The sequence below is a fragment of the Rhodococcus sp. NPDC058505 genome, assembly GCF_042720095.1.
GTDB lineage: Bacteria > Actinomycetota > Actinomycetes > Mycobacteriales > Mycobacteriaceae > Rhodococcus_G.
Genome location: NZ_JBHXNB010000026.1, coordinates 1 through 41,517, shown reverse-complemented (window position 1 = coordinate 41,517; position 41,517 = coordinate 1). Strand labels below are relative to the sequence as shown.

The 41,517-nt window shown below is 71.1% G+C and carries 36 protein-coding genes, 2 tRNA genes and 1 other RNA gene; 14 read left to right on the top strand and 25 right to left on the bottom strand.

Annotated elements, in window-relative coordinates:
• Nucleotides 1-34 precede the first annotated feature (34 nt).
• Together ACFWPA_RS17180 and ACFWPA_RS17175 are read right to left on the bottom strand one after the other, a co-directional pair.
• Complete coding sequence (locus ACFWPA_RS17180; protein WP_378571149.1) at nt 35-784, bottom strand: DsbA family protein; 750 nt, start codon at nt 782-784, stop codon at nt 35-37.
• A gap of 70 nt (nt 785-854) precedes the next feature.
• Complete coding sequence (locus ACFWPA_RS17175; RefSeq protein WP_378571147.1) at nt 855-1,361, bottom strand: MauE/DoxX family redox-associated membrane protein; 507 nt, start codon at nt 1,359-1,361, stop codon at nt 855-857.
• 65 nt (nt 1,362-1,426) lie between these two features.
• Between ACFWPA_RS17175 and ACFWPA_RS17170 the strand changes: the two genes are divergently transcribed.
• Nucleotides 1,427-2,188: a VIT1/CCC1 transporter family protein gene (locus ACFWPA_RS17170; RefSeq protein ID WP_378571145.1), complete on the top strand. Its 762-nt coding sequence runs from the start codon at nt 1,427-1,429 to the stop codon at nt 2,186-2,188.
• Here ACFWPA_RS17170 and ACFWPA_RS17165 read toward each other — a convergent pair.
• The 6 genes from ACFWPA_RS17165 to ACFWPA_RS17140 are packed head-to-tail and all read right to left on the bottom strand — an operon-like array spanning nt 2,105 to nt 6,915.
• On the bottom strand, nt 2,105-3,376 hold the full coding sequence (locus tag ACFWPA_RS17165) for an MFS transporter (RefSeq protein ID WP_378571142.1): 1,272 nt from the start codon (nt 3,374-3,376) through the stop codon (nt 2,105-2,107). The two genes, ACFWPA_RS17170 and ACFWPA_RS17165, sit on opposite strands and share 84 nt — an antisense overlap.
• A gap of 33 nt (nt 3,377-3,409) precedes the next feature.
• Nucleotides 3,410-5,050 carry a phosphoglucomutase (alpha-D-glucose-1,6-bisphosphate-dependent) gene (pgm, locus tag ACFWPA_RS17160; protein WP_378507023.1) on the bottom strand — a complete coding sequence of 547 codons (1,641 nt, stop codon included), beginning with the start codon at nt 5,048-5,050 and terminating at the stop codon, nt 3,410-3,412.
• 43 nt (nt 5,051-5,093) lie between these two features.
• A complete protein-coding gene (gene crcB, locus ACFWPA_RS17155) occupies nt 5,094-5,483 on the bottom strand; it encodes a fluoride efflux transporter CrcB (RefSeq protein ID WP_378571140.1) in 390 nt (129 codons plus the stop codon).
• Nucleotides 5,480-5,836, bottom strand: coding sequence for a DUF190 domain-containing protein (locus ACFWPA_RS17150; protein WP_378571138.1), 357 nt, complete (start codon nt 5,834-5,836; stop codon nt 5,480-5,482). Before ACFWPA_RS17150 ends, crcB (ACFWPA_RS17155) begins: the two co-directional genes overlap by 4 nt.
• Nucleotide 5,837: 1 nt before the next feature.
• Nucleotides 5,838-6,251, bottom strand: coding sequence for a fluoride efflux transporter CrcB (gene crcB / locus ACFWPA_RS17145; protein ID WP_378571136.1), 414 nt, complete (start codon nt 6,249-6,251; stop codon nt 5,838-5,840).
• Nucleotides 6,252-6,273: 22 nt separating this feature from the next.
• On the bottom strand, nt 6,274-6,915 hold the full coding sequence (locus ACFWPA_RS17140) for an LON peptidase substrate-binding domain-containing protein (protein WP_378571134.1): 642 nt from the start codon (nt 6,913-6,915) through the stop codon (nt 6,274-6,276).
• Between the two features lie 73 nt (nt 6,916-6,988).
• On the opposite strand from ACFWPA_RS17140, the gene ACFWPA_RS17135 reads away from it, so the two are divergent.
• On the top strand, nt 6,989-10,213 hold the full coding sequence (locus ACFWPA_RS17135) for an arabinosyltransferase domain-containing protein (protein WP_378571132.1): 3,225 nt from the start codon (nt 6,989-6,991) through the stop codon (nt 10,211-10,213).
• Nucleotides 10,214-10,403: 190 nt separating this feature from the next.
• Nucleotides 10,404-11,591 carry a lipase family protein gene (locus tag ACFWPA_RS17130; protein WP_378571130.1) on the top strand — a complete coding sequence of 396 codons (1,188 nt, stop codon included), beginning with the start codon at nt 10,404-10,406 and terminating at the stop codon, nt 11,589-11,591.
• On the opposite strand, the gene ACFWPA_RS17125 is transcribed toward ACFWPA_RS17130, so the two are convergent.
• A complete protein-coding gene (locus ACFWPA_RS17125) occupies nt 11,592-11,942 on the bottom strand; it encodes a hypothetical protein (RefSeq protein WP_378507016.1) in 351 nt (116 codons plus the stop codon).
• Between the two features lie 434 nt (nt 11,943-12,376).
• Between ACFWPA_RS17125 and ACFWPA_RS17120 the strand changes: the two genes are divergently transcribed.
• Nucleotides 12,377-12,883 carry a hypothetical protein gene (locus ACFWPA_RS17120; protein ID WP_378507015.1) on the top strand — a complete coding sequence of 169 codons (507 nt, stop codon included), beginning with the start codon at nt 12,377-12,379 and terminating at the stop codon, nt 12,881-12,883.
• A gap of 328 nt (nt 12,884-13,211) precedes the next feature.
• Here the strand turns inward: ACFWPA_RS17120 and ssrA are convergent.
• Nucleotides 13,212-13,582, bottom strand: a transfer-messenger RNA (tmRNA) gene (gene ssrA / locus ACFWPA_RS17115).
• 188 nt (nt 13,583-13,770) lie between these two features.
• Here ssrA and ACFWPA_RS17110 point away from each other — a divergent pair.
• Entirely contained in the window at nt 13,771-15,861 is a 2,091-nt protein-coding gene (locus ACFWPA_RS17110; protein ID WP_378507014.1) for a peptidase, read from the top strand.
• Nucleotides 15,862-15,972: 111 nt separating this feature from the next.
• Complete coding sequence (locus ACFWPA_RS17105; RefSeq protein WP_378571128.1) at nt 15,973-18,024, top strand: elongation factor G; 2,052 nt, start codon at nt 15,973-15,975, stop codon at nt 18,022-18,024.
• On the opposite strand, the gene smpB is transcribed toward ACFWPA_RS17105, so the two are convergent.
• From smpB to prfB, 6 genes are all read right to left on the bottom strand, one after another.
• Nucleotides 18,021-18,497, bottom strand: coding sequence for an SsrA-binding protein SmpB (gene smpB, locus ACFWPA_RS17100; protein WP_378507012.1), 477 nt, complete (start codon nt 18,495-18,497; stop codon nt 18,021-18,023). The genes ACFWPA_RS17105 and smpB overlap by 4 nt on opposite strands.
• A 68-nt stretch (nt 18,498-18,565) precedes the next feature.
• Complete coding sequence (gene ftsX, locus ACFWPA_RS17095) at nt 18,566-19,471, bottom strand: permease-like cell division protein FtsX (protein WP_378507011.1); 906 nt, start codon at nt 19,469-19,471, stop codon at nt 18,566-18,568.
• 43 nt (nt 19,472-19,514) lie between these two features.
• Complete coding sequence (gene ftsE, locus ACFWPA_RS17090; RefSeq protein ID WP_378507010.1) at nt 19,515-20,204, bottom strand: cell division ATP-binding protein FtsE; 690 nt, start codon at nt 20,202-20,204, stop codon at nt 19,515-19,517.
• A gap of 67 nt (nt 20,205-20,271) precedes the next feature.
• Nucleotides 20,272-20,841, bottom strand: coding sequence for a hypothetical protein (locus ACFWPA_RS17085; RefSeq protein WP_378571125.1), 570 nt, complete (start codon nt 20,839-20,841; stop codon nt 20,272-20,274).
• A complete protein-coding gene (locus ACFWPA_RS17080) occupies nt 20,838-21,728 on the bottom strand; it encodes a mechanosensitive ion channel family protein (RefSeq protein ID WP_378507008.1) in 891 nt (296 codons plus the stop codon). The genes ACFWPA_RS17085 and ACFWPA_RS17080 overlap by 4 nt, the downstream gene beginning before the upstream one ends.
• The gene (gene prfB / locus ACFWPA_RS17075) at nt 21,729-22,832 is read right to left on the bottom strand and encodes a peptide chain release factor 2 (protein ID WP_378507007.1); all 1,104 of its coding nucleotides are present in this window, start codon (nt 22,830-22,832) and stop codon (nt 21,729-21,731) included.
• A 70-nt stretch (nt 22,833-22,902) separates the two neighbouring features.
• Here prfB and hisN point away from each other — a divergent pair, with 70 nt between their 5' ends.
• Both hisN and ACFWPA_RS17065 read left to right on the top strand, forming a co-directional pair.
• On the top strand, nt 22,903-23,685 hold the full coding sequence (gene hisN / locus ACFWPA_RS17070; RefSeq protein ID WP_378507006.1) for a histidinol-phosphatase: 783 nt from the start codon (nt 22,903-22,905) through the stop codon (nt 23,683-23,685).
• A 316-nt stretch (nt 23,686-24,001) separates the two neighbouring features.
• On the top strand, nt 24,002-25,540 hold the full coding sequence (locus ACFWPA_RS17065; protein ID WP_378507054.1) for a multicopper oxidase family protein: 1,539 nt from the start codon (nt 24,002-24,004) through the stop codon (nt 25,538-25,540).
• A gap of 7 nt (nt 25,541-25,547) precedes the next feature.
• Here ACFWPA_RS17065 and ACFWPA_RS17060 read toward each other — a convergent pair whose 3' ends face one another.
• The 5 genes from ACFWPA_RS17060 to ACFWPA_RS17040 form a co-directional block, all read right to left on the bottom strand.
• Entirely contained in the window at nt 25,548-26,189 is a 642-nt protein-coding gene (locus ACFWPA_RS17060; RefSeq protein WP_378507005.1) for a response regulator, read from the bottom strand.
• Nucleotides 26,186-27,358: a sensor histidine kinase gene (locus ACFWPA_RS17055; RefSeq protein WP_378507004.1), complete on the bottom strand. Its 1,173-nt coding sequence runs from the start codon at nt 27,356-27,358 to the stop codon at nt 26,186-26,188. Before ACFWPA_RS17055 ends, ACFWPA_RS17060 begins: the two co-directional genes overlap by 4 nt.
• Nucleotides 27,359-27,434: 76 nt before the next feature.
• Nucleotides 27,435-28,922, bottom strand: a complete 1,488-nt coding sequence (locus ACFWPA_RS17050; protein ID WP_378571123.1) for a DUF4153 domain-containing protein — start codon at nt 28,920-28,922, stop codon at nt 27,435-27,437.
• A 97-nt stretch (nt 28,923-29,019) separates the two neighbouring features.
• Nucleotides 29,020-30,033 (bottom strand): ATP-binding protein, encoded by a 1,014-nt coding sequence (locus tag ACFWPA_RS17045; RefSeq protein ID WP_378507002.1) that lies wholly within the window; start codon nt 30,031-30,033, stop codon nt 29,020-29,022.
• Nucleotides 30,030-30,710 (bottom strand): response regulator transcription factor, encoded by a 681-nt coding sequence (locus ACFWPA_RS17040; protein ID WP_378507001.1) that lies wholly within the window; start codon nt 30,708-30,710, stop codon nt 30,030-30,032. Before ACFWPA_RS17040 ends, ACFWPA_RS17045 begins: the two co-directional genes overlap by 4 nt.
• A 149-nt stretch (nt 30,711-30,859) precedes the next feature.
• Between ACFWPA_RS17040 and ACFWPA_RS17035 the strand changes: the two genes are divergently transcribed.
• From ACFWPA_RS17035 to ACFWPA_RS17020, 4 genes are all read left to right on the top strand, one after another.
• Nucleotides 30,860-32,260 carry an acyl-CoA dehydrogenase family protein gene (locus ACFWPA_RS17035; RefSeq protein WP_378571152.1) on the top strand — a complete coding sequence of 467 codons (1,401 nt, stop codon included), beginning with the start codon at nt 30,860-30,862 and terminating at the stop codon, nt 32,258-32,260.
• A 28-nt stretch (nt 32,261-32,288) separates the two neighbouring features.
• The gene (locus ACFWPA_RS17030; protein WP_378507000.1) at nt 32,289-33,494 is read left to right on the top strand and encodes an acyl-CoA dehydrogenase family protein; all 1,206 of its coding nucleotides are present in this window, start codon (nt 32,289-32,291) and stop codon (nt 33,492-33,494) included.
• A 142-nt stretch (nt 33,495-33,636) separates the two neighbouring features.
• Nucleotides 33,637-33,990 (top strand): VOC family protein, encoded by a 354-nt coding sequence (locus tag ACFWPA_RS17025; protein ID WP_378506999.1) that lies wholly within the window; start codon nt 33,637-33,639, stop codon nt 33,988-33,990.
• A gap of 104 nt (nt 33,991-34,094) precedes the next feature.
• Nucleotides 34,095-35,723, top strand: a complete 1,629-nt coding sequence (locus ACFWPA_RS17020) for an acyl-CoA synthetase (RefSeq protein ID WP_378506998.1) — start codon at nt 34,095-34,097, stop codon at nt 35,721-35,723.
• Here the strand turns inward: ACFWPA_RS17020 and ACFWPA_RS17015 are convergent.
• Nucleotides 35,709-36,665: an NAD(P)/FAD-dependent oxidoreductase gene (locus ACFWPA_RS17015; protein WP_378571120.1), complete on the bottom strand. Its 957-nt coding sequence runs from the start codon at nt 36,663-36,665 to the stop codon at nt 35,709-35,711. The two genes, ACFWPA_RS17020 and ACFWPA_RS17015, sit on opposite strands and share 15 nt — an antisense overlap.
• Before the next feature lie 132 nt (nt 36,666-36,797).
• Nucleotides 36,798-37,601, bottom strand: coding sequence for a CPBP family intramembrane glutamic endopeptidase (locus ACFWPA_RS17010; protein ID WP_378571118.1), 804 nt, complete (start codon nt 37,599-37,601; stop codon nt 36,798-36,800).
• Nucleotides 37,602-37,763: 162 nt separating this feature from the next.
• Here ACFWPA_RS17010 and ACFWPA_RS17005 point away from each other — a divergent pair, with 162 nt between their 5' ends.
• Nucleotides 37,764-39,938, top strand: coding sequence for a LuxR C-terminal-related transcriptional regulator (locus ACFWPA_RS17005; RefSeq protein WP_378571116.1), 2,175 nt, complete (start codon nt 37,764-37,766; stop codon nt 39,936-39,938).
• A gap of 64 nt (nt 39,939-40,002) precedes the next feature.
• Here the strand turns inward: ACFWPA_RS17005 and ACFWPA_RS17000 are convergent.
• Nucleotides 40,003-40,076: transfer RNA gene (locus tag ACFWPA_RS17000), tRNA-Met, on the bottom strand.
• A 225-nt stretch (nt 40,077-40,301) separates the two neighbouring features.
• A tRNA-Met gene (locus ACFWPA_RS16995) sits at nt 40,302-40,375 on the bottom strand.
• 503 nt (nt 40,376-40,878) lie between these two features.
• Between ACFWPA_RS16995 and ACFWPA_RS16990 the strand changes: the two genes are divergently transcribed.
• On the top strand, nt 40,879-41,466 hold the full coding sequence (locus tag ACFWPA_RS16990; RefSeq protein ID WP_378571114.1) for a transglycosylase family protein: 588 nt from the start codon (nt 40,879-40,881) through the stop codon (nt 41,464-41,466).
• Nucleotides 41,467-41,517: the final 51 nt, after the last annotated feature.

The window sequence follows — 41,517 nt, the reverse complement described above, 5'->3', positions numbered from 1 at the left end:
CCCGCCGGGTGCCCGCGCCCCGCCCGGTCTGCGGTCAGTTCAGCTTGGAGACCCAGTTCGGGTCGCCGAGCGCGTCGACGACGGTGCCGTCGCTGAGGACCACCGCGGGGGTGCCCGCTGCGCCGGTCGCGGCGAGGGCCTCCCGGCCGGTCTGCGCGGCAGCGGCACCCTGCTCCACCTTCGCGCCGTCGGCGATGCAGGCGGCGGTCGGCTCGTCGGCGCCCGCGTCCTTCGCGAGCTGCGCGAGGTCGGCGTTGCTGTGATCCGTCTTGCCGTTCTCGGCAGGCTGATTGTCCGGCGAGAACAGCGCGGTGTGGAACGCCGAGAACGCGATCGCGTTGCCGCTGTCCGCGACGCACAGCAGTGCCCCCGCGGCGCGCGACGAGTAGTCGCCGCTCGCCGAGAGCCGGTTCAGAAAGTCCAGGGTGTGGTATCGGACCGCGAGCTGGCCCTCGTCGATCTTCTGGGCGACCTCCTGCCCGTTGGTGTGCTCGAGTTCCGCGCAGTACGGGCACATCGGGTCCTCGAACAGGTCGATGGTGGTGGGCGCGTCGGGGACGCCGAGCCGGACGACGCCCTCGGCGTCGGTGCTCACCTGCACCGCCGCGTTGGACACTCCGCCGTAGCCCTCGTTGCGCGGCTTGCTGCGGTTGCTGCTCCACAGCACGCCGCCGATCACGACCGCGGCGATCACCAGCACCGCGATCCCGCCGAGGATGTAGGTCGATCGACTCGACGTCGCCTGCGGCGCCGCCGTGACGGGCTTGGTCTTCTTCGTGCTCACTGCTGCGGTCCTCCGGGGATAGTCCGTGTGACAGGCGTCGGTGCACCCGCCGCCACGTCACAGTGTGGCCTTACTCTGCCACCTTCGGCTGAACGGGAACTGAGTGTCCGGCCCGCGAGCCGGGACCCAACGCGAGGGGGCTGCGGGGATAAACGATCAGCCACGCCGCGAGCACCAGGAACCCGACGTCGCGGAGGATCTCGCGGCCGTAGTCCCAGCCGTCGACGTCGGCGGCGCCGCCCCCACCGAAACAGCCGCAGTCGATCGACAGCCCCCGCGCCCACACCGAGACGATCACCGCGATCAGCAGCAGCAGCAGCGCCGCCGACGCGACCGCCGTCCAGCGCACCGCCAGCCCGACCAGCAGCAGCAGACCCAGCGCGATCTCGACCATCGGCAGGACGGCGGCGACCGGCCGAACGAGCCCCTCGGGCAGCAGCTGGTAGGCGCGCACCGCGACCACCGTCTGGGTGGGATCGGCCAACTTGATGCCACCCGAGATCAGCCACACCGCGGCCAGCGCGACCCGGGCGAGCAGGCTGACGATCGACGTCCAGGGAACTGCACGGTTCGACACGGCCCTCACGCTACCGCCGGCGCGCATCCGGCACCGCCATCGTCGCCGCGCGTAGATTCACGGTCATGAGCGATGCGCCGCACCCGCGCGCCGGCGAGCCCGGATCTCCCCTGCCCCACGGTGCGCTGCCGCACGAGTTCGATCACCGGCACGCCAACGTGTCCGGTGGGTGGTTGCGGGCGGCCGCGTTCGGGGCGATGGACGGCCTGGTGACGAACACCTCGCTGCTCGCGGGTGTCGGCGGCGCGGGTCTGGATGCGCACGCGATCGTGTTGAGCGGGGTCGCCGGGTTGGCGGCGGGCGCATTCTCGATGGCGTTGGGCGAGTACGCGTCGGTGTCGACGGCGAACCAGCAGATCGACGCCGAGGTGCGGGTGGAGGCGCGGGCGCAGCGCAAGCATCCGGTCTCCGAGCAGACCGAACTGGTGGGCACATTCGTGGAGATGGGGATGTCGGAGGCGACCGCGCGGGCGGCGGCCGAGGAGGTGCACCGCGATCCCGAGCAGGCGGTGACGATCCATTTGACACACGAGTTGGGTGTCGACCCGACCGAGAAGCCGTCCCCGTTGGTCGCGGGCGCGTCGTCGTTCCTGATGTTCGCGATCGGGGCGATCATCCCGCTGATTCCGTACCTGCTCGGCTTCGAGTCGCTGATCGCCGGCCTGACGGTCGGGTGCGTCGGCCTGCTGGTGGTCGGTGCGACGACCGCGCACCTGACGTCGCGGCCGCTGGTGTGGGGCGGGCTACGACAGTTGCTGTTCGGGCTCATCGCGGTCGGGGCGACGTACCTTGTCGGCCTGGTGATCGGGGTGGGTGTGCCCGGCTGATCGACCGGCCAGCAGCCAGGCCGCGATCGCGGGGATCGTCAGCGCGCCGGTGACGGCGAACGCGGTGCCGTAGGTCAGTTGCTCGGCGAGCACCCCGGCGACGAGCGGGCCGACGACGGAGCCGACGTCGGATGCCATCTGGAAGGCGGCGAGGACCGGCCCGCCGCGGGCCTTGGATCCGATGACGTCGGCGACGGCGGCCTGCTGCGCGGGGTTCATCAGTCCGGATCCGACGCCCGCGATCGCGGACAGCGCGAACAGCACCCACAGGTTGGGGCTGAACCCGAGGCCCGCGGTGCACAGTCCGCTGACGACGAGCCCGGCGAGGACGAACGGTCGCCGCCCGTACGCGTCGGAGAGGCGCCCTGCCTGGATCTGGACGAGCGCGTTGCCGACCGCGAAGACGGTCAACGCGATGCCCGCGTAGCCGTCGCTGGCGTGCAGCGCCTGCACCACGAACAGCGGCACCAGCGCGACCCGCACCCCGAAGACCGCCCAGCCGTTGGCGAAATTGGACAGCAGCGCCGCCCGGTACACGGGCAGCCGCACGGCCTGACGGAAGGTCATGGTTGCCGCGTCGCTCGACGTCTCGGGGGTGGCGAGCGCGGAGTTCTTGAGCCGGAAGTACACGACGGCCGCCGCGATCAGCAGAGCAACCGCGTAGATGAGGAACGGCACCCGCAGCCCGAACCCGACGAGGGCGGCGCCGACGAGGGGGCCGCCGATGCTGCCGAACAGGAACGAGGTCGCATACAGGCCGGAGACCCGACCCCGGATGTGCGGCGGGGTGATCCGGATCAGCAGCCCGAGCGCGGAGACGGTGAACATGGTGGAGCCGATGCCGCCGATCCCCCGGAAGATCAGCAGTTGCCAGTAGCTCGACGCGAACGCGACCGCCCCGGTGGACGCGGCGACGATCAGCAGCCCGGTCAGATAGGTGGGGCGTTCGCCGATCCGCTGCACCAGCGACCCGCTGGCCGGCGCGAACACCAGGCGCATGAACGCGAACGACGAGATCACGACCGTCGCGGCGAACGCGCCGACGCCGAAGCTGACCGCGAACTGCGGCAGCGCGGGCGCGACGATGCCGTAGCCGAGCGCGATGACGAAGCTCGCGCTCACGAGAACCCAGATCTCGCTGGGGAGTCGGGTGTCCCGGGAGTCGGGGGCGGATTCGGCTGCAGTCATGACCGATCCAAACTAGTCCGTCGACCGGGGCGGTCAGTTCTCGCCCAGCGCGCGGGACACCAACTCCCGCGCCGCGTCCTGCACCTGTCTGAGGTGGTCCGCGCCGAGGAAGGACTCGGCGTAGATCTTGTACTTGTCCTCGGTGCCGGACGGCCGGGCCGCGAACCAGGCGTTCGCGGTGCACACCTTCAGCCCGCCGATCGGTGCTCCGTTGCCCGGCGCCGCGGTGAGGGTCGCGGTGATCGCCTCGCCAGCGAGGTCGGTCGCGGTCACCGCGTCCGGCGTGAGCGCGGCGAGTGCCGCCTTCTGCGTGCGGTCGGCGGGCGCGTCGACCCGCGCATACACCGGGTCCCCGTACCGGTCGGCGAGGTCGCGGTACCGCTGCGACGGGGTGCGGCCGGTGACGGCGAGGATCTCGGCGGCCAGCAACGCGAGCGCGATCCCGTCCTTGTCGGTGGTCCAGACGCGGCCGTCGCGGCGCAGGAACGACGCGCCCGCGCTCTCCTCCCCGCCGAACCCGAGCTCACCCGACGCCAGGCCCGCCACGAACCACTTGAAGCCGACCGGCACCTCCGTCAGGTCGCGGCCCACCCCGGCGGCGACGCGGTCAATCATCGAGGAGCTGACCAGGGTCTTGCCGACCCTGGCCCCCGCGTCCCAGGCCGGGCGGTGCGGGTACAGGTAGTCGACCGCGACGGCCAGGTAGTGGTTCGGGTTCATCAGCCCGGCGTCGGGGGTGACGATGCCGTGCCGGTCGGCGTCGGCGTCGTTGCCGGTCGCGAGGTCGTAGCGGTCGCGGGCCCCGATCAGCGAGGCCATCGCGTCCGGGGACGAGCAGTCCATCCGGATCCGGCCGTCGGTGTCGAGGGTCATGAACCGCCACGTCGCATCGACGGCGGGGTTGACGACGGTCAGATCGAGGCGGTGCCGCTCCGCGATCGCACCCCAGTAGTCGACCGCGGCGCCGCCCATCGGGTCGGCGCCGATCCGGATGCCCGCGGCCCGGACGGCGTCGAGGTCGACGAGGTTCGGCAGGTCGTCGATGTAGGTGGCGAGGTAGTCGTGCGGGTGCGCTGCGGTCGCGAGCGCGGTCGCGAGCGGCACCCGGCGCACCCCGCCGAGGCCCGCGGCGAGCAGTTCGTTGGCGCGGCGCTCGATCACCGACGTCGCGTCCGAGCCGGCGGGCCCACCGGTCGGCGGGTTGTACTTGAAACCGCCGTCGCGGGGCGGGTTGTGCGACGGGGTGACGACGATTCCGTCGGCGAGGGCGGACGGCGCCTGCGCGTTGTGACGCAGGATCGCGTGGCTGACGGCGGGGGTCGGGGTGTACCGGCCCGCGGCGTCGACGAACACGTCGACGCCGTTGCCCGCGAGGACCTCAAGGGCACTGGTCCATGCCGGTTCGGACAGCGCATGCGTGTCCCGGCCGAGGTACAGCGGTCCGGTGTGGCCGCGGCTCGCCCGGTACTCGACGATCGCCTGCGTCGTCGCGAGGATGTGGGCCTCGTTAAACGCACCGTCGAGGCTCGACCCGCGATGCCCGGAGGTGCCGAACGCGACCCGCTCGTCGGGGTTGCCCGGGTCCGGGATCCGGCTGTAGTAGGCCGTCACCAGGTGGGCGAGGTCCTCAAGGTCCTCGGGGCGTGCGGGGGTGCCAGCGCGGGGGTGGGCCATGGCGTCAATTCGACCATGCGGTCCGTTCGCGGGCGGCATTCGATCAGGCGAGCAGGTGGCCGAGGGTGAACCCGACGGCCGCCGCGCCGACCCCGGCGACGACGGTGACCACGACGTTGACCACCGCGTACAGCCGCGCCCGGTCCTCGAACAGCCGGACGGTCTCGTAGCCGAAGGTGCTGAACGTGGTCAACGCGCCGCAGAAGCCGGTCCCGAGCAGCGTCCACAGCGCACTGTCGTGAGCGGTCGCGGCGCCGGCGAGGACACCGAGGATCAGCGATCCGATCACGTTGACGCACAGCGTCCCCCACGGGAAAGCGCTGTCGTGCCGGGACTGCACCGCCCGGTCGAGGAGGTAGCGGGCCGGTGCCCCGATCGCCCCGCCGAGCAGGACGAGCAGGACCGGGGCGAGCGATGCGCCGGGCGCGGTCACTCCGGTCGGTCGCTCACGTGCAACCGTTCGACCCGGTCGACGGTGACGGTCGCCCGGGTGAGCAGTTCGGCGACGGCCGCGACGAACGCGCGGATGCGGGGCTCGTCGTCGACGACGACCACCAGCACCGGCAGCCCGTCGGCGAGGTCGAGGAGGCGGGTGGTGTGAATGCGCGAGGACGCGCCGTAGCCCTCGATGCCGCGCCAGACGCTGGCGCCTGCGAGTCCCGCGTCGCGGGCGCGGCGGACGATCTCCTGGTACGTCGGGCGGTGGTGCCACAGGTCGTCGAGCCCGAGGATGATCGACAGCCGCAGTTCGGACCGGGAATGCACGGTGTGCCGGTCGGTGGTCATGTCAGGTTCCCTTCCCGACGCGCGCGCCGACGACGGCCCGCGCGATCCACAGGCCGGCGAGGACCGCGGCCAGTGCCGCGAGGACGCTGCCGGCCAGGTAGGTGACGGCGAGCGGGGTGCGCCCGCCCGCGAGCAGTTCCCGGACCTCCACCGCGTAGGTGGAGAGGGTGGTGTAGCCGCCGAGAACACCGACCCCGAGGAACGGGCGCAGCAGCCGATGCCCGGTCCACACCTCGGTCACGACCACCATCAGGATCCCGATCAGGAAACAGCCGGTGACGTTCGCGATCGCGGTCGCCACCGGCAGCTGCCCGGGTGTTGGCGGGATCGCCACCGTCAGCGCGTACCTGGCGAGCGCACCGAGCGCGCCGCCCGCCGCGACCACGGCGATCACCGGGACGTCCTCCCGCGTCACCCGCCACCTCCTCCGGTCCCCGCTACCCGCGCCCGCCGAGCCGGAACCGCAGGGCCGCGGCGACGTCGTCCACGGCCCGCGCCAGCACCGGCACCCGCTCGGCCGCGGTCGGCGCGGTCAGCACCCGCAGCTTGTCGAGCGGGCCGAGGGGCAGGACCCGGGCCAGCGTGAACGCCCGATCGCCCGCCGATCCGGTCAGCTGCGACCAGTCCGGGGCCCGCGGCGCACCAGCGACGGTCGATGCCAGGTCGGTGAGTTCGGTGATCCGGTCGGTGAGGGCGGCGACGTCGTCCGCCGACGGCTCCGACGGGTCGTCCGGCCACGACCGCACCCGCGCCAGCGGGTAGGGGGCGTCGGGCAGCCACTCGTCCACCCGGATCCGCTCCTCCCCCACGCAGCCGAGCAGCAGCCTGCCGCCCGGCGCGCGGCGGCACGAGGTGATCCGGGCGACGGTCCCGACACCGGTCCGCTCGTCGCCGCCGCCGACCTCGTTGCCGCGGGCGATCAGCACCACCCCGAACCGCATCCGCTCCGGGGACGCCGTGCAGTGCTCGATCATCGCCAGGTACCGCGGCTCGAACACCTGCAGCGGCAGCACCTCGCCGGGCAGCAGCACCGCACCGAGCGGGAACATCGGCAGTTCACACGTCTCACCCGGCGCCATCTCGTCAGGCTAACAAGGGTCCCGACCTGCGGCTCTGCAGGTGCGCCCTGCCGAGTCGTTAGCATGTCGAGCCGTGACGGACACCAAGACGATCGCCGACCCCGCGGAACGGGCCACCCCCGCCCCGCCCTCCCGGCTCCGCGGGCCACGCCTGGTCGCGGCGGTCAGCGCGCTGCTCGGCATCGTTCTCGCCGTCTCCATCCCGTTCCTCCCGGTCCGGCAGACCGCGGCGACGGTGTCCTGGCCGCAGAACGGGGCGACGACCGGCGTCACGGCACCGCTGGTGTCGTATGCGCCGATCGACCTCGACGTCGCGATCCCGTGCGCCGCCGTCGGCCAGCTGCCCGACGGCGGGGTGCTGGTGTCGACGGCGCCCATCGGGAGCCGGGACGCCGAGCGGTACGGCCTGGTCGCGAAGGTCGTCGCCGACCCCGACCCGCGGCTGGACGTGATCGTCCGGGACCGGGTGCTGGTGTCGACCCCTCTGGACGACCTGACCGCCGGATGCACGATCACCGTCCGCTCCGACCCGGCGGGGACCACCGCCACCGTCGGCGAGGTCACGGCGACGCTGGCCGAGGACCTGCGTCCGCAGCTGGTCGGGGTGTTCTCGCAGCTGCCCGACACCGCCGACGGATTGTCGGTGACCGCGCAGCTCGACACCCGTTTCAGCACCGCCCCGACCCCGCTGAAGCTGGCCGCGATGCTGCTCACCGCGCTCGCGACCGCGGTCTCGCTGGTCGCACTGCACCGCATCGACGCCGCCGACGGGCGGCGAACCCGACGATTCCTGCCCGCCCGGTGGTGGAGCTTCACCCGGATCGACGCGCTCGTCGTCGGCACCCTCGGCCTGTGGCATGTGATCGGCGCGAACACCGCCGACGACGGCTACCAGCTCGGCATGGCCCGCGCCGCGGGCGAGGCCGGCTACATGGCGAACTACTTCCGCTGGTTCGGTGTCCCCGAGGCCCCGTTCGGCACCCCGTTCTACGACGTCCTCGCCTGGATGACCCATGTCTCGACGGCGAGCATCTGGATGCGGCTGCCCGCGCTGTGCGCCGGGCTGCTCGGCTGGTGGCTGATCAGCAGGGAGGTGGCGCCGCGCCTCGGCGCCGCGGCGCGCGCGTCGCGGGGCCCGCTGTGGACCGGAGCGCTGGTGTTCCTCGCGTTCTGGCTGCCGTTCAACAACGGCCTGCGTCCCGAACCGATCGTCGCGGTCGGCGTCCTCGCCACCTGGTGCTCGGTCGAACGCGCGATCGCGACGCGGCGGCTGCTGCCCGCGGCGGCCGCGATCCTGGTCGGCGCCGTCACCGTCACAGCGGGCCCGTCGGGCATCATCTGTTTCGCCGCCCTGATCGCGGGGGCCCGCCCGATCGCCCGCATCATCGCCGACCGGGCGCGGGCGGTCGGCTACGCCGCGACCCTGCTGCCGCTGATCGCGGCCGGCGTGTGGGTGCTGGCGCTGGTGTTCGCGGACCAGACCCTCGCCGCGGTCCGGGAAATGCAGCAGGTGCACGCCATCGGCCCCGCCGACCCCTGGTTCATGGAGTACATGCGCTACCAGTGGCTGCTGCAGATCAGCGTCGACGGATCCCTCTCGCGCCGCTTCGCGGTGTTCACGATGATCCTGTGCCTGGTCACGGTGATCGTGGCAATTCTGCGGCGCGGCGGGCAGATCCCCGGCACCGCGCAGGGGCCGAGTCGCCGGATCGTGGGCATCACCCTCGGCGCGATGATGCTGATGATGTTCGCGCCGACGAAATGGACCCACCACTTCGGCATCTACGCCGGGCTCGCCGCCGCCGTCGCGGTGGTCGCCGCGATCGCGGTCTCGCCCGTCGTGCTGCGGTCGCGTCGCAACCGGGCCCTGTTCGCGGCGGCGGTCACGTTCCTGGTCACGATGTCGTTCGTCAGCCAGAACGGCTGGTGGTACGTGTCGAGCTACGGTGTCCCGTGGTGGGACAAGCCGCCGTCCGTCGCTGGCGTCGGTTTCGCGACGCTGCTCCTCGGCGCCACCCTCGCGCTGCTCGCGGTCGCCGCCTGGTACCACGTGCACCCCACCGCGGACCGGCGACGCGACCCCGGGCGGCTGTGGTCGATCCCGCCGCTGACGGTGGCCGCCGCCGCGCTGGTCCTGTTCGAGGTGCTCTCCCTCGCGAAGGGCGCGGTGGCCCAGTACCCGGCGTACTCGGTGGCGCGGTCCAGCATCGACTCGATCACCGGCAACAGCTGTGGCCTCGCGAACGACGTTCTGCTGGAAACCGATCCGAACGCGTCCACGCTGCGGCCGCTGTCGGGTGACGTCGCAGCCGGGCTCACCGCGGGTGGCGGGGACGGGTTCACCCCGAATGGCGTCGCCGCCGACCTGACCCCCGACGAGGAGGATCTCGCCGCAGGCACCGCCAACACCATCGACCGCACCGGGGACTCCGGTGACACCGCCGGCGCGGGAACCGCGGGCGGATTCGGCGGCGAGGGCGTCAACGGCTCCACCGTCGCGTTGCCGTTCGGTCTCGCGCCCGCGTCCACCCCGGTGCTCGGCAGCTACGGCGCGTCCGGCGCCGCGCAGGTGACCACCGACTGGTACCGACTGCCCGACCCGGACAGCGGGGGTTCGCGCGGCGACCTGATCTCCATCGCCGTCGCGGGCCGCATCCACTCCGTCGACGCGGACGGCATCGCCACCTACGGCCAGCGGCTCGACGTCGAGTACGGCGTCACCGACGCAGTCGGGGTGCGGATGCTCGGCTCGACCACCCCGATCGACATCGGCCCGGTCCCGTCGTGGCGGAACCTGCGGGTCCCCCTCGACCGGCTGCCCGCCGAGGCCGACGTGGTGCGCATCGTCGCCGCCGACACCGACATCGCGGGCGACCAGTGGCTCGCGTTCACGCCGCCGCGGGTCCCGGTCACGCAGACGCTGCAGGACGTCGTCGGGACGCAGACACCGGTGCTGCTGGACTGGGCCGTCGGCTTGAACTTCCCGTGCCAGGCGCAGATGCTGCACCGCAACGGCGTCGCGGAGGTGCCCGAGTACCGGATCCTCCCGGACCGGCACGGTGCCATCGCCACCGGACGCTGGCAGGACCACGCCGGCGGCGGGCCGCTCGGCTGGACCGGCATGCTGCTCGGTGCCCGCACCATCCCGTCCTACCTGGCGCACGACTGGGACCGGGACTGGGGGTCCATCGAGCAGTTCGTCCCGATCGACCGCGCCGCGGGCCCGGCCCGGGTCGACACCGCAACGGTGACCCGGTCCGGGACGTGGACCCCCGGCCCGATCATCACCGCCTGGTAGCGCTGCGCGCCCGTGCAGATGTGGCGGCTCCGCTGCGCTGCGCGCCGGTGCAGATGTGGCGGCTCCGCTGCGCTGCGCGCCGGTGCAGATGTGGCGGCTCCGCCGCCGTGCGTGATTTTTACCCCAATAGTGGTGAAAATCACGCACGGACCGCGAAGCGGTTTACGCTGTAGGGCGGAAAGGGACTTCCATGCGCATTCTGCTCGGGCGGTCCGTGGCCGCCGCACTCGCAATGCTCGCCTGCCTGCTCTTCGCCACTCCCCCCATACAGGCCCAGCCCACGACTCCGGTCGCCGACCCGGACCCGTTCTACTGGGCGCCGCCCGACCTCGCGGCCCGCGCCAACGGGGAGGTGCTGCGCACCCGCCCCGTCGACGTCTCCCGGTACGGCAACGCCGACGGCTGGCAGGTCCTGTTCCGATCCACTAACTCATCGGGCGCGCCGATCGCGGCCGCCACGACGGTGATGGTGCCGCGCGGCGGCGTCGACCGCCCGCTGGTGTCCTATCAGGCGATCATCAACTCGCTCGGCACCCAGTGCGGGCCGTCGCACACCCTCTTCAACGGGCAGTTCACCGAGGCTCCCGCGCTGGCGCCGCTGCTGCTGCGGGGCTGGGCCGTCACGATTCCCGACCACCTCGGACCGACCAGCGCGTACGGCGCCGCCCGGCTCGGCGGGCAGATCGTGTTGGACGGGATCCGCGCGGTCAAACACCTGCCCGAACTGCGCCTGGTCCGCAGCCCGGTCGGCCTCGTCGGCTACTCCGGCGGCGGCATGGCCACCGGCTGGGCCGCCGCGCTGGCCCCGACATACGCGCCCGACCTGCCGATCGTCGGGGTCGCGCAGGGGGGTGTCCCCACCAATCTGATCGAGATGGCCGCCGGTCTCGGCCCGGCCCCGCACCCGCTGTTCGGGCTGGCGTTCGCCGCGACGCTCGGCCTCGAGCGGGAGTACCCGAACCAGATCATGGTGTCGCCGTTCCTGACGCAGGAAGGCAGGTCGCTGCGCGATCGGATCGTCAACGCCTGCTCACAGCAGATCATCGACGACGGCGCAGGCCACAGCACCGGTGAAATGACGCAGGACCCGAACCGGGTGCTGCAACCCCCGATGCGCACAGTCTTCGACGAGAACAGCCTGCTGACCTATCCGGGCGCCCCGACCGCTCCGGTGTTCGCGTGGCACGGGGCGGGCGACCAGCTGGCACCGCTCGATTCGACGTCGGCGACGATGAGCCGCTGGTGCGCGTCCGGCACCCGGGTGTTGTTCAACGTGCTGCCCGGCGATCACGGACCCGCCGCGATCGAGGGCATCCCCGGCGTCTTCGGCTACCTCGGTGACCGGTTCGGGGGCGTGCCCGCTCCCAGCAACTGCTGACTACGGCGCGGGCCACGGCGGCAGCGGCGGCTTGACCCAGGTGATCTTCTCGTCGGCGTGCGCGGGGACGGCGCGCGGGTCGCCCGGATGGGCCGCGGCCCAGCGGTTCTTCTCGTCGAGCAGGTCAGCGACCACGGTCCACGTCTCGTGCGTGCTCGGCGGGTTCGCGCCAGCGGCGCGGGCGAGCTTGCGGAGCCGCTCGTCGGGCATCGCGAGCAGGTCGGCGCTGCCGATCCCGAGGTCCCACACGAACCGCGCCAGCCCGAGCGCCTTGTCGCGGCGCCGCCGCGAGGCCGCGTCGGTGTGCGCGAAGTCGACGGCATGGAGGGATTCTGGTCCGCCGGATTCCACGAGTACAGACTAGTCACCGCAAGTCGACGACACGGAGCGATGCCTCCCACCCTGCGGACCCTGGCGGTCGTCGAATGCCAATATGGTCCACACGCCGGGTGAAGGCTGACCTCTAGATCGGTGGGTGCAAGTGCAGGATCGGCCCTGGTCGAACAAGCAGATGGAGCTGCTGGCCCAATGTCTCCGCGACGGAGTGGGTCCGGTCGCTGGCTGTCCCGAGTACGACGACGTAATGATCTGGTATGACGAGCTCGCCGCCGAGGTTCACGAAAAAGTGCAGTCACTTCCCTGGGATTCCCTACTCCCCAGCGCGGACCCGGATCTTACGTTCCGGACGAAGACGATCGATACTTTGAGGGAGAAGCTCAACCGCCTCGACTCCGGCCCGCTCAACAACATCGTGGACATCGCGGGGGGTGCGCTGCGACGCCGAGATGACGCTCGACCAGCAAGACGCGGTTGCAGCAGCGATTGCGCACTCGTTCGGTATGGACCCAAGCAAGGCGATCAAGGATCTGCGCGTCCACCATCACAGCGGGTATCGAGCGGTCCACATCCACCTCAAGCTGCGTAGAGCAATGGCCGAGGTCCAGGTTCGTACCGAACTGCAAAGCAAATGGGCGAACACCTATGAACGTCTTGGCGATATCGTCGGCCGAGGCATCCGATACAGCAGCGTCGATCAGACAACGATCAGTGACGCGACAGACCCAACATGGATCGCAATCGCCACCAGACTCCAGGAGATCTCCACCGGGCACATCAGGGTGATCGAGGAACGCAAGAACACGATCGCGCAGATGCTTCCAGAGGCTGGATACGTGTGGCAGAGTCTCGATGATCTGCCCGAACACGTTCGTAGGATCGGCGAATCGGTGCTCGAAGGCGAAGCCCAGCTATCTATTATGCTCGACGACATCGAGCGGACACTTCGCGGCTGACCGAGGGAGGGACGGCATAGTGACAGCATTTGTGATCGAGTTCAATCGCAAGACTGCAGACCGAACCGTGACCCAGTTCTCCGGGGCGGACGGACGTCGATCGGCCATGCTGCACCGGCTTCAACTTGAGAAGGCACGCTCTGATTCCAACGTGGAGATTGTCTCCCTGGTGAGCGATTCGATCGAGATGCTTCGTCGCACGCACTCACGGTATTTCCTGGGCCACGAACGTCCGAGCACTCACTAGATCCGTCCGCATCCGCCGCCTCCCTCGGCAGGGCCCCGGAAACGGGGCGAGGCCCCGGACCGTGTGGTCCGGGGCCTCATGCGGTGGAGCTGCCGGGAATTGAACCCGGGTCCTACGCAAATTTGCCTGGGCTTCTCCGTGTGCAGTTCGCTATGCCTCTACTTGGATCTCCCGGTCTCGCGAACAAGCCGTGATGACGATCCCAGTCACTGTTGGATGTCCCGCCCGACTCCGTGACCGAGCCGTGCGGTAAAGCCCTCTAGCTGATGCCAGTACCCGACCCGAGGGCGAGATCGGACTGACAGACACGCTTCGCTACTTAGGCAGCGAGAGCGTAGTCGCGCTGATTGGAATCGGCGCTTAATTGGTTGCATCGACGCTTACGGTGGTCTCTTGCCTGCACCGACACGCTTCCCCAAACTAAACGTACGCAGTCGAAACCGTTCAGCCCCGTACGTACCCAGCAACCTGCTGGGACCACACACTGTAACGCGCCGCGGCGGGGAAATCATCCCCATTTTCCGGTCGGCGTGTCGACGCACCCAAACCTGGACATATGTCCAGCTACCGCCTACGCTGCGAACCCACCCGCCCGATGATTCAGGCCACACCCACCCGACCCGGGAGACCTCGGACACACATGACCCTCGCCGCCCGCCTTCGCCGTGTCCTTCCCGCGCTCGGGGTCGCCGCCGCACTCGTGGTCGGCGGCGCGACCTCCGCTGGTGCGGCCCCGGAGCCCGCGCCCACCGGTCCCGGCGACGACCCCGTGTTCGGGCTCGCGAACGGCTGCTACGCCCTCCGCTCCGAGCAGACGGGAGCGTTCGCCCGGCTCACCCCGGACGGCTACCGGATCGACGCGGGCACCGCAGCCGAGGCCGAGGCATTCCGGTTGCACGCCGCACAGCTGGGTCGGTTCATGTTCTACGGCCGCGGCGGCGACCTGCTCGCCACCGACGACACGCCTGCGGGCCCGGCGATCGTCGCGACCCGCGACGCCACCCCCGCGACCGACTGGACCCTGACGCACACCGGCGGCGTCTACAGCATCGTCTCCACCGACACCGGCGACCAGCTCACCGCCAACGAGGGCAGGTTCTTCTCCACCGACCCCGGGATCGACCCCGACGGCGGCCGTTTCACGCTGGTCCCGACGTCGGGGTGCGCCGACTTCCCCGACTCCGAGGTGAACGCGACCGGAACGCCGCTGGCCGGGACCGGGCCGAACGGGGAGGTCCGCGGGTTCATCGACGCCCACGTGCACCTCGACGCGAACCTGTTCATCGGCGGCCAGGTGCACTGCGGCACCCCGTTCGACCCGCAGGGCATCACCGCCGCCCTGCGGGATTGCGCCGACCACGGCACCGACGGCCTGCCCGCGCTGCTGGAGAACATCCTGTCCCACGGCTCCCCGGTCGCCGAGCACGACACCGTCGGCTGGCCCACCTTCCGGGACTGGCCGCACCCCGATTCGCTGACCCACGAGCAGACCTACTACCGCTGGGTCGAACGCGCCTGGCGCGGCGGCCTGCGAATCTTCACCAACCTGCTGGTCAACAACCGGGTGCTGTGCGACATCTACCCGCTGAAGAACCGGTCCTGCAACGACATGGACACCATTCGCGCGCAGGCGCAGCAGGTGCACGAGATGCAGGACTACATCGACGCCCAGTACGGCGGTCCCGGCCGCGGCTGGTTCCGGATCGTCAGCTCCCCCGCCGAGGTCCGCGAGGTCGCCGCCGCGGGCAAGCTCGCCGTCACCCTCGGCGTCGAAACGTCGGAACCGTTCGGGTGCAGCATCCGGGACGGCGTGCCGCAATGCACGGCCGAAGACATCGACCGCGGCCTCGACGAGGTGTACGCGATGGGGGTGCGGCAGATGGTCGTCACCCACAAGTTCGATAACGCGTTCGGCGGCGTCCGGTTCGACCCGGGCATCCAGGGGGTCGCGGTCAATGTCGGCAACTTCATCGGCACCGGACGGTTCTGGGAGGCGGAGCCGTGCACGACCCGGGAACGCGACAACGAGCTGCTGTCCGTCGGTGACGGACCCGCCGCTGCGCTCGCCGCGCTGCCGCCCGGCGTCACGACACCGGTGTACCCGTCCGGACCGCTGTGCAACACCCGCGGCCTGACCGACCTCGGCGAGCACATGGTCCGCGGCATGATGGCCCGCGGCATGATCGTCGACGTCGACCACATGAGCGTGAAGACCGCAGCGGACACCCTGACGATCCTTGAGGAGGCCGGGTACTCGGGTGTGGTGTCGAGCCACAGCTGGACCGACCCGCTGAACTACAAGCGGATCTACGCGCTCGGCGGATTCGTTGCGGCCTACGCGTCGACCCCGCAGGCCGACCCGACGCAGGACGACTTCGTTTCCGCGTGGCGGGAGGCCCGCGGGATGCGCAGCGACGACTACTACTTCGGCTTCGGGTACGGCGCGGACACCAACGGTTTCGGTCCGCAGGCGCGGCCGCGGACCGACGCAGCGACCAGCCCGCTGCGCTACCCGTACACCACCTTCGACGGCGGCACCGTGATGGACCGGCAGCGGACCGGGGAGCGGGTCTTCGACCTGAACGTCGACGGGGTCGCGCAGTACGGGCTGATCCCCGACTGGATCGAAGACATGCGGATCCACGCGGGCGAGGACGGGGACCGGATCATCGAGGACCTGAGCCGCGGCGCCGAGGCGTACCTGCAGATGTGGGAGCGCGTGGACCGCTGACGCGGGCGGCGGGCGGCCGAATCGTCCGGCCGCGGCGAGGGTTCGGGCCTAGACTCGACGACGAGCCGACACCGTCACCCCAGGCGGCACCGCCACCGTGAGGAGGCCATCGTGGCCGACCGAACCTCGTCCCGTTCGACGCCCGCCGCATCGGTCACCGGACCGGACCGGATCCGCAACGTCGTCCTCGTCGGATGCAGCGGGGTCGGGAAGACCACCCTCGCCGAATCCCTCGCGCTGGCCGCCGGCGCGATCGGCAGGGCAGGCCGCGTCGCCGACGGAACCACGGTCTCCGACCACGAGGACATCGAGCACCAGCAGCAGCGGTCGGTGCAACTGTCGGTGCTCCCCCTGGACTGGGCCGGGGTGCGGATCAACCTGCTGGATCCGCCGGGACATCCCGACTTCGACGCCGAACTCCGCGCCGGGCTGCGGGCGGCGGACGGCGCGGTGTTCGTCGTCTCCGCGACCGACCCGGTCACCGCGCCGACCCGGGCGCTGTGGCGGGAGGCGTCCGACGCGGGCGTGCCGCGGGCGATCGCGGTCTCGAAGCTCGACCTGGCCAGGGAGGGCTTCGCCGAGATCCTCGCCGCCTGCCACGACGCGTTCGGCCTCGGGCCCGACACGCTGCGGGCGATGTTCGTTCCGGTGCTCGACGACGGCGGCGCTCCCCGCGGGTCGATCGACCTGCTGACCGGTCGCGGATACGGGGACACCGAGGGCGCGCCCGACATCAGCGCCGCACGGGACAGCCTCGTCGAGGCCATCTCCGGTCTCGACGACACCCTGATGGAGCGGTATCTCGGCGGTGAGGAACTCGACACCGACGCGCTGTTCGCCGGGCTGCGGCACGAGATCGTCGACTGCACTTTGCATCCCGCGCTCGCCGTCACCGACTCCGGGTTCGGCGCCGCGGAGCTGCTCGACCTGATCGCCGGGGCGTTCCCGGATCCGACGCATCGGGTCGGGCCCGGCCCGGCCGCCGACCCGGCTGCCCCGCTGACGGCCCAGGTCATCCGGATCGTCGGCGACGCGTACGTGGGCCGGATCAACCTGGTCCGGGTGTACGCGGGCACCCTGCGCCCGGACACTCACCTGTGGGTGCTCGGGGAACAGACCACCGAGGAACGGGTGACGACGCTCGCCGGCCCGTTCGGCAAGACCACGCATCCGGTCCCGGAGGCGGTGGCTGGCGACCTCGTCTGCGTGCCGAAGGTCGCGGCGACGCACATCGGCGACACCCTCACCGACGACCCGGCGACGACACCGATGCCCGCCTGGCCGCTGCCCGCGGCGCTGCTGCCGATCGGGGTCGAGGCGCACGGCAAGGCCGACGAGGACAAGCTGTCGCAGGCGCTGACCCGGCTCACCGTCGAGGATCCGGCGTTGCGGCTCGAGCAGGACCCGCAGACCCACCAGCTGGTGCTGTGGTGCACCGGCGAGGCGCACGCGGAGGTGACCCTCGACCGGCTGCGCAGCAGGCACGGCGTGCACGTCGACACCGTGCCGTACCGGGTCGCGCTGCGGGAGACGTTCGGCGCGCGGTCGTCGGGGCACGGCCGCCTGGTCAAGCAGTCCGGCGGGCACGGCCAGTACGCGATCTGCGACCTGGAGGTCGAACCGCTGCCCGCGGGCGGGGGCTTCGAGTTCGCGGTGCAGGTGGTCGGCGGGTCGGTGCCGAAGAACTTCATTCCGTCGGTGGAGAAGGGCGTCCGCACCCAGCTGCTGTCCGGGGTCGGCACCGGCCACCCCCTCGTCGACGTGCGGGTCACCCTGGTCGACGGGAAGGCGCATTCGGTGGATTCGTCGGACGCCGCCTTTCAGACGGCGGCGGCGCTGGCGCTCAAGGATGCCGCGAGCCGCACCGAGATCCGGTTACTCGAACCGGTCGCCGCGGTCCGCGTCGTCCTGCCCGACGACTACCTCGGTGCCGTGCTCGGCGACCTGTCGGCGCGGCGCGGGCACGTGCTCGGGACGGAGACCACCGAGCCGGGGACCACGCTGCTGCGCGCCGAGGTGCCCGAGATCGAACTCGCCCGCTACCCGGTCGACCTGCGCTCGCTCACCCACGGCACCGCCGACTTCGCCCGCGCGCACCTGCGATACGAGGTGATGCCGACCGCGGTCGCGTCCCGCTACGCAGGCGGCGGCGACGCAGGCTAGCGGCTCATCCCCTTCACGCGGCGCCCGATCTCCCGGGTCACCTCGCGTTCCGCAGTGCGCCGGGCGATGTCCTGACGCTTGTCGTAGTCCTGCTTGCCCTTCGCCAGCGCGAGCTCGACCTTCACCTTGCCGTCGCTGAAGTACATCGACAGCGGCACCAGCGTCTGGTTGCCCTCCCTGGACTTGCCGACGAGGTTGTCGATCTCGCGGCGGTGCAGCAGCAGCTTGCGGGTGCGGCGCGGCGAGTGGTTCGTCCAGCTGCCGTGCCCGTACTCGGGGATGTGCAGGCCGCGCAGCCACACCTCGCCGTCGTCGACGGTCGCGAACGCGTCCACCAGCGACGCCTTCCCCTCGCGCAGGCTCTTCACCTCGGTGCCGACCAGGGCGATGCCCGCCTCGAAGGTATCGAGGATGGTGTAGTTGTGCCGCGCCTTACGGTTCGTGGCAATGACCTTGCGGCCCTTTTCCTTCACGTCCGGGCCCCTTCGAAGTACCTCGGCAATGTCACGTACAGACCAGGATAGTGCGCCCCGGCAACCGGTTATTCCCGCACGTACAGGCGCAGCGTCACGTAGGCGGTGACGGCGGCCATCCCGACCCCGACCAGCGCCAGGATCGGCGACACCAGCAGCACGTCACTGTTGGAGATGCGGGCGACGATGTTCGCGTCGTACACGTCGGTGAGTACGTCGTCGATGAACATGTTCTTCGCCGTGAACAGGCCGGCGATCGCGAGGCCCGCACCGACCAGGGCAGCGACGACCGCCTCCAGCAGGAACGGCAGCTGGGTGTACCAGCGGGTGGCGCCGACCAGGCGCATGATCCCGACCTCGGTGCGGCGAGTGTACGCGGCGATCTGAACCATGTTGGCGATCAACAGGATCGACGCGATCGCCTGCACGATCGCGATCGCGAACGCCGCGTTGCGAATGCCGCCGAGGACACTGAACAGCCGCTCGACGAGGTCCCGCTGGTTGAGCACGCTGTCGACGCCGGGCCGCTGCGCGAACGCGTCCTCGACGGCACCGAACTGCATCGGATCCGACATCCGCACCTTGAACGATGCGGGCAGTGCCTCCGGGCTGACCATCGAGGCGAGCTCCGGCTGGTCCTTGAACACCCGCTCCTTGGCGTCGGCGACCGCGTCCTCGCGGCTGAGGTACTGCACCGACACCACCGCGTCGGTGCCCTCGAGGTCCTCGCGCAGCCCGCGGCAGAGGTCCTGGGTGCAGCCGGGGTCGGTGGCGGACACGTCCTCGGTGAGGAAGATCTGCACCTCGACCCGGTCCAGGAAGATCTGCTGCGTCTTGTCGGCCATCTGCACGACGAGCAGGCCGCTGCCGAACAGGCCGAGGGAGATCGCGGTGGTGAGGACCATCGCGACCGTCATGGTGATGTTGCGGCGCAGTCCGGTGAAGACCTCGCCGAGGATGAAGCTGACGCGCATCGGGTGGTGTCCTTCGTGTGTCGGGGCGGGACGGCGGGGCGGGCTAGCGCCCGACCCCGTACACGCCCCGTGCCTCGTCGCGGACCACGCGACCGAGGTCGAGTTCGACCACCCGCCTGCGCATCGAGTCGACGATGTGGTTGTCGTGGGTGGCCATCAGCACCGTGGTGCCGGTCCGGTTGATCCGTTCGAGCAGCAGCATGATGTCGCCGCTGGTGTCGGGATCGAGGTTGCCGGTCGGCTCGTCGGCGAGCAGCACCAGCGGGCGGTTGACGAAGGCCCGCGCGATCGCGACCCGCTGCTGCTCGCCGCCGGACAGTTCGTGCGGCAGCCGATCCGCCTTGCCGGACAGGCCAACCAGGTCGAGCACCTCGGGCACGGTCCGCTCGATCATGTCCCGCGGCCTGCCGATCACCTCGAGCGCGAACGCGACGTTCTCGGACACCGTCTTGCTCGACAGCAGCCGGAAATCTTGGAACACGCACCCCATCGACTGCCGCAGCTTCGGCACCCGCCGCGCGGGCAGCCGGTTGACGTGGAAGTCGGCGACGTGGATCTCGCCAGCCGTCGGGGTCTCCTCCCGCAGCAGCAGCCGCATGAACGTGGACTTCCCGGACCCGGAGGCTCCGATCAGGAAGACGAACTCGCCCTTGTCGATCGAGACGCTGACCTTGTCCAGGGCGGGCCGTGAGGACGCCTTGTAGGACTTCGACACACTCTCCACGCTGATCACGAGGAGCCAGTCTAGACATGCCGGGCGATGCGGCAGCGAGGTCCGACATGCCCGCAGGTGACGCCCGTCAGGGTGTGCTGGTTGCCGGTGTCGGCGTGACCGTCCCGCTCGGCTGCTCGGTGGTCTCGACGGCAACCCCCGGCGGCAGTTCCACACCGGACGGGACCAGACCCGGCGGCAGCACGATCAACGGCTCCGTCGTCGGTGTGGTGCTCGCCGCGGTGCCCGTCCCGGTCGCCGACCCCGACGGGGTCGGGGTGGTGGTCGGCGGGGTGGATGTGGGCGGCCGCGTCGTGGTGTTCGCGGCGGGCGGGGGTGTCGGGGTTGGCGACTCGGTCCCGGCGGGCGCCGGACGCTGCTGCGCGGGCAGCTCCGGGTTCAGTTCGCCGTGCAGCACGGCGGTCGCGGCGAACGCGACGGCGATCAGCACGGTCGAGGTCCTGGCCCGCCCCAGGTGGCCGGGCAGCCGCCACTGCCGCACCCGATGCCACCAGCCGGACCGCTCGATCCGGCGCAACCAGGCGCGTTTGGTGTCCCCCGCGTCCGCGGCGGACGGCCGCTCCGGTGCCGACGTCGGGTTCTCGGGCGCCGGGTTCTCGGGGGCCGGGTTCTGCGGGGTCGACTCGTCCGCGGTCACGTCGCGTCCCCCTGGTCGACGGTGAGGTCCGGGCCGACGAAGATGCCCTCCCGCCGCAGCGCGGCCGCGACCCGAATCCGCAGGGCGCGCCCGACCTCGAACTGCTTGCCGGGCAGGGTGCGGGCAACGACCCGGATGTTGACGGTGTCGACCTCGATCGACTCGACGCCCATCACGGTCGGCTCGTCGAGCAGCAGCGGCTCCAGGTCGAGGTCGGCGAACGCCTCCCGGCACACGGTCCGCAGCACGTCGTTGACGTGGTTGAGGTCGGCGGCCGCGGGGATCGGCACGTCGACGACCGCGCGCGCCCAATCCTTGGACAGGTTGACGGCCTTGACGATCTGCCCGTTCGGGACGGTGATCACCTCACCGTCCGAGGACCGCAGCCGGGTCACCCGCAGCGTCACGTCCTCGACGGTGCCGTATGCGTCGTCGCCGGAGCCGGTGATCGCGATCTTCACCACGTCCCCGAAGCCGTACTGCTTCTCGGTGATGATGAAGAAGCCGGCGAGGATGTCCTGCACGATGCGCTGCGCGCCGAAGCCGAGCGCGGCACCGAGGACGGTGGCCGGCGCGACGAGGCTGCCGATCGCGAAGCCGAGCCGCTGCAGCACCTCGATCGCGACGAGCACGTAGACGATCGAGATCAGCACCCAGGTGATCACCTGGGCGAGGGCGTGCCGGTGCTTGGTGGCCTCGGACCGCACCAGGGCGTCGCCCTGGCTGTAGCCCAGGTCGATGCGGTCGGTGATCCGGCCGCCGCCCCAGCTGATGAACCGCGCGATGAGGATGCCCCCGAGCACGTACAGGACGATCTCGAGGCCGCTCGACGACAGCCATCTCCGGAATCCCGTGTCCGGGATCCAGTCGAGCGCGAGGGCGGTCAACTAGTCCTGCTCTCCGCGCATCCGCCACCGGATCCCGGACTCGATGAACCCGTCGATGTCGCCGTCGAGGACGGCGGACGGGTTGTTCACCTCGTGCTCGGTGCGCAGGTCCTTGACCATCTGGTACGGGTGCAGCACGTAGGACCGCATCTGGTTGCCCCACGAGCTGCCGCCGTCGCCCTTGAGGGCGTCCATCTCGGCGCGCTCCTCCTGCCGCTTGCGTTCGAGGAGCTTGGCCTGCAGCACCCGCATCGCGGACACCTTGTTCTGCAGCTGCGACTTCTCGTTCTGGCAGGTGACGACGATGCCGGTCGGGACGTGCGTCAGGCGGACGGCGGAGTCGGTGGTGTTCACGGACTGCCCGCCGGGGCCGGACGAGCGGTAGACGTCGACGCGGACGTCGTTCTCGTCGATGTCGATGTGGTCGGTGGTCTCGACGACCGGCAGCACCTCGACCTCGGCGAACGAGGTCTGCCTGCGGCCCTGGTTGTCGAACGGGCTGATCCGCACCAGGCGATGCGTGCCCATCTCGATGGACAGGGTGCCGTACGCGTAGGGCGCCTTGACCGCGAACGTCGCCGACTTGATGCCCGCCTCCTCGGCGTAGGAGGTGTCGTAGACCTCGGTGCCGTAGCCGTGCTTCTCCGCCCAGCGGATGTACATCCGCATCAGCATCTCGGCCCAGTCCGCGGCGTCAACGCCGCCCGCACCCGCGCGGATGTTGACCAGCGCGTCGCGCTCGTCGTACTCGCCGGAGAGCATCGTCTTGACCTCCATCGCGGCGATGTCCTCGCGCAGCTGGGCGCGTTCGGCGTCGGCATCCGCGACGGCGTCCGCGCCGTCCTCCTCGGCCAGCTCGTACAGCACCTCCATGTCGTCGAGCCGGGAGCGGAGTTCCTCGACGCGCCGCAGTTCGGCCTGCGCGTGCGAGAGCTGACTGGTGACCTGCTGGGCGTGTTCCTGGTTGTTCCACAGGTCGGGGTCGGCGGCCTGGTGCTCGAGCTCGTCGATGCGTCGACGCAGCTCCTCGACGTCGAGCACCGTCTCGACGGTGGTCAGGGTGGTGTCGAGTTCGGCGAGGTCAGCGGAAACGTCGGGATGCACGAGAATCAAGGCTACCGGGTGTGCGGAGTGCCCCGGAGTCGGGAGGCCGCCGCCGGTAGCCTGTACCCCCGTGACCGATCTCGCTGCCGACCTGCTCCTCGCCCTGCGCATCGCCGACGCCGCCGACGCCATCACCCGGGACCGGTTCGGCGCCCTCGACCTCAAGGTCGACGACAAGCCCGACCTGACGCCGGTGTCCGACGCGGACCTCGCGGTGGAGCAGCGGGTGCGGGCGATCCTCGACCAGGAGCGCCAGGGCGACGCGGTGCTCGGCGAGGAGTTCGGCGGCGAGGCCCGCTTCGAGGGCAGGCAGTGGGTGGTCGACCCGATCGACGGCACCAAGAACTTCGTCCGCGGGGTGCCGGTGTGGTCGACGCTGATCGCGCTGCTGCAGGACGGCGTCCCGGTCGTCGGCGTGATCAGCGCGCCCGCCCTGTCCCGACGCTGGTGGGCGTCCGCGGGCGCCGGCTCCTTCACTTCCTTCGACGGTGCGGCACCGAGGCGGATCGCGGTGTCCGCCGTCGACCGTCTCGACGCAGCGAGCCTGAGCTTCTCCAGCCTGAGCGGCTGGCGCGACCTCGGCATCCGGGACCGGTTCCTCGACCTGACCGACGCGGTGTGGCGGGTCCGCGGCTACGGCGACTTCCTGTCCTACTGCCTGCTCGCCGAGGGGGCGCTGGAGATCGCCGCCGAACCCGAGGTGTCACTGTGGGACCTCGCCCCCCTCGACCTGCTGGTCCGCGAGGCGGGTGGCCGGTTCACCGCCCTCGACGGCAGCGACGGCCCGCACGGAGGCAGCGCGGTCGCGAGCAACGGCCTGCTGCACGACGAGGTGCTCACCCGGCTGCGCTGAGCCGGGCCCTCCCGCCCCCGGCAATCCCCCTGTGCACACGCCGATTGCGGTGTGCGCGGGAGTGTTGGGCGCCGAACACCCCTGCGCACGCGCGAGGAACCCTGTGCACACGGCGTCCGGCGCAGCCTCTAGCACCTCACCGCCACCTTCCACAAGGGCCGCGGGGAGGAATTTCACCGGCGATCTCCGGCCTCGGGGCGGAGGTCGCGCGCGCCGGGACCGCGAAGACTGGGGACGTCCCGCACCGCCGCGCCCGAGGAGTTCCGTGAACCGCCCGCCCACCGCACCGCTGACCCGCCGCGCCGTCCTGATCGGGATGGCCGCGGCCCCGCTCGCCCTGTCCGTCGGATGCGCTCGCGGGCAGTCGACCCCGGCCGACGCGGACCCCGCCGCCGACGCGTCGGGCCGCAGGCCGCTGCCGGTTCCCCCGCTCGCCGACTCCAGCGTCGACGCGGCCGGGGTCCGGCACTTCACGCTGACCGCCGCGGCGGGCCACACGGAGATGGTTCCCGGGAAGTCCACGCCGACCTGGGGATTCAACGGATCGGTGCTCGGCCCGACGATCCGCGCCCGGCGCGGCGAGCGGGTCGCGTTCGCGATCACCAACGACCTGCCGGAGGCGACCACCGTGCACTGGCACGGGGTGCATGTCCCGGCCCGCTTCGACGGCGGACCGCACCAGACGATCGACCCCGGCGCCCGGTGGGAACCGGCGTGGACGGTCAACCAGCCCGCCGCGACCCTCTGGTACCACCCGCATCCGCACGGCTCCACCGAGAAGCACGCGTACCGGGGGCTGGCCGGCATGTTCCTTGTCGACGACGACGAGGCCGACGCCCTCGGCCTGCCGAATACCTACGGCGTCGATGACATCCCGCTGGTCATCCAGGACCGCCGGTTCACCGCGGACGGCGCCCTCGACGAGTCCGATCCCACCGACGTCGGCCTGCTCGGCGACACCATCGTCACCAACGGGATCGCGGGCGCCTACCTGAAGGTGGGCACCGAATCGGTGCGGCTGCGGCTGCTCAACGGGTCCGGCGGCCGGATGTACAACCTCGGCTTCGCCGACGATCGCGAGTTCACGATGATCGCCAGCGACGGCGGGCTGCTGGCGAAGCCCGCCCGGATGCGGCGGATCACCCTCAGCCCCGGCGAGCGAGCCGAGATCGTGGTCGCGGCGGGCACCGACCCGGTCCTGCTGCGCGCGTTCCCGTTCGAGGACCGCGCCGGGCTCGACCGGGGCACCGCCGCCGAATACGGCTTCGACGACACCTTCGACATCCTCGAACTGCGCCCGTCCCGCAGCCCCGGACGGTCCGCGCCGCTGCCCGCGACGCTGACGACCCTCCCCCGCCTCGACCCGTCGACCGCCGTCGCGCAGCGGAGCTTCGAGTTGCAGTGGTTCATGATCAACGGCGAGCGGATGGACATGAACCGGATCGACTTCAGCCCGACCGTGGACACCACCGAGGTGTGGACGGTCCGCAACGCCGACAACTGGCCGCACAACTTCCACGTGCACGACACCCAGTTCCGGATCCTCGACATCGACGGGGCGTCGCCGCCGCCGGAGCTGGCCGGCTGGAAGGACACCGTCTACACCCCGCCGGGCGCCACGATCCGGCTGGTCCTCCGGTTCTCGGAGTACACCGACCCGACGTTCCCGTACATGTACCACTGCCACCTGATGCTGCACGAGGACCAGGGGATGATGGGCCAGTTCCTGGTCCTCGCGCCGGGCCAGAAGCCGGAGCCGATGACGATGCCCATGACCGGGATGGATCACGGTGCGACGCCGCCGAGCACCGGTGGGCAGGCGCCGGGCACGGCGTCCGGGCACGGCGGACACTGAGGACAGCTCAGGCGTGCCGGTGCGCGAACACCGCCAGCCGCACCCGGTTGTCGCAGCCGGTCTTGTCCATCAGGTTCGACACGTGCGTCTTGACGGTGGAGACCCCGAGATGCAGGCGGTCGGCGATCTCCTGGTTCCCGAGGCCCTCGCCGACCAGGGTCAGCACCTCGCGTTCCCGGTCGGTCAGCTCGGGTCCCCGGTCCGGGCCGCCCGACCCGGCGAGCCGGGCCGGGTCGACCGCGCGTTCCACCAGCCGCCGCAGCACATCCGGGGAGAAGGGCAGCTCCCCGGCCGCGAGCCGACGGATCGCGGCCAGCAGATCCGCCGGGGCGGTGTCCTTGACCAGGAAGCCAGCCGCCCCGGCGGCCAACGCCGGATACAGGTGATCGTCATCGTCGAAGGTGGTCAGTACCAACACCTTCGGTGACGCGCCCGGCCCGGCGATGCGCCGAGTGGCCTCCACCCCGTCCATGCCGGGCATCCGCAGGTCCATCAGGATCACGTCCGGGGACAGTTCGGCGGCCAACCGCACCGCCTCCACCCCGCTCGCACCCTCACCGACCACTTCCAGGTCGTCGGTGGAGTCGCACAGCATCCGCAGCCCGGCCCGCACCAGCCGCTGGTCGTCGACGACGAGCACCCGGATCATCGGTCGCCCTCCCCCGCCGCGACGGGCAGCCACGCCCGCACCCGCCAGGTCCCGTCCACGGGACCAACATCGAGGCTGCCGCCCGCGAGGGTGACGCGTTCGGCCATCCCGACCAGGCCGTGCCCACCCGATGGTGTTGCCGTGCCTGCCCGGACGCGGCTGGCGACCTCGGCGGTGACACCGGCACCGGACCGGGCGACGACCACCGACACCGGTCCCCCCGGATCCGCATGCCGCATCACGTTGGTCAGCGACTCCTGCACCACCCGCAGCAGCGTGAGCCTGCCGATCGCGTCGAGCCTGCCGAGGTCGGAATCGAGTTCGACGGACACCGCGAACCCGGCGGCACCGACCCGGTCGGCGGCGGCGGTCAGCTCGGCCGGCACCGCGTCGGCCTCCACCAGCGCCACCTCCCCGAGGACCGGGTCACGCAGCGCGACGAGCAGTCCGCGAATGTCGGCGAGCGCGTCGGACGCCGTCGCGTGCACGTCGTCGAGGACCGCGCGGGTCCGCGGATCCTCGTCGGCGACCACGTGCCTCGCGACCCCGATCCGCAGCACGATCGACGCCATGTGGTGGGCCACCAGGTCGTGCAGCTCCCTGGCCAGCGCGCCGCGCTCCGCGGCCCGGACCCGCGCCGCCTCGTCCGCGCGCCGCGCCTCGGCCTCGGCGGCGCGGGACCGGTACGTCGCGGCGAGGTCCCGCTGCGCCCGCAGATACAGCCCGAGCAGCAGCGGCAACCCGACCACCGCGACGGTCTCGACGGCGGTGGCGGGTCGCCAGAACTCCTCGTAGCTCGAGGTGGCAATGCCGGCGAGCACCGCCGCCGCCCAGCAGACGGTCGCCGCCACGATCGGTGCGGCCGCGTGGGTCCGCATCGCGACCTCGGCAACGGCAACGGCCCCGAGGTACGGCACCAGCCCGGCCAGACCCCACGCGTGCGCCGCAAACATCGGCACCGCAAGCGCGGAGAGGGCCAGCGACACCGGGAGCGGCCACCGGCCGCCGAGCAGGAAGACCGCGGCAGCCGCCACCGCGACGACCCAGTAGCCCGCGGGCACCCGGTACGCACCGGGAAACGTGCTGGCAAGCAGCAGCAGCGGCACCAGCACCAGGGGAACGATGCGCCCCAACGACGACAGGTCGCGGCGCGCGAGAGTTCCGTTCACCCGTCCACGGTAGGCGCCGACCGGATTTCGGGACCACTCCCCGGGCCGGATCGCCCGATGTCCTCGCTCACCTCGGCTACCACGTGGCGTCGGGGCCCGCGCAGACCACGTTCAGGTCGACGGGTCGCTCGCGCAGGATCTGCCGCGCCGCGGACCGGGCGGCGTTGACCTGATACCAGGCGTCCGCCGGCACCGACGTCCCGATCAGCGCGCACGAGCGCACCGGTTCCGGCAGCCGGTCCAGCGCAGGCACCGCGTCCGTCGACAGGCCGCGCAGGTAGCCGATGTCGATCGCGCCGGTCCGCTGGTACCGGTCGACGTTGCGCTCGGCGATGTATCCGTCCGGGTTCAGTGCCGCGAACGCCAACAGCGCGGCCACCCCGGAGCCGAGCACGAGGCGAGGCAGCCGCCCACCGCGCATCCGGATTCCGGCCAGCAGCAGGAGCAGGAACACGCCGCCGAGCCACAATTCGACAACCGAGACCCCGAGCCGCAGCCGAGTGAACCCGAAGGCGCTCTGGTACAGCGACATTCGATGCAGCGCCGATGCGACGACGACGAGCGACAGCAGGCACAGCGCCCCGAGCAGGAGGCGGGCGAGCATCCGGTCACGGGCCGCCCGCCGGTCGATCCGGCGGACCGCGACGGCGATCACGATCAGCGTCAACACGCTCACCGCGCACAGCTGCCAGAATCCCTGGCGCGCATAGTTCGCGTAGGTCAGGTCCGCGGTGCCGCGCACGTGCCCGTCCCCGCCGAACAGCACCCGCGCCTGCACCGCGACGAACACACCGAACAGCACATCGAGCGCCGCGAGCGGTACCGCCCACTCCCACCGCGGCACCGGTCGTCCCGCGGCCGGGGCGAGCGCGTCCAGCCGCGGTGGGCGGCGCCGCAGGTAGGTCACGGCGAGCGTCGCGCCCGCGATCAGCAGGCCGAGCAGGATCCGACCGACCGGGGCATCGACCCGGACCGTCGGCACCGCCCCGGACAGCAGCCTGCCGAACTCGGGGTCGGCGCCGGCGAACAGTGCCCCGAACAGCGCGACAAGCAGGGCCGTCAGTGCCGCCACCGCCGCCACCCTGCCGTACCGGGTTCCGCCACCGGGCGCGGCGCGGCGCCGCGCGCGTCCGCGCCGGACCCAGCCCCCGACGCGGGGCAGCGCCCGCGCTGCCGCGGTCGGCGCCAGCGCGACCCCGGTCCAGGTGCGGACGTCGAGCAGGGCGACGGAGGCGACCGTCCAGGCCGCGACAACGCACGCGGCGACGAGGATGCCGTTGTCGCGCACCGTCGCAACGGCGAGCAGCAGCACGGCGACCGTCGCCGCGAGCAGATGCGTGCGGGTCGGGCGCGGGCGCACCGCCGCCAGCGCGGTGGCCGCGACGGCGAGGCCGGTGATCGGGTAGGCGATGCTCGGCGCGCCGAGCGTCGCGGCCGCGACGACGCCCGCGCCAGCGGCGCCTGCGACGGCCGCCGCTGGCGCAACGGAGGTGCGGTCGGGGCGCCACGCACGCGACGCGGCGCGTCGGCGTGCCGGTGCGGATGCGAGTGCGGGTGTGGTCATGGTGGGCTCCATTTCTCCCACCCCGGCCGGGAGCCGGGCAGGGGTCATCGCGGGACGTGCGGCCCGAACGGGTCACGCCCCGAGGTGTTCTCGTGTCTCAGGCCTGCACGATGCGCCCGGCCTTCGCCGGCGCCGGGACTTCCACTCGGATGCAGCATCCGGTCTCGGTGTCGAGCACCCCGATCCGGCCGCCGTGCAGTTCGACGGCCCAGCGGGCGATCGCGAGGCCGAGCCCGGTGCCGCCCCCGCTCGCCCCTCCGCGGCTGAACCGTTCGAAGACGCCCGCCCGGTCCTCCGGCGCGATGCCGGGGCCGTCGTCGTGGACGTCGACGATCAGGGATCCGGCCGCCGCGCCCGCCGTGGCGCGCACCAGCACCTGCGTTGCCGCCCCGTGCCGCAGCGCGTTGTCGATCAGGTTCGCGACAACCTGGTGCAGCCGGGCGGTGTCGGCGCTCGCCCGCAGCGTCACCGGGCGCACGTCGAGCCGGATGTCCACCGGGACAGTGGGATCGGCACGCTCGTCGATCACCGCGCGGAGGAAGGGGGCGATCTCAACGCTGTCGCGGTGCACCGGCACCACACCGGCCTCGAGCCGGGACAGGTCGAGCAGGTCGCGCACCAACGCGCCGAGGCGCTCGGTCTGGTCGAGCGCGCTGCGCAGCGTGGCCGGGTCGGGTGCGGCGACGCCGTCGACGACGTTCTCCAGCACCCCCTGCAGCGCCGCGATCGGGGTCCGCAGCTCGTGCGAGACGTTCGCGATCAGCTCGCGCCGGTAGCGGTCGTCGGCCTCAAGGTCCTCCGCCATCTGATTGAACGCCCGTGCCAGTTCCCCGATTTCGTCGCGGGAGGTGGCCCGGACCCGGCGCGACCAGTCGCCGGTCGCCATCGCTCTCGCCGCCGCGGTCATCTCGCGCAGCGGCGACGTCATGCCGTGGGCGAGGACCTGGGTGACCACGAGCGAGACGAGCAGCGCGGCACCGAGCGCGAACCGGAACTGCCAGTCCGAGGCGAACCAGAACGTCACCGATGCCGCGAAAACCGACGCCACCACCAGCAGCCCGGTCTTCACCTTGAAGGAGCCGAACGGGTCCAGCGGCCTCGGCAGCCTCATCGCGGCACCTCGACGGCATAACCAACGCCGTGCACGGTCCGGATCAGGTCGCCGCCGAGCTTGCGGCGCAGCGCCTTGACGTGACTGTCGACGGTGCGGCTGGTCGCGCCCCCACCCCACCCCCACACGTGTTCGAGCAGCGAGTCCCTGGCCATCGCCGCGCCGGGTCGGGCGGCGAGGTGCGCGAGCAGGTCGAACTCGGTGCGGGTCAGGTGCACCTCGTCGTCGCCGCACCGCACGCGCCGGGCGCTCAGGTCGATGGCCACCGCGCCGACGGTGAGGACCTCGACGTCCGGTCCCGGCGTCGCCCGCTCCACCCGTCGCAGCAGCGCGGCAACCCGGGCCACCAGGACCCGCATGCTGAACGGCTTGCTCAGGTAGTCGTCGGCGCCGACGCCGAGCCCGATGACCATGTCGGTCTCCTCGGCTCGGGCGGTGAGCATCAGCACCGGAACCGGCCGCTCGGCCTGGATCCGCCTGCACACCTCGAGGCCGTCGAGGCCGGGCAGCATGACGTCGAGGACGACGAGATCCGGGCGCAGGGACGCGCACTCGCGCACCGCCGCAGGCCCGTCGTACACCGTCGACACCGTGTACCCCTCGGCCCGCAGGCGGGCGGTGAGGGCGTCGGCGATGGTCCGGTCGTCCTCGACGACGAGCACGGTGCGCTGGGTCATGGTGTCGACGGTATCGCCCGGATGTGGGAATCCCGGGCGGGAGTTGTGAAGGTTCGGTGGAGGCGCGGCCGCGATTCCGGTGTACTCTCGACGCCACTCCTTACTCCAGAGTAAGATAACGACCGTCCAAGACCGAACACCGGGAAATGGTGATCATGAGCAAGCAAGACGTTGTGAGAATGAACGGCGCACCCCGCGACACCTCCGCGGTCGGCCTGAATCCGGTCAAACGCGACGCGATGGGCGCCGCCATGCGCGTGCTGACCAAGATCACCGGCTCCGACCTTGCCGAGAAGTACAACCTCCGCGAGCCGATCAACCGGGTCACCTACGAGGGCACCAAGACCGGCTTCAAGACGCTCGGCGCGGCGACCCGGACGTTCGCCAAGGTCTCCGGCGGCGGCAAGCCGACCCGGCTGCCCGCAGGCGAGGCGAAGAAGGCCGACTACTTCGACCTGACGCCGACCGACGAGCAGCAGATGATCGTCGACACGGTGCGCGACTTCGCCGCCGAGATCCTGCGCCCCGCCGCGCACGACGCCGACGAGGCTGCCGCCTCGCCCGCCGACCTGGGCAGGCGGGCCGCGGAACTCGGCATCACGCTGATCAACGTCCCCGAGGAGTTCGACGGCGTCGCCACCGAGCGCGGCGCGGTCACCAACTCACTCGTCGCCGAGGCCCTCGCGCACGGCGACATGGGCCTGGCCCTGCCGATCCTCGCGCCGAGCGGTGTCGCGGTCGCGCTGACCCAGTTCGGCTCGCAGGCCCAGCAGCAGACCTACCTGCCGTCGTTCACCGGCGAGAACGTCCCCGCGGCCGCCCTGGTCGTCACCGAGCCGCGCGCCCTCTTCGACCCGTTCGCGTTGCAGACCAAGGCCGTTCGCTCCCCGAGCGGCTACCGGCTCAACGGCGTCAAGTCCCTGGTCCCCGCCGCAGCAGACGCCGAACTGTTCATCGTCGCCGCCGAACTCGACGGCAGGCCCGCCCTGTTCATCGTCGAGTCCGACGCGAAGGGGCTCGTCGTCGAGGCCGATCCGAGCATGGGGCTGCGGGCCGCCGGGCTCGGCCGGTTGAACCTGACCGACGTCGCGGTCCCCGAGTCCGCGATCCTCGGTGAGGGCGACGCGGACCAGCGGGTCGCCGACTACGCCGACGCAATCCGTCTCGCCCGCCTCGGTTGGGCGTCGCTCGCCGTCGGCACCGGGCAGGCCGTCCTCGACTACGTGATCCCCTACGTCAACGAGCGGGAAGCGTTCGGCGAGCCGATCAGCCATCGGCAGGCGGTCGCGTTCATGGTCGCCAACATCGGCATCGAGCTCGACGGCCTGCGGCTGGTCACGCTGCGTGGCGCGTCCCGCGCCGAGCAGGGCCTGTCGTTCGGCCGCGAGGCGGCGCTGGCCCGCAAGCTCGCCACCGACAAGGGCATGCAGATCGGCCTCGACGGGGTGCAGCTGCTCGGCGGCCACGGCTTCACCAAGGAGCACCCGGTCGAACGCTGGTACCGGGACCTTCGCGCCATCGGCGTTGCCGAGGGCATCGTCCTCATCTGAGCCGAACGCCGCCACAGGAGAACAGATCATGATCAATCTCGAACTTCCCAAGAAGCTGAAGGCCTCCGCCAACCAGGCACACCAGGTCGCCGCGCAGATCCTGCGCCCCGTCTCCCGCAAGTACGACCTCGCCGAGCACGAGTACCCCGTCGAACTCGACACGATGGCGGCGATGGTCGAGGGACTGAACGACTCCGGCACCGGGGCCTCGGGTGCCGCGCTGGGCCGCGGCGACGCCCCCTCGGTGATCGGCAACGCCAACGGCGGAAACATGGCGTCGCTGATGAACGTCATCGAAACCTGTTGGGGCGACGTCGGCCTGACGCTGTCCATTCCCTATCAGGGCCTCGGAAACTCCGCGATCGCCGCGGTCGCCACCGACGAGCAGTTGGAGCGGTTCGGCAAGGTGTGGGCCTCGATGGCGATCACCGAACCCGGCTTCGGTTCCGACTCCGCCGCCGTCACCGCGACCGCCGTCCTCGACGGCGACGAGTGGGTCCTCAACGGCGAGAAGATCTTCGTCACCGCGGGCGAACGGTCCAGCCACATCGTGGTGTGGGCGAGCGTCGACAAGTCGAAGGGCCGCGCCGCGATCAAGTCGTTCGTGGTGCCCCGCGACGCCCCCGGCCTGTCCGTGGCCCGGCTTGAGCACAAGCTCGGCATCAAGGCGTCCGACACCGCGGTGCTGCTGCTGCAGGACTGCCGGATCCCGAAGGACAACATCCTCGGCGACCCGGAGGTCAACGTGGAGAAGGGCTTCGGCGGGGTCATGCAGACCTTCGACAACACCCGCCCGATCGTCGCGGGCATGGCGATCGGCCTCGGCCGCGCCGTCCTTGAGGAACTGCGCGGCATCCTCGCCGAGGCGGGCGTCGAGGTCTCCTACGACATCCCGGCCAACAACCAGCACGCCGCCGCCGCCGAGTTCCTCGCGATGGAGGCGGACTGGGAGGCTGCGTACCTGCTGGCACTGCGCGCGACCTGGATGGCCGACAACAAGAAGCCGAACTCGCTCGAGGCGTCAATGTCGAAGGCGAAGGCGGGCCGCACCGGCACCGCGGTCTCGCTCAAGGCCGTCGAGCTGGCGGGCACCGAGGGCTACTCGCAGCGCCCGCTGCTGGAGAAGTGGGCCCGGGACAGCAAGATCCTCGATATTTTTGAGGGAACGCAGCAGATCCAGCAGCTGATCGTGGCGCGGCGACTGCTCGGCAAGTCGTCGGCCGAGCTGAAGTAGCCGGACCCGACCTCCCCTGCGCATCCTCCGTCGCCGCGGGCGACGGAGGATGCGCCGTCGGCGGGACACACCGTTCCGCCGACCCGCGCCTCAGGCGATCGCCGCCTAGCCTGGATCTCACATCGATCCGAGGAGGCGCCACATGAGCGACCACGACGTCCGAATGATCATCCTGTCGACCGACGATCTGGACGAGTCGATCCGGTTCTACCGCGACACCCTTGGCATGCCACTGAAGTTCCGCGACGGCGCCCACTTCGCAGCCCTCGACGGCGGGTCCGTCACCCTCGCCCTCGCGACCGCCGTCGACCACCCGATCCACGGGCAGGTCGTCGTCGGCATCAAGACCGACGACGTCGACGCGGCGGCGCGGGCCGTCGAGGCCGACGGCGGCGGAATCGTTAAGGGGCCCTATGACGACGCCCACGAACGCCGTGCCGTCGTCTACGACAACAAGGGCAACGGGCTGGTGTTCTACAGTCCACTGCCCCGCTGACCACACGGACACCGCGCCGCACCCTGCCCGGCCTGCCTCCACAAGGTGCGGGCACCGACTACCCTGTGACCCGACCCACACCGGATCGACTCTCGGGAGACGCGATGCCAGCCATCCTGACCAAGCTCACCGATTCGCTCGGCGCCGTCCGGGTGATGATCCGGTCGGGTCTGGTCCCGATTCCCCGACTCGACCACGGCATCGCCTCCATCCGCGCGGTCCACCGGTACGGACCGTTCGCCGGGCCGGTGCACGCGCATGCCGCCGCCGGGCTCGACGCCGTCGCGCTGGTCGACGAACGGGGGCAGGTCACCTACGCGCAGCTCGAGGCGCAGTCGAACGCGCTGGTACGGGCCTGGGCCGCGGACGGGATCACACCCGGCGCCGTGCTGGGCGTGATGTGCCGCAACCACCGCGGTCTGGTCCTGACGATGCTCGCCGCCGCGAAGCTCGGCACCAAGCTGGTGCTGATGAACACCGGATTCGCGGCCCCCCAGCTGGTGGATGTCGCTGCCCGCGAACAGGTTCGGGCCTTCATCCACGACGAGGAGTTCGCCGTGGTCGCGGCGGGGCTCCCCGACCAGGTGCGACGCTACCTGGCATGGTGCGAGGGCTCGGAGTCCGCGGCAACGCCGAGCCTCGACACCCTGATCGACGGGCGGCCCACCGACCCGGTTCCAAGCCCGCCGGTGCACGGCAGCTTCGTGCTGCTGACCAGCGGCACCACCGGCACCCCGAAGGGCGCGCCGCGGGAGCGAACCTCCCCGCTCGCCTCGGCGCAGTTCCTCGACCGGGTCCCGCTGCGTCCCGGCCAGACGATGGTGATGACGGCACCGGCATTCCACGGCACCGGCATCTCCCAACTGGCGCTGGCACTCTCGCTCGGACAGACGGTGGTGCTGCAACGCCGGTTCGACCCGCTGCAGACGGTGAAGTTGACCGCCGACCACCGGGCCGACGTGCTTGTCGTGGTCCCGACCATGCTGCAGCGGATCGTCGACCTCGGCCCGGACGTGCTGGCCGGGTACGACACGACGAACCTGTCGATCGTCTTCGCGGCAGGGTCGGCGATCTCCCCGGACCTGTGCAGGCGCACCACCGAGGCGTTCGGGCAGGTGCTGCACAACCTGTACGGGTCCACCGAGGTGGCGGTCGCGACGGTCGCCACCCCGGCGGACCTGGCGTTGGCCCCCGGCACCGCGGGGCGTCCACCGGTCACCTGCCACGTCGCGCTGTACGACGATGCGGGCGAACGGATCACCGAACCCGACACGGTGGGCCGGATCTTCGTCTCCAGCGGACTGAGCTTCAACGGGTACACCGACGGGCGGGACAAGGAGCGGATCGACGGGCTGCTGTCCACCGGCGACGTCGGGCACATTGACCGGAACGGACTGCTGTTCGTCGACGGTCGCGACGACGACATGATCGTCTCCGGCGGCGAGAACGTGTACCCACTCGAGGTGGAGAACCTGCTCGCCGAGCACCCGGATGTCGCGGACGCCGCGGTGATCGGCGTCGAGGACGCCGAGTTCGGGCATCGGCTGCGCGCCTTCGTCGTCTCGGCCTCGGGCGCCGAACCCGACGCCCAGGCCCTGCGGACCTTCGTCAAGGAACACCTCGCGCGGTACAAGGTGCCGCGCGAGGTGGTCTTCCTCGACGAGCTGCCCCGCAACGCCACCGGCAAGCTGGTGCGGCGGGACCTGTACGAGCGGGAACTACCCGACGCGTGACCGGTCGAGGGCGGCCTCGACGTCCTGCTCGATCAGCGCGGCGTTGATCATCGCCCCGGTCTGCACACCGCTCGCGGCGGCCGAGATCACCTGCGCGCGTGGGTCGATGACATTGCCCGCCGCCCACACGCCCGCCACCGGCGTCGCGCCGGTGGGGTCCACCGCAAGATGGGTTCCCAGCACCTCGCCCGCCATCTCCTGCGCGACCGGTTTGATGCCGAGGCTGGCCAGGAAGTCGACGCGGGCGGTGAACCGGGGCGGAACCACGACCGCATCGCGGGCGACCGGGCCGCGCCCGTCGACCAGGACCGCGGTGAGCCGGTCGTCGGCCACCTCGAGTCCCGCGACGGCACCGTCGATCACCTCGATGCCGCGGGCGGCGAGGCGGTCGAGATCGGCACCGGCGAACGCGGGCGCGGTGTGGGCGAACACCACCACGTCGGCGCTCCATTGCCGCCACATCTGCGCCTGGTGCGCGGCGAGCGCCGGGTGGGTGGCCAGGATGCCGATCGCGCGGTCCCGCACCTCCCAGCCGTGGCAGTACGGGCAGTGCAGCACGTCCCGCCCCCAGCGGTCGCGCAGCCCCGGCACGTCGGGGAGCTCGTCGACGAGACCGGACGTGACGAGCACCTGCCTGGCCGCGACCTCGCCGCCGTCCGCGAGCACCACCCGGAACACCCCTCCGGCACGGCGGACATCGACCACCGCGCCGGAGATGAATTCGCCGCCGTACCCGGCGATCTCGCCGCGACCGATCCGCAGCAGGTCCAGCGGGTTGGTGCCCTCGCGACCGAGGTAGTTGTGCATGTGCCCGGCCGACGCGTTGCGGGGTGCGCCCGAGTCGACCACCAGCACCGACCGGCGGGCCCTGGTGAGCGAGAGCGCTCCCCCCAGGCCGGCGGCCCCGCCGCCGACGATCACCACGTCGTAGCTGTCGTTCATGTGTCCTCCCTTTGCCGTGATTCACCCCCACTCTCCGCGGGACGAATCGCTTCGGCAAACCGGCTTGCTGAAAGAGCAAGAGGAGGGTGTGAGAACCGGCGCCCCATTCTCACGGGTGGTCGTGGCGATTGATCACAGGGCGATCAGTGTCGCGCCGCCGACGATGGAACCGGTGAACATGGCCCAGTCGTTGATGATGTGCGCGCCGGTGGAGACCCACAGGTTCTTCGTGCGGATGTAGGCCAGCGTCAGGACGAGCCGGGCGCCGCCGATGACGATGAGCGCCTGCGCGAAGTTCCAGTCGTAGGTGGGCAGGTGTGCCGCACCGAACCAGACCGCGCTGATCAGCCAAGCGAGGACGATCGCGGTCTTGCGGCTCACCTTCACCTTCGCGTACAGGAAGTACAGCAGCGCGAGGAACGGCAGCATCGTGAAGATCTCTTCGCCGAGCAACTGGATGCCGGTGCCGAGATAGAACGCGGCGATGTCGAGCGCGCCGCCCATGTTGTCGGTCGCCTGATTGGCCGACGAGCCGAACAGGGCCTTCACGATCAGCCCCAGGGCTCCCGTCACGACGAGGTTGAGGGCGGCGAAGCCAAACATGAGGAGCACGTCGCGTCCGGTGACCCGGCGGAACAGGGCGGTCCAGTGGTCGCGGGTGACCAGGGCGAGCACGGTCAGCGGGATCACAACGAACAGGATCCGAGGGATCAGGCCGACGATGTTGTTCGGGGTGGGAATCTGGGTCAGGGCGACAAAGCCGACCGCAACGGACACCCACACGGCGATCCACTGACCGACCGTTATGGTCGTCGGCTTCCCGTTGTAGAACGGGAAGTCGGCGTCGTCGTCGCGTTCGATCCGGCGTCCGAATCGCTCGGTGGACGGCGCCGACTCGTGACGGGCGTGTTCTGCGGACTGATGCGTGTTGCTCACGGGGTCCCTCCTGAATTCCGCTCCCGGCCCGATGTTCTCGATCATGTCGGGCTCACCTGTGACCGTAGGGCGCATCCGCGACGTCGACCCCACCCTGGAGCAGCAATCACCCAGGTGATTCCCGAGCAGCAACACCCTGGAGAATGTGCCGCGATGTATCCCGTGACGAAATTCCGCCCGCCGACCACCGGCCCGCGGTCGATCCTGCGCCTGGACGTACTCGCCCTGCTGGACCGCCCGGCGCGGGCGGTGGTGGTCCGCGCACCCGCGGGCTACGGCAAGACCACGGTGATCACGCAGTGGCTCCACCATCGGAACACGACGCGGCCAGTGTGGGTCAGCCTCGATGACGACGACAATGACCCGGGCGTGCTCTGGGGCGCCATTGCCGCGGCCGCCTCGGCGGCCGGACTCCACACCAAGGCGGATGCGAGTTCCGGCGAAGTACGGGCGAACGTCATCGTGCCACTGCTCGACGCGTTCACCGGATCACCCGGCAGGTGGACTCTCGTCCTCGACGACGCCCACCTCATCACCCGGGAGCAGACGCTCGCGAGCCTCGACTGGTTTCTCGGCCGAATCCCGGAGAACCTCACCGTGGTCGTCAGCACCCGGGTTCCGCTCGAACTTCCCACGTTCGCGCGCCTGCGGGCGCGCGGGGACGGCATCGAACTCTTGTCGGGGACGCTGCGCCTCGGCGCCACGCAGATCGCGGATCTCCTCGGCGGCGCCCACGACCTGCACTTGACCGCCGACGACGTGCAGCGCATCGACGACGCGACCGACGGCTGGCCCGCCGCCGTCTCGCTCATCGGATCGGCCATGTCCCATGGGCAGTCTCTGTCCCGCGTGGTGTCGCAGCGGCCGGACGACGACGCCGCGCTCAGCGCCCTGGTCCGGGAGGGGTTGGCGGGCAGCACCCGCGACGACTACGACCTGCTCCGCCGCATGTCGGTATTCGAGCGGTTCGACGCGACGATCCTCACCGAGGTCCTGCAGAGCGACCGAGCCTGGACGGTGGCGATGGACGTCGCCGACGCCACCGGTCTGATCGCGGCCCTGGACGACGACGGCTGCTGGTGGCGACTGCATCACCTGGTCCGGGAGCGCCTCCACGCCGAACTCGGTCGGGTGGACCCGGCCGGACGGCGCGAGTTGCACCGGCGGGCGGCCGGGCACTTCGAGCGGGCCAACGACGTGACCGCGACGATCCATCACCTGCTTGGCGCCGAGGACTACGACACGATCGCCGACATCCTGTCCAACGTGCGCGCCAACTCGGTCGTGCCGCGGCAGTCACTCGGATTGAGCTGGCTTGAGCGGATCCCCGTGTCGGCGCTCGAACGCGATCCGCGCCTGGCGTTCTGGGAGGCGTGGGCAAGCGCGACCGGGGGTGACGCGGCTCGCCGCGATCGCGCCCTCGCCCGGGGCCGTCTCGCGTCCCCGACTAGGCCGGTCGACGCCTTCCGCAACTGGGACGACGTCGAGGACTTCATCCATGGGTCCGCCTGCTACGACGACGTCGGCAGCGCCCGGCGGGCCGGGGAGCGGTTCCTCTCCCGATACGACCCCGCCGTCCCACTGGTCCCGTTGGCAGAACTGCGGCTGGCGACGATGCTCTACCTGGAGGGCCGCTGCGCGGAGGCACTCGAGGTGCTCGACCGACTGGACCAGGGACCTCCCCTCACTCGTCCGCTGCGGCTGTTCGTCCCCGCCTACCGCGCGTTGTGTCAGCTCGAGCTCGGCGACCGCGCGGCGGCGGCCGTCGCGGTCGAGCGATGCGCCCAGGCCCGCATCGCGTTCCGCATCGGCCCCGACCCCGTCTACCTGCCCGCCGAGCATGCCCTGGCCCGGCTGCAGATCGAGCGGGGCGATCCCACGCTCGGACTCACCACGGCCACGAGCGCCCTCGAATGCGCGCGTAGCGGCGGGGGCGACACGGTGCTCGTCGTGCCACACCTGCTGATCGAGGTGGCGCGGGCACACCTTGCGTTGGGGAACCGGGACGAGGCGACCGTCGCACTCGGTCGCGCGGAGGAACTGTGCACCGGCGCCGTCGATCCGGGCGCCCTGCCGGCTCGGATCGCGGCGCTGCGCGAGAGGTTCCGACTGCACCGCACCGACCTCGGCCACCGCGAGGCCCTGAGCCGTCGCGAACTGGAGGTTCTCGCGCTGCTGCCTACCCCACTGAGCGCCTCGGAGATCGCCTCGGAACTGTTCGTCTCGGTCAACACCGTCCGCAGCCACGTGAAGTCGATCCACCGGAAGCTCGAGGTGACGTCGCGGGCCGACGCGGTGGTCGCGGCGCGGCGCGCTGGCCTCGTCGGCGCGCGGTAGCGACCAACCGACAGCGGATACGACGAAGGCCCGGTCTCGTAGTGAGACCGGGCCTTCGTCTTCGTAGCGGGGACAGGATTTGAACCTGCGACCTCTGGGTTATGAGCCCAGCGAGCTACCGAGCTGCTCCACCCCGCGCTGCATTGACCACTGTACACGAGTTCCGACCGGCTCCAAATCGCCCCGCCCCCGCCGGCAAAACCCCTGTGCACAGACCTTTCCCCGCACCAACCCCGAGGATCGACGCCCAACACCCCCGCACACCCCGCAGAACCCGTGTGCACATGATTTCTCGCGCACACCCGGGCCATGCGCCAACAACGACGAAGGCCCGGTCCTACTGGACCGGGCCTTCGTCTTTCGTAGCGGGGACAGGATTTGAACCTGCGACCTCTGGGTTATGAGCCCAGCGAGCTACCGAGCTGCTCCACCCCGCGCTGCAGAAACGAAGTTACACGGTCGCATGAACGGAACACAAATCGCCTGGACGCCGTCACCCGAATCGCCCGCCCGCCCGACAATCCGCGCCGCGCGGCCCGGTCGAGACCCGAAACCCTGTGGCGCACTTCACGAGAACCGGGTGATCCCCACCACATCACGACGAGGAAACGGTGCGGGCACGGATTCGCAACCCGCCGGGATGACCAGGCGAAATCACCGCTACTCGGTTGACTTGCCTTGCGGCAGCCCGAAGTTCGACGGGGATGCCCCGCAGCGAATTGTTGGCTAGCGTCGCCGTCGGCCCGAAACGACCGGGCCCAGCCGACCCGCCGCTGCTCGACATCTGCCCCGCGGGATCGGAACCCCGAAACCTTCGAGGGGCAGGGACGGCGAGCCAATCGCGACGCCTGGCGACGAACAGCAGTCTGTCCGCCACGGCCGTTCGATTTCCAGCGCACTGGCGCGGCCCCGTCGGCACGCGCGGAGAGGATTCACCCGCATGACTCGCTTCACCCCCGCCCGCACCCTGGGCGCCGTCGCCGCGACCGCTGCCCTCGCCGCGCTCCCGATGGCAGTGGGCACCACCACCGCCTCCGCCGCCGCCTACGACTGGGACGGCGTCGCACAGTGCGAGAGCGGCGGCAACTGGTCGACCAACACCGGCAACGGCTACTACGGCGGGCTGCAGTTCTCGCAGAGCACCTGGGCCGCGAACGGTGGGTCCGGCTCGCCGCACAACGCGTCGAAGGCCGAGCAGATCCGGGTCGCGGAGAATGTGCTCGCCACCCAGGGCGTCGGCGCATGGCCGCACTGCGGTCAGTACCTGACCACCGCCGCCGCTCCCGAGCCCGCGCCCGCTCCCGCTCCCGCGCCGGTACCGGCACCGGCACCGGCACCCGAGGTTCCCGCCGCTCCGGCCGTCGGAACCCTGCCCGCCCTGCCCGAGAACTTCCCCGCCCCGACCGCCGACCAGGTGCAGCAGGCCTCCGACGCGGCCGTCGCGGCGGCCGACCGGTACGGCTACGGCAACCAGGTGCGCGACCTGATCGCCGCCAACAGCATCTACCTCGCCGGGCTCACCCGCTGACGCAACGGCCACACGACGAAGGGCGCCCCGCCGATCCGATCGGATCGGCGG

What these genes read in the sequence shown, in the direction of transcription:
- ACFWPA_RS17025 (WP_378506999.1), top strand. Translation starts at nt 33,637, where the DNA reads ATGAGCGACCACGACGTCCGAATGATCATCCTGTCGACCGACGATCTG.
- ACFWPA_RS17165 (WP_378571142.1), bottom strand. Translation starts at nt 3,376, where the DNA reads ATGACTGCAGCCGAATCCGCCCCCGACTCCCGGGACACCCGACTCCCC.
- ACFWPA_RS17120 (WP_378507015.1), top strand. Translation starts at nt 12,377, where the DNA reads ATGACGCTCGACCAGCAAGACGCGGTTGCAGCAGCGATTGCGCACTCG.
- ACFWPA_RS17170 (WP_378571145.1), top strand. Translation starts at nt 1,427, where the DNA reads ATGAGCGATGCGCCGCACCCGCGCGCCGGCGAGCCCGGATCTCCCCTG.
- ACFWPA_RS17050 (WP_378571123.1), bottom strand. Translation starts at nt 28,922, where the DNA reads ATGACCACACCCGCACTCGCATCCGCACCGGCACGCCGACGCGCCGCG.
- ACFWPA_RS17130 (WP_378571130.1), top strand. Translation starts at nt 10,404, where the DNA reads ATGCGCATTCTGCTCGGGCGGTCCGTGGCCGCCGCACTCGCAATGCTC.
- ACFWPA_RS17150 (WP_378571138.1), bottom strand. Translation starts at nt 5,836, where the DNA reads ATGACCACCGACCGGCACACCGTGCATTCCCGGTCCGAACTGCGGCTG.
- ACFWPA_RS17060 (WP_378507005.1), bottom strand. Translation starts at nt 26,189, where the DNA reads ATGATCCGGGTGCTCGTCGTCGACGACCAGCGGCTGGTGCGGGCCGGG.
- ACFWPA_RS17140 (WP_378571134.1), bottom strand. Translation starts at nt 6,915, where the DNA reads ATGGCGCCGGGTGAGACGTGTGAACTGCCGATGTTCCCGCTCGGTGCG.
- ACFWPA_RS17065 (WP_378507054.1), top strand. Translation starts at nt 24,002, where the DNA reads ATGGCCGCGGCCCCGCTCGCCCTGTCCGTCGGATGCGCTCGCGGGCAG.
- ACFWPA_RS17045 (WP_378507002.1), bottom strand. Translation starts at nt 30,033, where the DNA reads ATGAGGCTGCCGAGGCCGCTGGACCCGTTCGGCTCCTTCAAGGTGAAG.
- pgm (WP_378507023.1), bottom strand. Translation starts at nt 5,050, where the DNA reads ATGGCCCACCCCCGCGCTGGCACCCCCGCACGCCCCGAGGACCTTGAG.
- ftsX (WP_378507011.1), bottom strand. Translation starts at nt 19,471, where the DNA reads ATGCGCGTCAGCTTCATCCTCGGCGAGGTCTTCACCGGACTGCGCCGC.
- ACFWPA_RS17020 (WP_378506998.1), top strand. Translation starts at nt 34,095, where the DNA reads ATGCCAGCCATCCTGACCAAGCTCACCGATTCGCTCGGCGCCGTCCGG.
- ACFWPA_RS17040 (WP_378507001.1), bottom strand. Translation starts at nt 30,710, where the DNA reads ATGACCCAGCGCACCGTGCTCGTCGTCGAGGACGACCGGACCATCGCC.
- ACFWPA_RS17015 (WP_378571120.1), bottom strand. Translation starts at nt 36,665, where the DNA reads ATGAACGACAGCTACGACGTGGTGATCGTCGGCGGCGGGGCCGCCGGC.
- ACFWPA_RS17030 (WP_378507000.1), top strand. Translation starts at nt 32,289, where the DNA reads ATGATCAATCTCGAACTTCCCAAGAAGCTGAAGGCCTCCGCCAACCAG.
- ACFWPA_RS17110 (WP_378507014.1), top strand. Translation starts at nt 13,771, where the DNA reads ATGACCCTCGCCGCCCGCCTTCGCCGTGTCCTTCCCGCGCTCGGGGTC.
- ACFWPA_RS16990 (WP_378571114.1), top strand. Translation starts at nt 40,879, where the DNA reads ATGACTCGCTTCACCCCCGCCCGCACCCTGGGCGCCGTCGCCGCGACC.